Origin of the sequence: Cryptosporangium minutisporangium (genome assembly GCF_039536245.1) — a bacterium.
GTDB classification, from domain to species: domain Bacteria; phylum Actinomycetota; class Actinomycetes; order Mycobacteriales; family Cryptosporangiaceae; genus Cryptosporangium; species Cryptosporangium minutisporangium.
In genome coordinates, this window is sequence record NZ_BAAAYN010000006.1 from 112,501 (window position 1) to 167,364 (window position 54,864).

Sequence of the window (54,864 nt, forward strand, 5' to 3'; positions counted from 1 at the left end):
CTCTTCCGGGTGACGGCTCCGGCGACGCCCTGGAGCCAGCTCGCCGGGGTGACGGGCGCGTCCGAGGCACTGGCGACCTTGACGCCGAGGTCGAGCGCCGTGCGGTAGGGCCACTGATAATCCGTCCGTTCCTTTCCGAGCACCGGGTAGAGGTCGGTGCCGAGCAGGTACTTGATCGTCGCGTTGAAGTTGGCGCCGATGCCGTGCGCAGCCATGGTCCGCAGCGTCGCCTCGGGCGTCAGGTCGGCGTGGATCACGTAGTTCCGCAGAGCGGCGCGGCGGGAGTTCCGTCCCATCGCGGCAAGGTAGCCCTGCACGACGGTGTCGATCGCAGCATCGCCGGTGGCGTGGGTGCCGACCTGAAAGCCGGCCTGGATCGCCGTTCGGATCATCGTGTGCAGGTTGCGGATCTGCTCCTCGATCGTGGCTCCGTCGAGGGTCAGGGAACCGCGAGTGTTCGTGCCTTCGTAAGGCTCGTGCAGGTACGCGGTGCGGGCGGCGGTGGGTACACCGTCGGCGAAGAGTTTGACCTGCCCGACCCGGATCCAACGGGGGTCGATCCCGCGCAGCGGTGAGAACCCGTCGAGGGCGGCCCGGAGCGCCTTCGGGTTCCGGCCGCCGCCGAGCATGAGGTTCACGCGGAGCGGCAGCTTGCCGGCGCGGTACCTGTCGGCGTAGATCGCGACCATGGCGGCGTCCACACCGGGGTCGGTGACGCTGGTGATGCCGAGGGAGTGCACGGCCGCGATGGCGGCGTCCAGACTGCCGGCGACCTCCGCCGGGGTCCACGGTGGCGCCACGCTGACCAGGCTCATCGCACCCTCCCGGAACACGCCGGTGAGTTCGCCGTTCGCGTCCCGCTCGATGTACGGCACCAACTCGGGGGAGGCGGTGGCGATCCGCTCCTTCACCTCGGGCAGGTCCAACACCGCGCTGTTGACGATCAGCGCGTGGTACGAGAACTCCGGGGCGATGATCTTGTAGCCGTCGGACACCGCGTCGAGGTGTGCGCGGGTGAGTTTCTGGCCGACCTGGTTGAGTCGGCTCTCGTTCCAGCCGCTCGCGCGGACGAACGTCGTCTCGACGGGCTTGCCCGCGGCTCGGGCGTCGGCGACGGCGCGGCGGAGGACGTCCTGAATCGCGACGATCGATTCCGTGCCCGCGAGCGAGTACGTGTAGGGCGGGATCGCGAGACCGGAGTTCCCGAAGTGGAAGTGCGAGTCGTTGATACCGGGAAGAACGGTGCCGCCACCAGCGTCGACCACCTGGGTGCCGCCAGCGGTGAGACGGGTGATCTCGCGGTTGCTACCGATCGCGAGGATCTTGCCGTCCTTGATCGCGACCGCCTCGGCGCGGCGACGCCGGCGGTCCATGACCAGGACCTTGCCGTTCATCACGACGGTGTCGGCGGCGCCGCGCGGTCCGCGGGCGTGCGCCGGACCGGCGGCCGCGACCACCGAGACGCCGGCGGCCGCGGCGGCGACGACAGCGCCCTTGAGCACGCTGCGGCGGCTCATTCCCTGTTCGATCATCAGGCCCTCTCAGTGTTCGGCGTCCGAGACCCGCGGACTCGCCGTCGGGCGGTCACATGGCTATCGTTCGTATCCGAAAGACATGCGGCGTGGGTCACACTGTGCCGCCACGGTCGAGGACAGTGCCGTCCCGGTCAGGAGTCGACGAGATGAACGCAGCGGCCCCCGCCGGTCGGGTGTTGGAGGGCTATATCGGCTCGCGTCCAGGCGACCCGGAACCCGTGCGCGACCGCATCCTGCTGCGTTCCCAGGGAACGTTTCCGGCGATCAGCCGACGACTGCGCCTCGGCGACGTCGATCTTTGTCTCTTCGAGGGTGCAGACGTCGACGTGACGCCCTGCGCCCCGGCGTCGGCCGACCGCTCGTGGACGGACGCGCGCGGAATGGTGCTGGGTCACGTCGTGTCCGGGGAGGTCCAGATCGCCCAGGACGGTCGGGAAGTGGTCCTCGCCCCGGGACAGGTGGCGCTGTACGACGCGGTCACTCCGTACCGCATTCGCGCAGCGTGGCAGCACCGATATCTGATCGCGCACATCCGCGGCCGCGCGCTGCGGATGCGCCGGGAAGACCGCGATGCGCTGGTCGCCCGGGACCTCTCGGCGTTCTGCGCCGCCGCTGCACTCGCCGGGCTGGTCGGCGGTCTGATCGTCGACGACCGTCGCAGGCCGGTACAGGCAGCCGGCCAGTACCTGGGCGACGCGATCGTGGCCTGCGTGCACGCGATCGTCGCCGAGGCGCGCGGCACCGGAGGAGGTCCGCGGTCCGCGCTGCTCTTCGCCGAGCTCGTCGGCTGGCTCGAGACCCATCTGGCCGATCCGGGACTGACCACGGAGCGTCTCGCGGCGGCCCACTATCTCTCGCCCCGCTACGTGCGGAAACTCTTCGCGCACCACGACACGACGGTCACGGGCTACCTCCGGCTACGGAGGCTCGAACGCATTCGCGACGAACTGTTGCAGCCGGGCAGCGCCGACGTCCCGGTCTCCGCGATCGCGGCTCGCTGGGGCTTCGCGGAGCCGAGCGTTTTCTCGCGCGCGTTCACGCGGCAGTTCGGCCGAGGGCCGCAGCGGTTCCGGAAGGACGCGATCGGGCCGGAGTAATCGGCATGGGTAGCTCGTTTGGATCCGTATGATCTCGCCATGACTAGGCCGCGAATGCTGATGATCCTCACCGAGAACGGCACCACGTCGGGTGGGAACGATCTGCCGACGCTGGTGCGGTGGGCTCGTTGTGCGGAGGACGCGGGCTTCGACGCGGTGATGGCGAGCGAGCACGTGGTCCTCGGGCCGGATGCCGGCGCGAACGGAATCATGGGCAACCCCCGAGCGTACGCGCTCCCGGGCAACCAGGATCCGTTCACGCCGTGGCCGAACTCGATCGTGCTGCTGTCCGCGATCGCTTCGGTGACCGAGGCTCTGCGCTTGGTGGCGGGCGCAATTCTCGCGCCGCTGCGCCACCCGTTGTTGCTCGCGCGTGAACTGGGCACGCTCGATCTGGTCAGCGAGGGCCGGCTGGTGGTGCAGCCGACGGTGAGCTGGAGCCGGGACGAGTACGCCGCGCTGAGTGTGCCGTTCGACCGCCGGGGTCGAATCCTCGACGAGCAGTTGGACGTGCTGCGCCGGTGCTGGGGGCCGTCGCCGGTGAGCTTCCAGGGGGAGTTCTTCCAATTCGACGACGTGTACTTCGAGCCGAAGGCGTACCGGCCGGACGGCCCGCGATTGTGGTTCGGCGGACAGCGTCTGCACGCTTCGGTCCTGCGTCGGCTGGTCGAGTACGGGCACGGCTTCCACCCGTTGGGTGCACCGTCCGACGAGGATCTCCAGACCCTGCGGACCGGTCTCGCCGCGTCCGGCCGAAGTCCGGACGAGCTGGAGTTGATCGGCGGCGTCCGCGCGGTCTTCCCCGACGACCGCAGTTGTGCCGATCTGGGGCAGGCCATGTCCGCCATCCCGGCCCAGGTGGAGCAGGGCTATACGACGTTCTGCCTGAAGCCCTCCCAGTTCATTGATGACGGTGCGCGGATCGGTGCGTTCTGCGCGGAGGTGATGCGCCGCGTCGACAGCATATGAGGTGGACGGCTCCCGGATCGTGGCCTTCGTTCGTTCACGAATGACTCATCGGTGAGGCCGAATATGCGCGGTGGCAGCTTGCAAGGAGGGGTGACGATCCGTATCGTTCGTATCCGAACGATCTGCCGAAGATCCGCCGAACAGGAGCACCCGTGACTGTCACGCAGACGGTCGTGCGCGAAATCGAGACCGAGCTGGTCGTCCGGAGCGCCGAGCAGGAGGCCGACGGCGTGGTGGCATTGACGCTGAGCCGACCTGACGCCGGTGACCTGCCGGACTGGACGCCCGGGGCGCATATCGACCTGGTTCTCGACGACGGGTTGGTCCGCCAGTACTCACTGTGCGGCCGGAGCGGCGACGCCGCTTCCTGGCGTATCGCCGTTCTCCGGGCCCCGGAGAGCCGCGGTGGCTCCCTTCGGGTCCACGAGCTGAAGGCGGGCAGCGTCGTGTGCGTCCGCGGCCCGCGCAACCATTTCCCCGTTGCGGCGTCCCGGCGTTATCTCTTCATCGCCGGCGGCATCGGCATCACCCCGCTGCTCGCGATGATCAACGCGGTCGACGCCGCCGGAGCCGAGTGGGAACTCCACTACGGAGGCAGGCAGCGGAAGTCCATGGCCTTCACGGCCGAGCTGGCCCGGTTCGGTGACCGCGTCCGGATCGTGCCCGAGGACGAGCGCGGACTCCTGGACCTCGACGCGCTCCTCGGGAGGCCCCGAGCCGACACGCTCGTCTACGCGTGTGGACCCGAGGGACTCTTGAGCGCCGTGGAAGAGCGCTGCGCCTCCTGGCCGCCCGGAAGCTTGCACGTGGAGCGGTTCGCGGCGCGCCCGGCCGAGTCGGTCGGTGCGGAGAGCTCGTTCGAGGTGGTGCTGCAGCACTCCGGCACGACGGTGGAGGTGCCGCCGGGCAGGTCCGTCTTCGACGCGGTCCGCGAGGCCGGGGTGAGCGTTCTCGGCTCCTGCCTGGAGGGCATCTGCGGAACCTGTGAAACCGAGGTCGTCGACGGCGAGGTCGACCACCGCGACTCGGTGCTGAGCGACGCCGAGCGGGACGCGAACGACGTGATGATGATCTGCGTGTCCCGCTGCAAGGGCCCACGTCTCACCCTCGCCCTGTGACGGCCGGACGCTCATGAGCCGGCTACTCGTCATCCAGCACGACCACCTCTCCCCACTGGGACCCGTCGCCGACCGGTTCGTCGAGCACGGCTACGACCTCGACTACCACCTGGTCGTTCCCGCCCTCCGCTTCCACACCCCCGGGGTGAGCGCGCGATTCCCGGACTTCACCGCGTTCGACGCGGTGCTCGCCATGGGCGCGCCGTGGTCGACCTACGACCGCCCGCTGATCGGCGGCTGGGTGGCGCCCGAGCTGGAGCAGTTGCGACGCGCCGACCGGGCCGGGGTCCCGGTGCTGGGTATCTGTTTCGGCGGTCAACTCCTCGCGACCGCGCACGGCGGCAGCGTCGCCGCGTCGCCGCGGCCCGAGATCGGCTGGGCCGACGTCCAGAGCGACCACGAGGCCATCGTTCCCGCCGGGCCGTGGTTCCAGTGGCACTTCGACCGGTGGTCACTCCCTCCGGGCGCGGTGGAGCTGGCGCGCAACGCTGCTGCCTCCCAGGTGTTCGTCCTCCGCCGCAACCTCGCAGTCCAGTTCCATCCCGAGCTCACCAGCGCCATGCTGGCCGGCTGGCTGGGCAACGGCGGCGCCGTCAACGCGCGGAACCACGGAATCGACGTGGACACGCTGGTGGTGCGGACGCGCGCCGTCGAGGACGAGGCGAGGCGGCGCACGCACGGCCTCGTCGACGGCTTCCTCGAACACGTCGTCCGAGCATGACGGGGCAGCGCGACGTCGGGGCCGCGACCGACCACATCTAGACTCGTTGGGAGAACCGGTACCGGCGGAAGGTGATGGCGAACCGATGACGGGATCGCACACGCTGCGGGCGACCGAGCAGGCAGTCGAAGAACGATTGGCCGGCATGTCGCTGGACACCAGCGCGATGTGGGCGGTCTCGAACATCTATCGAGCCACCACGGCCATTCGCAACCATCTCGAACAGACGGTTCTGCGGGACACCGGCTTGACCTGGACCGGCTTCGTCGTCCTCTGGGTGGTGTGGATCTGGGGTGAGATCGAGACCGCCCAGGCCGCGGCCGAGGCCGGCATCTCGAAGGGCACCCTGACCGGCGTCGTAAAGACGCTGGAGTCCTATCGGCACATCAAGCGGGTGCGGCACGAGACCGACAAGCGTCGGGTGGTGCTCTCGATGACTCCGTCGGGCCGCAAATTGATGGAAGGCCTCTTTCCGCAGTTCAACCGGGAAGAGGCCTTCGTGGTCCGCGGTCTGTCCGAGGCTCAGCGCAAGGACCTCGCCAACTCGCTCAGGACGATCGTCGAAGAGCTCGAGCAGGCGCCGTCCCGCGGCGAAGCGGTCAAGCGGCCGCGCTGATCCGCACCGGGAACGCCTTGATGCCGTTGACGAAGTTGCTGCGGATCCGGCGCACCTCACCCACCAGCTCGATCCGCTCGAGTCGGGGGAGGAGTTCCTCGAACATCAGGCGGATCTCCATCCGCGCTAGGTTGCTGCCCATGCACAGGTGGGGGCTCCCCTTGCCGAACGTCATGTGGTCGACGTTGGTGCGGGTGACGTCGATCGAGTAGGGATCCTCGAAGACCGCCTCGTCGCGGTTGCCGGAGGCGAACCACATCACGACCTTGTCGTCCTTCTTGATCTGCTTCCCGCCGAGTTCGACGTCGCGGGTGGCCGTCCGGCGGAAGTGGTAGACCGGGGACGCCCAGCGCAGCAGCTCCTCGACCGCCGTCGTGAGTAACTCGGGCCGCTGCTGCAGGAGCCGCAGCTGCTCGGGCTGCTCCATCAGGCCGAGCATCGAGTTGCTGATCGCGTGCCGGGTGGTCTCGTTGCCCGCGATCACCAGGAGCGAGAAGTAGTTGTTGAAGTCCTGCTGGCTGAGGGGCACTCCGTCGTCCGGGAGTTTGTTCGCCAGGATCGAGACGAGGTCGGTGCCGTGGCCACCGACTCGCGCGTCCTTGAGACTGTTGCCGTAGTCCCACACCTCCTGCACGCTCGGCGAGCGGAAAGGCAAGTGCCGGTACCTCTCCGACTCGGCCAGGTCCGCCCGCACCTTCGCGTAGTCGGGGTCGGTGTTGGCGACCATCTCGTTGCCCCATGCGATCAGCTGCGGGGTGTCCTCCGGCGGGACGTCGAGCAGGCGGGCGAGCACCTGGATCGGGAAGTCGGCGCTGATCTCCTTGACGAAGTCGATCCTGCCGTCGTTCGCCGCGGCCGTCGCGAGCGCGCGGTCGACGGTCTGCCTGGTGAGCTGGCGCAGAAAACTCTCGTAGTTCTTCAGGAGATTGCGCGGCGTGAACTCGCGCTGGATCAGCCGGCGCAGCGCCTGGTGCCGGCTGCCGTCGGTCTCCAGCAGCGATCGCCGGAAGTCGCGGAGGTCGTCGTCGACGTCTTCGAGGTTGACGAACTTCTCCGACGTGAACGTCTCGACGTCGCGATCGACGGCCCAGATATCCGCATATCGGGTCACCGCCCAGAATCCCGCGCCGTCTTTCTCGTCGTTCCAGTGCACGGGGTCCTCGGCGCGCAGGGTGTCGAACTGGGCGTAGCCGCGCAGGTCGGCGAAGCCGTCGATGTCGGAGAGGTCGACGTCGGAGAGCGGAACTGGGGCGTGGGGGGGCATGGGGGAGCTCCTCGTGTGCTGGACCGGCTCCGGTACGGGACGGCGGTGCCGGGCGGTCCGGAATGTCAGATGTGGTACGTGTATTCCTGGAACTCCCAGTCGGTGATCCAGGTGCGGAACCGCTCGATCTCGTCGCGCTTGTAGGCGAGGAACGCATTGACGAACGGGCGTCCCAGCAGGTCGACGATCTCGTCGTCGGCTTCGAGGGCGTCGAGGGCTTCCGACAAGCTCTGCGGCAGCTTGGCCGCGCGTGAGGTGTCGTAGCCGTAGCCGACCAGGACTTCCGGCGGCTCGGTCTTGTCGCGAATACCCAGGAGTGCGCCCGCGAGCATGCCGGCGATCGCGAGGTAGGAATTGGCGCTGGCATCGCCCAGACGCAGTTCCAGGCGAGCCGCGGACCCTCGCTCGGGCGGGATCCGCACCATCGCACTGCGGTTGTCCAGGCCCCAGTCGATCAACCACGGGGCCAGCGTGTCCGGGCCGAACCTCTTGTACGAGTTGATCGTGGGGTTGGCGACCGCGGCGATGGCGGGGGCGTGCGCCAGGATTCCGCCGATCACGTGGTGAGCCACCGGGGAGAGCCCGTCCGGCGCGGACGGCTCGTCGAAGAGCGAGGCGCCGTCGGAATCCTGGAGCGAGAGGTGTAGGTGGTAGCCGGAGCCGCCCTCGTCGTTGAACGGCTTCGGCATGAAGGTGGCCAGATGCCCCCGCCGACGGGCTAGTTCCTTGACGGCGTCCTTGAAGCGGTGGGCGCGGTCCGCGGCGTCCAGGGCGTTGCCGTGCCAGAGGTTGATCTCGAACTGCCCGGACGAGAACTCGTGGTTGGCCGCCACCACGTCGATTCCGTAGTCGCCCAACTGGCGCAGCGACTCGAGCAGGACGTTCTCCGGATCGCCCTTGCGTCCCGAGGTGTAGACGTTGCCCGTGCCCTCGCCGTAGCGCTGCCATCCGGAGGGGGACGCCGGGTTCTCCGCCAGCAGGTAGAACTCCAGCTCGGGCCCGACGACGGGGGTGATCGACTCGGTCGCGAACTGCTCGCACAGCTGGCGCAGGACCTGGCGCGGGCTCTCCAGCGCCGGCGTACCGTCGGGGTTGAAGACGTCGGCAATGCAGTGCGCGACGCCGGGCTCCCAGGGCAGTGGACGCAAGGTGCTCAGGTCGGGGAAGGCGACGACGTCGGGCAGGCCCGCGGACAGGCCCCCTTCGAAGTCGACGACACCTCCGCGCGGCGTCGTGCCGAACACCGAGCGGCAGAAGGCCACACCGCCCCCGACGGTCCGCGGGAAGTGGTTGACCAAGACGTCGCGCCCGCGATCGACGCCGATCAGGTCCGCGTAACCGAGCCGGACGACGTCGATGCCCTCGGCGACGAGCCGTTCCTGAGCCGGCTGGAGTCCCGACGTGTCGAAGTGAGCCACGACGCGCGTCCCTTCATGTCGTTTGGGCCCAAACATTATCGAGGCAGTGCCAGGCTGGCAAGACTTTCCCGGGAGGTCGATTCGGCATATCGTACGGACCCAAACGAGTCTGGAGTGTCAATGTCTGCGATGAACGGTTTCCTGTACCCCCGGACGGCGTCCGGCGCGGCGTCGCTGATCCCGGCGCCCCCGTGGTACTACTCCGGCGACCTCTTGACGGTCGAGTACCGCACCGATCCGGCGAACGTCGCGGCGCTTCTGCCCGAGCCGCTGGAGCCGGCGCCCGAGGACCCGGGCGCCGTCGCGTTCATCTGGGCGGACTGGCAGTCGTGCTCCGCCGGCCGCGAGGAGTTGCTGGATCCCGCCCGGTCCCAGTACAAGGAGGCCTTTGTCGTCGTGCGGTGCTCCTTCCGGGGCGTCACCTACTCGCGCTGCGTCTTCATCTGGGTGGACAAGGACTTCGCGATCGCGCGTGGCCTGCACCAGGGTTATCCGAAGAAGCTCGGGTCGATGTGGCAGACCCGGCCGCATCCGTTCGCTCACGGCGCCCCGCAGATCGGCCCCGGCGGCGTCTTCGGGGCCACCCTCGCGTCCTACGACCGGCGCCTCGCCGAGGCCGTGGTGACGCTCCGGGAGGAGTCGGAGAGCAACGGCTTCGTCAACGGGCACCCGATGGCACATCATCGCATCTACCCGGATATTTCCGGTGAAGGTGACGCCTATGCCGAGCTGATCTCCTCGGGTGCCAGCGCCTTCTCGGGCGGTCAGGCGTGGCGGGGCGACGCCGAGCTCCGGCTCTTCGAGGCGCCGACCGAGGAGCTGGCGCGGCTCGAGGTCGACGAGATCATCGGCGGCTACTACCGCCAGGTGGGCGCGGAGTGGAACGGCGGGTCGACCCTGGCCCGTCTCTAGGTGCCGCGCTCGTGCAGACGGCAGTGCCGCCCGTCAGGCGCGGGCGGCCGCGACCAACGCCTGGAACACGGCGGGCTGTGCCGTGTCTTCCGGATGCCACTGCAGCCCGAGGAACCAGCCAGGAAGCGCGTCGATCTCGACGGCCTCGATCACGCCGTCCTCCGAGCGGGCCACTGCCCGCATGCCGCTCCCGAGTTCGGCGATGCACTGGTGGTGGTAGCAGGACACCTCGATCTTCTCGCCCACCAGCTCCGCGAGTCGGGACCAGGGCTCGGTGGCGACGACGTGCCTGCGGTGGCGGTGGTGCGACGGACCGGCGGGCTCGTCGTCCATGTCCTGGATCAAGCGACCGCCACGCACCGCGTTGACCACCTGCAAGCCTCGGCAGATCGCCAGCAGGGGCACGCCCAGACCCAGGCAGTGCCGGGCCACGGCGAGATCGAAGGCGTCCTGCTCCTCGTCCACGTCGTAGAGGGTGGGGTGCGGATCCTGGCCGGTCCAGCGTGCGGCCAGGTCACCACCGCCCGGTAACAAGACGCCGTCGGCGAACGACAGGCGCGCTGCCACCTCGGCCGAGTCGACCAGTCGTCCCGGCGCGTGCGGATGGATCGTCAGAGGTTCACCACCGGCGGCGAACACCGCTTCGGCGAGCGCCCGCGCCGTCACCTCGGCGGCGAACCGTAGCGCCGAGGCGGACACGGAGAAGCGGGCCGGAATAGCGATCAGGGGCCGGTGCTCAGCCATGCCTGATCCAGGTGGTCTTCAGATCGGTGTACTCGGCCAGCGCGTGCCGGGACTTGTCCCGCCCGAAGCCGGAGAGCTTGACCCCTCCGAACGGGACGCTCAGGTCGCCCTCTTCATAGCAGTTCACCCAGACCGTGCCGGCTTTGAGCCGACGGGAGACCCGATGCGCGGTGCCGAGGTCGGACGTCCACACGGCCGCCGCGAGCCCGTAGGCCGTGTTGCCTGCCACGCGCACCGCCTCGTCCTCGTCGTCGACCACGAGGACCGCGAGTACGGGTGCGAACAACTCGTCGCGCACGAGCGGATTGCCGGCGGCCAGTCCCGTCACCACGGTCGGCTCCAGGTACGGTCCCGGCACGTCGACCCGGGCTCCGCCGGCCCGGAGCGTGCCCCCGGCTGCCAGCCCGTCACCCAGCTGGGTCAGGATGCGCTGGAGTGACCGTTCGTCGACGATCGGGCCCATCCGGGTCGACGGGTCGAGCGGGTCGCCCGGCGCCCAGGAGCCGCACGCCGCGACGATGCGATCCACCACCTGTTCCGCCACGTCCCGGTGCACGATGAGCCGGGATCCGGCCGTGCACATCTCACCGCTGTTGAAGAAGATGGCCCAGGCAGCGGTGTCGGCGGCGGCGTCGAGATCCGGGGCGTCGGGCAGGACGATGTTCGGCGACTTGCCCCCGAGCTCGAGGAGGACTCGCTTGAGGTTGCTGTCGGCCGAGTAGCGCAGGAAGTGTCGGCCGACGTTCGTCGAGCCGGTGAACGTCAGGATGTCCACCTGCGGGTGCTCACCCAGGGCCCGGCCGACGCTCGGGCCGTCGCCGTTGAGCACGTTGAGGACGCCGGCCGGTAATCCGGCCTCGGTGCCGATCTCGGCGACGCGCTGCATCGACAGCGGTGATTGCTCGGCGGTCTTCACGACCACCGTGCATCCGGCGGCGAGCGCCGGAGCGATCTTCCACCCGGCCAGCGTGAGCGGGAAGTTCCACGGCACCACGGCCGCGACCACGCCGGCGGGCTCGCGCGTCACCAGCGACAGCTCACCGTCGACGGTGGGTGTGATCTCGCCGTGCTCCTTGTCGGCCAGCTCCCCGTAGTAGCGCAGCGTGCGGACCAAGGCGCGCAGCTCGACGTCGTACGCGACCCGGATTGGCTTGCCCATCTCGAGGCTGACCAGAAGGGCCAACTCGTCGCGGCGGGCGTCGACCAGAGCGGCGAACCGTTGCAGGATCTCCCCGCGCTCACGCGCGTGCAGACGGGGCCAGGGGCCGTGGTCGAACGCCCGGCGAGCCTGCGCGACCGCGGCGTCGGCGTCCTCCACCCCCGCCCAGGGGAGCTCACCCAGGGTGCTGCCGTCGCGGGGGGTGACGACGGTGCGGGTCCCGGCGGTCTCGCGGTACTCGCCGCCGACGAAGACGCCCGGCGGAAGCGCGAGTCTCGCGGCGCGGGCCGCCCAGTCGACGGAGTCCGGGAAGCCCATCAATGCGCCGCGGGGAGAGGCTTACGGACGCCCCGGAACTCCCAGTCGCCGCCCTGCGCCGTGGAGAGCACCTCTTCGGACTCGGTGGGCTGGGCCCCGACGTCCGTCCGGATCGGCGTCGGGCCGCTGACGACGTGGTTGCGCAGCACGCCCAGGCCTTCGACCTCCACCTCGACCACGTCGCCCGGGTAGACCGTGCGGGAGATGGCGGGTGTGCCGGACAGCAGGAGGTCGCCGGGTTGCAGCGTGATCGTGCGCGCGATGTCGGCGACGAGGTAGTGCATGTCCCACTTCATCTCGTCGGTGCTGCCGTCCTGGCGTACTTCACCGTTGACGAGCGTGCGGATCCGCTTGCCCCGGAAGTCCCATCCTTCGACCACGCCGGGGCCGATCGGGCACAGCGTGTCGGCGCCCTTGACCCGGAGCATCGACCCGGCGTCGGTGTCTCGGAAGTCGTGCAACCCGTAGTCGTTGGCGACGGTGTAACCGCGGATGTAGTCGCCGGCGTCGTGGGGGGCGATGTTTCGGCAGGTGCGACCGATGACGATGGCGACCTCACCCTCGTAGTTGAGCCACTTGCAACCCTCCGGACGCACCACGGCGGCGTCGTGCGAGTTCAGCGCGGACACCGGTTTGTGGAAGTAGGTGGGGGCGGGCGGGAGGGCCGTCATCAGCTCTTCGACCCGGCTGAGGTAGTTCAGGTGGACGCAGACGATCTTGGTCGGAGTGACCGGCGGCAGGTGCTGGGCGTCGGCGATCGCGACGACGCGGCCGTCACCGGCCACCAGGTCGTCACCGCGGCGGACGACGTCGACCGGGTTGCCGTCGAGAAGGATGCGGCGGGTCTCACGGGTGGTCACGAGCTGGCTCCTCAGCCTGCGGCGGGTAGGTCGGGACCGCCGCTCTGGCGGACGAAGTCGGGATCGACGGGCGTCGCCTTGGGGGAGGGGAAGCCACCGTCGGGCCGGTCGAACCACAGGTGGACCTGCCCGGTGCCGACCGAGTTCTCGTACTCGCCGTACTGGCGGGCCGGTGCGGTGCACTGCTCCTCGCCGAGTGCGCCGATCATCATCTGGTAGTGCATGAACTTCGCTTCGGGGCGGACGCGGAGGAACTCGGGCATCGTGTCGATGACCCGTTTGTGGTCTCCGGCTTCGAGCCACTCGATCCGCTCGAGATCGGCGGCGAGGGCTTCCCGTGAATGGATGTGCTCGCGCCCCGCGGCCTCGTGGTCGCGGAGCTGGCGTAGCGGCCAGAACGTGTGCGACATGGCGCCGGAGGCGATGAGGACGGCCTTGCGGTCGGAGTCGGCGATCGCATCACCCAGCGCCCGGCCCAGCCGGTAGGCGTCTTCGCCGTCCGCGGTCTGGCAGACGCCGATCGAGATCCATCGCTTCTCGGGCAGTCCCTGGCCGAGGAACTCCCAGAGGTTGGTGGTGGCGTAGAAGATCGGCAGCGAGTGGTCGTCGATCGCGGTGATCCAGGTGGAGTGCTTCTCCGCCTTGCTCGCGATCAGGTGTGCGAGGTCCGGGTCGCCGGGGAAGTCGTACGGCCGGCGCTGCATGCCCCGGGGAAGTTCCTCGGACGTGAAGAGCCCGCTGCGGCGGTCCTGGGCCGTCACCACGAACTCGACGGTCGTGGCCCAGTGCGAGTCGAGTACGACGACCGTGTCGTAATCGAGGGTCTCGAACACCTCGCGGCGCAGTTGGCGTAGGCCGGAGACGAGAGTGGAGTCCTCGCCGTGGTTGAGTTCGCGCCGGGTCTCTTCCGATAGCACGATTGTCGGGACGTGTGCCAGGAGCCCGGCGCCGACTACGTCACCCATGGTTTCGCCATCCGTTCGGGCTGAAGACGCTGTTCTTGACGTCGCAGTAGAAGTCGAAGGACCAGAGGCCGCCCTCCCGGCCGATGCCTGACTTGCCGGTGCCGCCGAACGGGGCCTCGAGGTCGCGGACGAAGAAGCAGTTCACCCACACGGTTCCGGCGTGCAGCGCGTGCGAAACCCGTTCGGCGCGCTCCGGGTCGCTCGTGACCACCGTGGCCGCCAGCCCGAAGCGCGTGTCGTTGGCGCGGGCTACGGCGTCGTCCTCGGTCTGGAAGGTCTCGACGGTGACCACTGGCCCGAAGACCTCCTCGGTCAGGATCTCCGACCCGGGCTTCGCGTCGACCAGCACGGTCGGTCGGTAGTAGAGGCCGCCCAGCTCGCGGTTGGGCTCCCCACCGATCAGGGCACGGGCGCCGTCGGCCAACGCTCGCTCGACGAAGCCGCTGACCTGCTCGAAGTGTCGGCGCGCGATCAATGCCGACAGGTCGGTGTTCTCCTCCCGCGGGTCACCCTGGCGCAGTCCGGCGGTCCGCTCCACGAGCCGCCGGGTGAACTCGTCGGCGATCGAGCTGTGCACCAGCATCCGAGCGGCCTTCAGACACACCTGCCCGGCGTTGTCGAACTGTTCGACCGCGAGGTCGACGGCGAGGGCGAGGTCGGCGTCCTCGAACACGAGAAGCGGTGACTTGCCGCCGAGCTCGAACGAGAGCGGCACGATGTTCGGTGCAGCCGCGCGGGCGATGACGGCGGCCGTCGGCACCGAGCCGGTGAACGCGAGCCGGTTGATGTCCGGGTGTGCGGTCAGCGGAGCGCCGGCGTCGGCGCCCGTGCCCTGGACGACGTTGAAGACCCCGGCCGGCACGCCGGCTTCGTGCATGATGTCGGCGAGCAGGCTCGCGGTCAGCGGCGCCCACTCCGGCGGTTTGACGACGACCGTGTTGCCGGCCGCCAGCGCCGGTCCGATGCGCCAGGTGGCCAGCATCAGCGGCGCGTTCCACGGCGTGATGACCGCGACGACACCCGCCGGGTCGTACGTGATGCGCTCCCGGTGGCCGCGCACCGACATGTCGGGATGGCTCAGCTGCTTCTCGGCGTAGTCAGCGAAGGCCCGGAGGTTCAGCGCGACCCGCGGCATGACACCCCGCCGGTGGCTGCGGATCAGCGAGCCGTTGTCCCGCGTCTCGACTCGCGCCAGGTCCTCGATCCGCGCCTCGATCCCGTCGGCGACGCGTCGCAGGATCGCGCTCCGCTCGCCCACGGGCAGGGCACTCCACGCCGGGAACGCCGCACGGGCCGCGGCGACCGCTGCGTCGACCTCGGCGGCGGTGCCGGCGGCGACCTGAGCGATCTCCGCCTCGTCGATGGGGGAGAGGTCGGCGAACGTGCGTGCGGACGCGATCCGCTCACCGCCGATCCAGTGGCGCAGGTCGACGCGGATGCCGTCGATCGATGCGCTGGTGTTCGCCGCGGCGAAGTCGTCCATCGAGCTCCCGCACCCTTCCCCTGTCGATCGTTTGGCACCAAACGTAGGGTGCGCTCGGTGGTCGGTCAAGACGCTGACGCCCGACCCGTATGGGGCAGCACCGTTCCGCTACGAACGATTCGGGTCGGCCTATCGACAAAGTCGTTCGGACCCGAATATCTTCTTGTCTCCTAGGTCACACCCGCGGTAACCGGAGACCGCGCGTCCGAGCCGGAGAGGCCACATGACCGCAGAACAGATGACCCCGTCACCCGCACCGAAGCCCGACTCCGCGCCGAACGAGCAGTTAGCCGCAGGCCGCCTGGGCATCGCGGGAATCGTCTTCTTCGTCGTCGCCGCGGCGGCGCCTCTCGTCGGGATGACCGGCGCCGTCCCGGTCGCGATCGTGCTCGGTAACGGCGCCGCCGCGCCCGGCGCCTACCTGGTCGCCGGCCTGGTGCTTCTGGTGTTCAGCGTCGGCTACGCCGCGATGAGCCATCGGGTCAGCAACACCGGTGCCTTCTTCGCTTTCGTCGGCCGCGGCCTGGGTGCCGTACCGGGCGTCGGGACCGCATTCGTTTCGCTGCTCGCCTACGTCGCGATCCAGCTGGCCGTGTACGGCTTCTTCGGCGCCGTGGCCCACGGGCAGCTCCAGGCCCGGCTGTCCGTCGATCTGCCCTGGTGGGGATGGTCGCTGATCGCCTGGGCTCTCGTTCTGACGTTGTCGCTGCTCCAGGTCGACATCGGGGCCAAGGTGCTCGGTGTCCTGATGGGTCTGGAGGTGCTGTCCCTGCTCCTGGTCGCGGTGGTCGTGCTCGCCCAGGGCGGTGGCCCCGACGGGCTGGCGTTCGGGGCCTCGTTCTCGCCCGCGAACATCTTCGCCGGCGGCTTCGGCGGCTCCGCCGGCATCGCGCTGGCCTTCGCGTTCGCGTCGTATATCGGCTTCGAAGCGACCGCCATCTACGCGGAGGAGACCAAGGACCCCAAACGCGCGGTTCCCCGGGCGACCTACACCGCCGTCGCTCTGATCGCCGTACTGTTCGCCCTCACCTCGTGGGCGGTGGTCAGCGGCGTCGGCAGCCAGCACGCGGTTGACGAGGTGGCCCGCCGCTCCTCGGTCGAGGGCACACCGCTGGCCGATCCGGCGGCCGTGCTGTTCTCGGTGGCCGAGCAGTACGTCGGCGGCTGGCTGTCGACGCTGATGACCTGGCTCGTGCTCAGCAGCCTCTTCGCCGGCTTGCTCGCGTTCCAGAACAGCGCCGCGCGCTACTTCTTCTCGATGGGCCGCGCCGGGGTGCTTCCGAGGATGCTCGACCGGGTCAACCGCCGGGGCGCACCGATCGTGGGCTCGCTGGCGACGTCCGTGCTCACGTTCGTCGTCATCGCGTTCTTCGCTCTCACCGACAAAGACCCCGTCCTCAACCTTTTCAACTGGTTCAGCGGGCTGGCGGTGCTCGCCATCCTCCTCGTCGAGATCCTGGTCTCGGTCGCGGTCATCGTGCACTTCCGCCGCGAGCCCGGCGAGGCGAACGTGCTGCAGACGGTCGTCGCCCCGATCGTCGCGATCATCGGCCTTGCGCTCGCCGCCTACCTGATCGTCGCGCGTTTCGGCCTGCTGGCCGGGACGAGCTCGAACCCTGACGACGCACTGAAGACCTTCGCGCTGTCGGCCACGGGCTGGACGCTGGTTCTCGCGCCCTTCGTCGTTCTGGTGATCGGGCTGGTGCTCGGTGCGGTTCGCCGGAACGCCGAGAACGAACGCGCGGTGGCGGACCTCGTCAGCTGAGCGGCACTGGTTCGGCGCCTCAGGCGGAGACCGTCGCGGCGGCGAGGAGGGCGCTCGTCTCACCCGGTTGGCTCGCGACGACCCGGTTCCGCCCGGCTGCCTTCGCGGCGTACAGGGCTGCGTCCGCCGCGCAGAGCAGTTGCTCCGGTTCCTGGTCGGGAACGAGCTGGGCGATGCCCGCGCTGAACGTCGCGCGCAGCGGTCCCTGGGCGGTGGGCACGACGATCTCCGCGAATCGGCGACGCCACTGCTCGGCTTGGTCGGCGGCGGCGCAGACGTCGGAGGACGGTAGGACGACGACGAACTCCTCACCGCCGTAGCGGGCGACGGTCGCGTCGGCGGGTGCCGCACTCCTCAGTTCGTCGACCAGGCGAACCAGTACCCGGTCGCCCTCGGCGTGCCCGTAGCCGTCGTTGATCTGCTTGAAGTGGTCGATGTCGAGCAGCACCACCGACAGCGGGGCACCGGTCGCTGCGGCAGCCGCCGTCTCCTGCTCCAGGACCTCGGCGAGGTGGCGACGGTTGTGCGCGTTGGTGAGGGGATCGCAGCGGGCCTGTTCGGCGAGCGCGGCGCGGAGGCGTTCGAGTTCGGTGACGTCGCGGATGACGACGACGCTGCCGCCGTAGTGGCGTCGATCGCCGTCCATCCGGACGATCCGGACGTCGAGGATCCGGCCGTCGGCCGCGGTGACCACCCGCTGGTCCGGGCCGGTCAGCAGCGCGGTCAACTCGGAACCGACCACCTGGCGCCAGTCTCTGCCGATCACCGTGCCGTTTCCCCGTCCCAACCCGGCGAGCAGCCGGGCGGCCGCGGGGTTGACGTCGAGGAACCGGCCATCGGCGTCGAGCACCATGACCGCGTCCCCGATCGCCGCCAGGACGCGGTTGTAGGCGATCGGCACGTCGCGGCCGGCCGCACCGTAGCGTTCGATCCAGCACCACAGCGCGCCGGTGACGACGAACAGGATCGGCGTGAGGTCGAGCGTCTGTGCGCGCCCTCCGAGCACCAGAGTGGCGACGTTCCCGGCCAGCGGAGCAAGGCCGGCGACGATCGAGTAGACGAGGATGCGGCGTTGCCGGGCGACAGCGTGGATCGCCGCCCGCACCAGGCGGACGTACACGAAGCAGAGCACCGTGTAGCAGTAGGCCACGTGCAGCCAGTACAGCGGCCCCGGCTGCACGGCCAGCGGTTTGTCGGCTGACGCCGCGGTGGCGAGGTAGAACAGGTGGTGCCATTGGTCGGTGGCGACCACGGCGATCAGGGCGATCGGGTGGATCCAGAGCAGGCGCTTGGCCCGTGCCGACAGCGCGGGCCGGTCGGCGACCACCCTCGAGTACCACAGCGAGCCGGCGGTCACCGCGGCTACTGCCGGATAGATCGCGTAGTTGAAGGCGACGGCCAGGTCGGCCGAGCCGACCGCGACCGAAGCGGCCTGGGCAGCGCACCACTCGGTCGCTGCGACGAGCAGCAGGGCGAGCGGTCCGCACAGTGCCGCCCGGTGGCGGCGACGGAAGGCCAGGACCGCAGGTAGCGCGGCCACCAACGCGGAGGCTCCGTACGCCGCGACCAGCACTGAGCGCATCTGCCCTACCTTTTCCTGGAGACCGACGCCAGCCCATCGGCCGGTACGGCGGCGGGCTGAGGGGGAAAGAGTGCCCTGGTCAGGGCCGTCGATCGGACGTCGCGTCCTCCGCGGCGGCGTCGGCCGCGTCGGCGGACGTGTTGTCGAAGCCTTGGCGGGTCATCACGCCCCAATCGGTCTTCGTCCGGCGTACGGCCTGGTAGACGCCTTGCACGCGCCACCAGGCCGTCAGTTGCCGGAAGCCGAAGTTCTCCAGGATCGCCGCGAGCGTGATCACGCCGAGGTCTCTCCAGTGCCGGTAGCGGTGGAACGCGAACTCTTCGACCGCGATGGCGGTGAGGGTCACCAGGATCGCGTAGCCGTACGCGACCAGCAGCAACTGCAGGGCGAAGCCGGGGTCGATGACGCCGAGCAGAAGACCGATCGGCACGACCACGATCCCGAGGAGTTCCACCAGCGGAGCGATCGCCTCGAACAGCAGGAAGTACGGAAGCGCCACGGTGCCGATCCGGCCGTAGCGGGGGTTGCCGATCATCGTCACGTACTTGACGAGGATGTCGATCAGGCCGCGCTGCCAGCGGCGTCGCTGCCGACCAAGCACGGCGCGGGTGCTGGGGACCTCGGTCCAGGACACCGGCTCGCCGACGAAGCTGATCCGGTAGGGCTTCTTCTCCCGGCGGAGTTGCCGGTGCAGACGAACCACGAGTTCGGCGTCCTCGCCGATGCTGTCGGCGTCCAGCCCGCCGACGGCCACGACGACGTCTCGGCGGAAGAGACCGAAGGCGCCGGAGATGACCAGCAAGCCGTCGACCTTCGACCAGCCGGTGCGGCCGAGCAGGAACGCGCGGAGGTACTCGGCGATCTGGATGCGCGGCAGCCAGGCGCGGGGAGTGCGCACCTCGGTGATGCGGCCGGCGCGGACCGTGCAGCCGTTGACCACCCGGATCACTCCGCCGGTCGCGACGGCGCGGAGCGGATCGTCGGAGAACGGCTGCGCCACGGCGAGGAGTGCGTCGGGATCGAGGATCGAATCGGCGTCGACCATGCACACCAGCGGGTGCCGCGCGGCGTTGATGGCGGTGTTGAGTGCGTCGGCGCGTCCGCCGTTGACCTTGTGGATGACGGTCAGCGCGGGAGAGCCCGCCCGTGGGGTGTAGCTGGCGAGGATCGGCGACCGGGTCGGGACGTCGTCGGGGATGACCTGGACGGTGGGGACGAGGTCGAAGGCCTCGATCAGCCGGGCCAGCGTCTGGTCGGTGGAGCCGTCGACGATCACGACGACCTCGAAGACCGGGTAGCGCAGCGCGAGCATCGCCTGCACCGCCGAGACGATGTTGAGCTCCTCGTTGTAGGCGGGCACGAGGATCGACACCGGCGCGGTGAGCGGGCTGACGTAGGTCTCTTCGCGTCCGTCGTAGGCCTGTCGCCGGAGGTACTGGGTGAACTCGACGGCAGCGATCACGATCAGGATGAGGTAGCTGGTGTTGATCGCCAGGAAGTACCAGAAGACGACGTCCCCGATCGCCTCCAACAGGGCCACCACGGCGCCGCGGACGGTGTCCGGCTCCGGTAGGAACGTGCTCATTCCGGCTCGGCTCGCCGGGCGGCGACCAGCGCCGCCGCGGCGTAACACGCCGCGGTGGTGACGGTGCGGCCGTCCGGGTCCGCGATCGTCCGGAGTTCGGTGGCGACCGCCCCGCCGGGGAGCTCGTCGTCGGGTAGCCCGGTGCAGGTCCGGCCGGGCACCCGACCCGGCCGGGACAGCCGCAGCACCTCGGTCAGCGCCTCGACACCCGGCTTCCCGAGTTGCACCAGCGAATTCGCGGCCGCGAGGGCCACCGCGTGCTCCTGCTCGTAGAGCAACCCCACCAGGGCCCGCACCGCCCGATCGGAGCCGAGCTCGCCGAGCGCTCTGGCGGCTGCCGCCCGGATCAGCGGGTCCTCCGTCGAGCCGATCGCGCTCAGCAGGGCACCGACGGCCGTCGGGTGACCGATCCCGCCGAGCGCTTTCACGGCCCTGAGACGGACGTCGAGGGAGGGATCCTCGGCCAGCGTGGCGATCAACGGGTGGGTGGCCGAGACCGCGCGGAGCAGTCCGAGGACCTCGGCCACCGCAGCCCGCACCGCTTCACTGCGGTCCTGCAGGGCGGGCACGAGGTGGGGCGCCACGCCGGGTCCCAGGCGAAGCAGCGCCTGGATGACGCTCTGCGCGGGCACCGGCCGGGAGCCGTCCAGCGTGTCGATCAGCGCGGGCGCCACCGTGGGGTCGCCGATGCGGCCCAGCGCACGGACCGCGACGCGCCGGACGTCTGCAGCGCGGTCGTGCAGACACGCACGCAGTGGGGCCGTCGACGACTCCGCTCCGAGTAGTCCCAGCGTCTCGGCGGCGAGCGCGCGTCGGACCGCTCCCCGCGCGGTGATGCCCCGCAGCGCGCGGTCGGCGGCGCCGTGCAGCTCGAGCAGTTCGGTCAGCGTGCCGCGCGCATCACCGCGCACCTTGCCGAGGACTCTGACGACCAGCGGCTCGATCGCGGCCCAGGTGTCCGGGGGAGCGGTGGCCAGCGTGCGGTACGCCTCGCCGTCGTCGTCGGCATCCGCGGCCAGCGTCAGCACCAGCGGGCGGACCGGGCGCTCCAGCGCCTCGCGGCGGCGGGTGGTGACGCCGACCTGCAGCCGGCGTGCCGCCGTGAGCACGACCAGCATCGCGCACGTCGCCAGCACCGCGAGCAAGGTCCAGCCGAGGACGGCGGACTGTGCGAGCACGTCCGTCACGCCGGTCTGCTCCCCTGCTCGTGCGCGGCTGGCACTTCCTGGTGACCTATCGACCGGCCAGGGCCGCAGATGAGTGGGACGGAAGAACCTCGGACAAATGTCCAAGGTTCGGCTACCGTGAGCGATCCGCATTCTTGGAAGGACGTCATGACCACCACCTCCGCGCCGACGATCGCGACGATCGGCGTCCACGTTCTCGACACGCACGTCCTCGGCATCGAGTCGATCCCCACTGGCTCCGACGGCCAGTTGGTCGACACGATCCGGTCCTCACCGGCCGGTACGGCCGGCGGTACCGCGGTCGTGCTGAGCCGCCTCGGAGCGGCCGTGCGCTCCCAGGGAGCGGTCGGGGTCGATCCGCTCGGCGACGCGTTACTCCGCGCACTGGACCGAGAAGGCGTGGACACGTCCGGCATCGTCCGCACCGAGACCGCCCAGACCTCCGCCTCCGTCATCCCGGTGCGACCCAACGGCGACCGGCCGGCCTGGCACGTCATCGGCGCCAACGGCGCCTTCACCCTCGACGACGTCGACCGTTCCGCGCTCGACGGCTGCGTCCATCTCCACCTGGGTGGCCCGGAGTTCCTCGGTGGAGCTGCCGCGGGCGAACTGCTCGCCCACGCGAAGGCGATCGGACTGTCCACCTCCGTGGACCTGCTCGCGCCCGGCGACCCCGGGATGCTCGAGTGGATCGCGCAGGCGTTGCCGCACACCGACTACCTGCTGCCCAACGACGAACAGGTTCTGGGCTTCACCGGGGCCGGCGATCTCGTGTCGGGCGCCCGTGCCCTGGTCGAGGCCGGCGTCGGCTGCGTTGCGGCCACCCGGGGCAAGAACGGTGCCCTGGTCGTGACCCGGGAGGACGTCCTCGAGGTGCCGGCTTTCCGGATCGGCGTCGTCGACACCACCGGCTGCGGTGACGCCTTCTCGGCCGGGTTCGTCCTCGGCCGCGCCCTCGGCAGGTCTCTGGGTGAGTCCGCCCGGCTGGGGTGCGCCACGGCCGCGCAGGTCGCCCAGGGCGTCGGCACCGACGCCGGCGCGTACGACCTCGCCTCCGTCGACGGGTTCGCCGCCACGACGCCTACCTGGTGACCGTGCTCGGCGGATCGGTTCTGCCGAGGGCTCGATTACTGTGCTGAGGCGTGACGAGACCTCGGTCGCACTACAGCAGAGGCGAGTTGCGCAAGGCGCGGGTCCTCGACGCCGCCGTCGAGGTGATCGCCGACCACGGGCTGGAGGGCGTCACGCACCGCGCGATCGCCAAGGCGGCGGACGTACCGCTCTCCACGACCTCGTACTTCTTCTCCTCGCTCGACGAGCTCATCGGCGCCGCGGTGACGCGCATCGCCGACGGCATCCTGCAGGCCGCCGAGTCTCTCGTCGCCGACGCGTCGACCCTGCGGCGGGCCGACGCCTCGATAGACGACTACGTCGACCGCCTGGTCGACGTAGTCACCGCGCCACCCGGGCGTCAGCTGCTGGTGCAGTTCGAGGCCTACCTCGGGACCACGCGTCGGCCCGACTTGATCGAGCCCGTGCAACGCATCGTGGACGCCTATGAACGCGCAGCCGCGACCGTGCTGCACTCGCTCGGCGCTTCGGAGCCGGAGAAGGCCGCACGTCATCTCGTCGCGGTTCTCGACGGCTTCGCGCTGCAGCGCATCGCTCATCCGCGCCCCGACGACCGCGAGATGCTCCGGGACGCGGTCCGACTCGTCGCCCGGGGGCATCTGGGCGGCGCCGAGCCGGCGGACCCTCCGTCGCGGAGCGCCTGCTCGTAGGGTGTCGATTGGAGTCAGCTAATCGAGGAGGACCTCGTGGAGATCCGGGCGCTCGGCCGCGGGCTGCGAGTGTCGGCGCTCGGCCTGGGGTGTATGGGCATGAGCCAGAGCTACGGCCCCAACCCCGGCGACCGCGACGAGATGATCGCTGTCCTCCGCGGTGCCGTCGAGCGCGGCATCACGTTCTTCGACACCGCCGAGTCCTACGGGCCTTACGTCAACGAGGAACTCGTCGGCGAGGCGCTGTCGCCGCTTCGCGACCAGGTCGTGATCGCGACCAAGTTCGGCTGGGACATCCGCGACGGCGCCGTCGTGGGCCTGGACAGCCGGCCCGAGCAGATCCGCCGGGTCGCCGACGCCTCGCTGCAGCGGCTCCGTACCGACCGGATCGACCTCTTCTACCAGCACCGGGTCGATCCGTCGGTGCCGATCGAGGACGTCGCCGGAACGGTGTCCGAACTGATCGCCGAGGGCAAGGTGGCGCACTTCGGGCTGTCCGAGGCCGGTGCCGCGACGATCCGCCGCGCGCACGCGGTCCAGCCGGTCACCGCGCTGCAGAGCGAGTACTCGCTGTGGACGCGCGACATCGAGGCCGAGATCCTGCCCACGCTCGACGAACTCGGCGTCGGCCTGGTGCCGTTCAGCCCGCTGGGCAAGGGCTTCCTCACCGGCACGGTCAGCACCAGTACCGAGTTCACGGCGGGTGACATCCGCGCCACGATCCCGCGGTTCACCGAGGAGAACCGCGCGGCGAACCAGGCGCTGCTGGACCTCGTCACCCAGATCGCCCAGGCCCACGAGGCAACGCCGGCGCAGGTGGCCCTCGCCTGGCTGCTCGCCCAGCGTCCGTCGGTCGTGCCGATTCCCGGCACGCGGCGGCTGCACCGTCTGGACGAGAACATCGGTGCGACGCGGCTCGAGTTGTCCACGCACGACCTCGTCGCTCTGGGCGAGGCCGCCACCCGCCTCGGCGTCGCGGGTGCCCGCTACAACGAGGCCATGCAGAAGCTGACCGGGCTCTGACGGCCGGCTGGTCCAGCCGGCGGCGGTCGTGCACCGCCGGGCCAGGTCAGAGGAGGTAGCAGACCCCGCTCTCTTCGATCGCGGCGAGGTCGGCAGGGGTGATTCCCCGACCGGTGAAGCGCTCGACGGCGACCAGGCTCCTCTCGGTGCTGTCGACCGGCTCGGCGAAGTCCAGACCGGCCATGGCCTCCGCGACCCGCGGATCGGTCGGCGACTCCTCCCAGAACTCGGATGCGGCGAGGATCTCGCCCCGCTCGGCGAACGAGAGCCGGGTGACCGCGTTGACGTTCCAGTACATGCTGGCGGCCCGCCCGCGGGCTGAGGCGGCGCGGAGAACCTCTACTCCCGATCCGCGGTAGCCGTTGAACTCCACGGCGAGCACCGCATCTCCGGTGTCGCGCACGAACACGCCCTCCTGGGTGGCTATGAACCCAGGGTCGTGAACCTCCTCGAAGGCCAGGGGGTCGGCGCCGAACGCGCGCAGCACCTCCTCGATGCTCGCGCCCGTGACGACGGTGACCGTCGCGGCCGTCGCCAGCGAACTGCGCTGGATCCATCGGTACGCGCGTTCGGGCCGCGGAGGCGCGGCGGGGAGCGGCTCGCCGCGAAGCCCATGGCCGAGCCGGTCGGTCCGCCGGTGCACGATCTCCGGTGCGGCGGGTGCCGACCAGACCAGCAGCGAGTAGTTCTCGTAGTCGGCATCCTCGTCGTCGCGGCCCCGCGCGTGCACGCGCAGCCGGTAGTCACCGGGCCAGGGTGGGGTCTGCCGCTGCAACGGAGGAGCGATCGCGCCGTCCGGTCCCACCACGGACGCCCGACCCTCGAGCGCCCGCCAGCTGACCTCGACGATCTCTTCCCAGCCGTCCTCCACCTCCCTAGGCGGGTCGGCCCGTATCTCGAGACGGACGTTCACCGCGCCGGTGTCCGCGCCCGTGCGGACGACGGCGCCACCGTCAACGGTGGTCACCAACCCGTTCGCGGTCCAGTCGACCGGGCCGGGAACGGCCCGGGTGGCTACGGCCTCGTCGAGCAATCCGAAGTGGTGCCCGGTCAGGCGCACCGATCCGTACCCCTGGCGCGGCAGCCGGTACTCGGCCCGGATGCGGGCCATCAGCGCGGCTCGGTACGTCGGTGGCATCTCCGCCTGCCGTAGGAGGACCGCTGCAGTGCCCAGTCCCAGCCCGACGACGGCCGCCGCGCGATCGACGAGGTCCGGTACCTCGATCTGGTCCACGACCGCACCGGCGGTCGCGACGCCCAGCGTCAGGTATGCCGTGCCGTGGCGGGCGGCGACGGCGGGCTCGTCGGCGTCGTCGGCGGTCAGGGTCAACAGCGGCCCGACGAGCCGGTGTTCCGCGAGCCGCCGCGCCGACGCGACGACCAGCTCGGCGACGCCGGGGTGCAACCTCTCCAGCAGGCGAGCGGCGGACATCGCCACGCTGTCGCTCCCATCCGACAGGAACGCGAAACGACCCTCGGGCGGTGGTGCCAGGCTCGCCGTGATCTCCGGCAACTCGGCGCGCTCCTCCGCCCCGACGACCAGTTCGAGCGCGCCGAGGAGCCGCTCGGTGAGAAGCGGCCGGGCCTCCCGGAGCGCGGCGAGCGACGACTCCGCTGACTCCGGTTCCCCGAGCTCCACCGAGCGCTGTCCGTACTGCCCGACGGGCACCCCCGCTGGCGGGCCCGAAGGCCGGGGCAACCGCCGTGAGGCCGGGGTCGGCCGCGGTCCAGGGGTTGGGGTCGGCCGCGCCGAGACCGTCGGCCCGCCGGAGACGCCGGGAGGCGTACGGCCGGCCCGGCGGCCGCGGGCGAGAATCCGGTCGGGGACCGACCGCCTCCGCACGTCCGGAGCGAAGTCCGCGGCGTCCTCCGGCGCGCCCCACCGGCCCAGCTCAGCGGCTGGTGCCGCTGGGATCCGATCGGCCAGCGACGCCATCCGGGACGCCACGACCCCGGCCAGTCGCTCGATCGCGTCGTCGGACACCTGGACCATCCCCGCACCGCCTGACCACATTGGACTGAGGTGGCGAGGGTACCGGCCCGGCCGGACGCTGGTGGCAGCGCCCGGCTCGCCGGAACGGCGCCGTCAGCGCGGGTCCGTGGTCCCCTCGGCTGTGCCCTCGGCCGTACCGGCCTCGGAAGCCTTTGCGGGCTCGGCCGCCTTGCCGGCCTCGGCTGCCTTGCCGGCCTCGGCTGCCTTGCTCGGCTCGGCGGTCGTGCCTGGCGCGGCCGCCTCGTCGGCCTTCTCGGCCTTGTGAGCCTTGGCGGCCTTGCGCCGGTGGACCGTCAGGCTCATCACGAGGACGATGAGCGCGCCGACGATCAGTCCGAGGATCGCGCTGGCCACGGTGTTGAGGAGCCAACCGACGAGACCGCCGAGAGCGCCGGTGGCGTCGTGCGCTGCTTCCTCCGCGTGGTGCACCGTCTCGTACAGGAAGTGGAGGCCGAGCTCGTCCGAGCCGACCAGCAGGATGTGCCCACCCACCCACAGCATCGCGGCCGTGCCGATCACCGTCAGCGCGGTCAGCACCAGCGGCATCGCCTTCACCAGACCGCGGCCGAAGGAGGCGATGGCTCCGGACGACTGCGAGAGGCGGAGCCCGGCGTCGTCCATCTTCACGATCAGCGCGACCGCGCCGTACACGACGACGGTCATGACGAGCGCGACGACGGCCAAGATCGCCAGGCGTGACCAGAACGGCTCGTCGACCACCTCGTTCAGCGTGATGACCATGATCTCCGCCGAGAGGATCAGGTCGGTGCGCACCGCGCCGGAGACGAGCGTCTTCTCGTCCTTGGCGTCGTCCTCGCCGTGGGCGTCGTGATGGGCGATCTTGGCCCACACCTTCTCCGCGCCCTCGTAACACAGGTAGGCGCCGCCGAGCATGAGGATCGGGGTGAGGAGTCCGGGCAGGAACTGGCTGAGGAGCAGCACCGCCGGAAGGATGATGAGGAACTTGTTGCGCAGCGACCCCAGGGCGATGCGCTTGATGATCGGCAGTTCGCGTTCGGCGGCGATGCTCCGTACGTACTGCGGCGTGACGGCCGCGTCGTCGATGACGACGCCCGCAGCCTTGGCACCCGCTTTCGCTGCGGCCACTCCGATGTCATCGACCGAGGCGGCGGCTGCGCGAGCCAGCACCGCGACGTCATCCAACAGGGCGACAAGTCCACCGGCCACAGGGTGATCCTTCCAGGGCTTGAGCAGCGTCCGTGCAGGTCATTCTCGCAAGGGCTACTCAACCGCGGATCACAGGTCCGATTTCCACCCAGCTGGCTGGTTGACCTGGGCGCTCAGCGCGTCGGTTGACGTTCCTCTGTTCCGCTCTCGGCGCGGCCACGGGTGATCGCGAAGCCGAAGGCCGTTGCGAGGATGTACATGAGGACCGAGTAGACGGCGGCGGGGACCGCCACCTCGGTGTTGTCCAGGACGCTGAGCGCGATGGTCAGGGCGATCGTGGTGTTGTGGATTCCGATCTCCATGGCGCAGGCGATCGCCTGGGGTTCGTTCAGACGCAGCAGCTTGGCCCCGATGTAGCCCACGCTGAGACTGATCAGGCAGAAGATTCCGGTGACCAGCCCGACCTGCTGGAGATAGTCGGTGAGGTTCTCCCGCTCGCCCAGCAGTGCTCCCACCGACACCAGGACCAGGACGACGATGGAGAAGATCCGGACCGGTCGATCCGCTCGCGCGGCGAAAGCGGCAGAGCGGCGCCGCACCAGCATGCCGACCGCGACCGGGACCAGGACGATCGCGATGACCTGTAAGACCTTGCCGAACTGCAGGCCCAGATCACCTTCGGTGTCGAAGTGGTGAATGGCCAGGTTGGTGATGATCGGGATGGTGAACGCGGCCAGCACCGAGTTGATGGCGGTCAGCGTGATGTTCAGCGCCACGTCGCCACGGAAGAGGTGGCTGAACAGGTTGGCCGTGGTGCCGCCGGGGGACGCGGCCAGCAGCATCACGCCCACCGCCAGGAGCGGATCCACCCCGAAGGCGGTGACCAGGCCGAACGCCACGGCTGGCAGGACCAGGATCTGGAGGACCAAGGCGACGACGACCGCCTTGGGGGAGCGCGCGACCCGGCGGAAGTCGCCGGTCGTGAGCGAGAGACCCAGCCCGAACATGATGATCGCGAGTGCGATCGGCAGCCCGGTGGTGATCAATGCGGAGTCGTTCATCGGCCGCGCGGTCCTCTCGGTCCTTCGCCTACCCAGTGACGGATGCACAGCTAAGCACCGAGTGGTGCTTTCTCACAGTCAAGTGCGGCCGGTTGGCTCAAATGCTGAATCCTGCTGAACTGGGGTTGTGACATCTCACATCGCTGGTCGATCCACGAGCCTCGACCGGGCCGCTCAGGCCCTTCTCGCGGAGGCCGACGCTCTCGCTCGGCGCATCGTCGCCCAGCTGGTGCACGAACTGCCGGCCTATGCACGCCTGCCTCGGGAGCAGCTGGACGGCGACGTCCTGACGATCACCGCGGACGGCGTACGGACCTTCGCGCGGCTCCTCCGGAGTCGCGCCGACCGGCGGCTCCCCGCGGACTACCTGGCCGCCCTGTCGAGTTCCGCGGCGCAGCGAGCCGAAGAGCAGATCCCGATGTCCGACGTCATGCGCGCCTACTTCGTGGGCGCCCAGCTCTCGCTCGAGCATCTCGACATGGCCCTCGGGCCGGACGTGCACACCCAGATGGTCGAGCTGATCCGGCGCACGTTCGACTACCTGCAGGAGGTGACCGCCGGCGTGGCCGACGGTTACGCCCGCGAACGTCGGCTGACGCTGGGGGAGACGCTCTCCGCGCGTCTCCAGCTCGGCAACGCGCTGGTCGAAGGCGCCCCCGACGACGCCGTCGCGGAGGCGGCACTACTGGCCGGCGTCGAGGTCGCACCCGCGTACACCGTGGTCGCGCTCCGGGTCAGCGAAGACCGCCCCGGCCCGGCCGACGCCCCGGCCCGCAGAACGTCCGAATCGACCAACGCCGAAGTGATCCGCGCTCGACTGGTCCGCGAGGTCCGGTCGCATCTGCTCGGCAGCCTCGACCACGACGTGTTGTGGTTGCCCAACTATCGCGACGCCTTGATCCTCATCCCCTTCGACCCGGCCGAGCGTCGCACCGGGCTCCGGCCCCGCGACTTCGATCGGGTCAGCGCGGGGCTCACCACACCGGTCTCGGCGGGCATCGCCACCGGGGCCAGCGCGGCCTCGGGGGTCTCGGTCGCCGCGCGCACCGCCATCGAGGTCCGCGATCTGGTGGAGCGGCTCCGACGCAAGCCCGGCTGTTACGAACTCGCCGACGTCGCGCTCGAGTACCAGATGTCACGACCGGGACCCGGGCAGCGTGCGCTGGCCGACCTGGTCTCGCCGTTGACCGGTGAGCGGGATCTGCGTGCCACCCTGCAGATCTTCATCGACGAGAACCGCCATCGAACGCGTACCGCGCGCCGCCTCGGCGTCCATCCGAACACGGTGGACAACCGGCTGCGCAGGATCGCGAGCCTGACCGGCCTCGACCCGACCCGTCCGCACGACATGACCAGGCTCGAAGCGGCCATGGCGGCGGCCCTCCTCGGATCGTGAACCGCCGACGCTCGTGAACCGACGACGCTCGTAGCGGTCACCGCGTCCGGTGACCGTCGGCGCCGTCCGGCAGCGCGTGCGGGCGCAGCCCGGACAGCAGGCGCTCCAGATCGCGCCAGAGGATTTCCAGCTCGGACGCCGGGTCGGGGGCCGCGGCGATCCGGAGCGCCGCCTCGTTCATCGCCCCGGAGAGCAGTGCCGCCGTGCCCGCCGCCGAGTGCACGCGCACGTCGCCCCGGGCGGCGAGCGCCTCGATGGCGTCCTGGAGGTGGCGTGCCGAGGCGCGCGCGTCCTGCCCGTGCCAGGTCTGCCAGCCGAGCACCGCCGGGGCGTCGATCAGCAGGATGCGACGGGTGTCGTCGGTGACGCCGGCGGCCAGGAACGCCCGGCAGCCGGCGAGCAGGCCCGCCCAGGGATCGGGCTCGGCATCGGCCGCGGCGGCGACCGCGGACCCGACCCGCTGCGCCACCGCATCGGCGACGGCCTCGAACAGGCCCATCTTGCCGGCGTAGTGGTGATAGACCGCGCCGCGCGTGACGTCGGCGGCTGCGGCGACCTCCTCGAGGCCGACCGCCGCGTACCCGCGCTCGGCGAACAACGTGGTGGCGGTGGCCAGCACTCGGCGGGCCGTCGCCTCGCTCTGCTCCTTGGATGCGCGCGGCATCGCCCTTCCTTTACGTACACCGTGTATGTATTCTGCTTTACGTACACAGCGTATCTAAACGGAGGTCGTGATGGCGCCCCTGGTCGGTTGGTATCCCGTGCTGATGACGCACGACGTCGAGGGGGTCGCCGGGTTCTACCGGAAGCACTTCGGCTTCACCTCGACGTTCGAGTCGGACTGGTACGTCAGCCTCCGGCGCGAGACGTGGGAGCTGGCGGTCCTCGACGCCGACCACGCCACGATCCCGGCGACCCACCGGGGCCCGGCCGCCGGCGGGCTCCTGCTGAACGTCGAGGTCGACGACGTGGACGCCGAGTACGAGCGGTTGGTCAGCCGGGGACCGCTCGATGCCGTGCTCCCGATCCGGTCGGAGCCGTTCGGCCAGCGGCACTTCATCGTCGCGGGGCCCGACGGGGTGCTCGTGGACGTGATCACTCAGATCGAGCCGAGCGCCGAGTACGCCGCGCAGTTCGTGCCGGATCAACAGTGAATGCTGCCGCGGCACACCTGGGGATCCGCCCCAGCGGTCCGCCGTGATCGCGGACCGCCGGGCGGGGCCGGTGAACTCAGGGATGCGAACCGGAGGTGGCGAGCGCTCCGGCCAACGTCCGCACGATGGCGGCGAACGCGACCGCGTGGCCCATCGCGTTGCCGTGGAGCAGATCGCTCGCGTAGAGGTCCGGGTCGGCGCCGCGCGGATGGTGGTGGGTGTCCACGTGGATGCCGCCGACGGCGGCGGTCAGCGCTGCGGTTATCTCGTCCAGCTCGTCCATGCGGTGGGTCATCAGGCCGGTCAGCTTCGGCGTCATCAGCCCCGACCGGGGGAGGTCGAACAGACCCATGGTGACGACGAGCGCGCCGGCCGCGGCGAGCGGTCGGATCAAGCCTTCGAGGTCGCGGCGTAGTTGCCCGGGGTCGTACTCGCGGCCGAGCGCGTCGTTGCCGCCGGCGGCGACCAGTGCGATGTCGGGCCGCAGGTCGAGCGCCGCCCTGAGCTGCGTCGCCGTGATCGCGCTGGCGGTCAGCTCGCGGACCCCGAGGTTCCGGTACACGAACTCCGGACGGGTGGCGGCCAGCGCCTCGGCGAACCGATCGGCGAAGGACAGATCGCGGTAGCCGGACACCGGCTCGCGGACTCCGGCCGCGACGCTGTCACCCACCACCACCAGCCGCTGCCACGGTGCGGGCCGGAGGAGCTCCGCGGCCTCGTCCGGGTCGATGCAGTCGGGGTCGGACGCTTCGAGAATGGTCATGATGGGTCTCCTGCCGTGGCGAGCGATTGCGAGTGGACGGGCTGGGGAGCGGGGGCGGTGAGCAGCAGCGCGGCGACCGATCCCGCGAACGCGCTCGCGGCGGCGAACCAGTAGACGGCGGCGTACCCGTTCGTGTCGCTGGTGAGGATCAGGCCGAGCACCGCCACGCCCGCGGCGCCGCCCAGCTGCCGCGCGGCGATGTTCAGTCCGGTCGCGGCCGCGAACTTCTGCGGTTCGACGGCGAGCGCGGCGGCGCTGGATGCTCCGACGCTGAACGCGCCGATGCCGACGCCGAGCCCGATCCCGCCGGGGAGCCACGCGGCGAGGAAGTGCGGATCGGTCGGCAGCCAGAGCGCGAGCGCGGCACACGTCGCCCCGAGTACCAAGCCGCCGACCGCGACCAGCGTCCGCGCGGAGGGAGGTCGTCGGAGCCGGCCGATCGCGAGCCCGGCGACGGTGGACGCCACCGCGCCCGGCGTCATCGCCAGGCCGGCGCGCAGCTGCGAGTACTCCCAGACGTTCACCAGGTAGAGGACGCCGAGCAAGAGCGTTGCGTAGAGCGCGAGGCCGAGCAGCGCCGAGACGAGGTTCGCGCCGGCGTAGGCCCGGATCGACCAGAGCGAGGTGTCGATCGCCGGCCGCGGATGGCGGTGCGAGCGGCTGAGCGTCCAGTAGCCGGCGATCAGGGCACCGGCCGCGGACGCGAGCGTCCGCCAGTCCGTCCAACCCCAATCCTGGCCTTGGGAGAGGGCGAGGACCAGCAACGCCGCCGCGGCCGTGAGCAGAACCGTTCCGAGCCGGTCCGGTGCGCGTCCGGTGGCCACCGGCGCGACGCGCAGCCGCCGACCGGCGACGTAGAGCCAGACACCGATCGGGAGGTTGATGCAGAACAGCCACCGCCAGTCGAGGGTGTCGACGACGACACCGCCCAGCGCGGGCCCGATGGCGGCGGCCAGCGCGGCGGACGCCGTCCACACTCCGATCGCGGCCGGCCGCCGCGCCGGCGGGGTGTCGGCCAGCACGAACCCGAGCGAGGCCGGGATGAGGAGCGCGGCGCCGACGCCCTGCAGCGCCCGGGCGGCGAGCAGCGCCGAGTAGTGGGGCGCGGCGGCGGCGAGCAGCGACGCCAGCGTGAACGTGGCGGCGCCGGCCGCGAAGAGGCGCTGCCTGCCCAGCGAGTCGGCGAGTCCGCCTGCCGGTGCCAGGAGCGCGGCGAACAGGATCGTGTAGAGGGTGACGACCCAGGTCAGGGACGTCAGACCGACGTCGAACTCGTGCGCGATGTCGGGCACCGCGAGGTTGGTGATCATGACGTCGAGGAAGGCGAGGAACGTGGCGCCGCAGGCGAGCGCCAACGGAACTTTCGACGGAGGACCGTCGTCGGAGGAGGCCATGCCGCCGAATTTAGAGTCCGATCGTTCGGACGTCAAACGCGTACGATCGTGCGGTAAAGTGAGCCCATGACCGGACGACGAAGCGCCGTGGACGCGCTCGAGACACGCGCCGCGATTCTGCGGACGGCTGCCGACATCGCCTCGCTCGAAGGGCTCGAAGGGTTGTCGATCGGTCGGCTGGCGACCGAGCTGTCGATGAGCAAGTCCGGTGTGCTCGGGCAGTTCGGCAGTAAGGAAGAGCTGCAGCTGGAGACCGTGCGGCTGGTACTCGCGAACTTCCGGACCCGGGTCTGGGAACCCGCCCAGCATCTGGAGCGCGGACTGCCGCGTCTCCTGGGGATCTGCGACGCGTGGGCTCGTTACGAAGTGGACCCCGGCTACCCCGGCGGGTGCTGCGTGGCGACGTTCTCCTACGAGTTCGACGGTCGTCCGGGGCGGGTGCGCGACGAGCTCGCCCGTGGTGTCCGGCAGTGGCGTGCGACGCTCGTCCGGGAGATCACCACCGCGATCGAGGCCGGTGACTTGCCGGCCGACCTCCACCCGGAGCAGACCGCGTTCAGCCTGGACGCGATCGCGTCGGGGGTCGGACCGGCCCGGCTGCTGCACGGCGACGCGGAGATCGGAAGCTGGGCGGTCCAGGCCATGCGCACCGCCCTGCGCGCCTCCTGAACTCGGGGGCGCGTGCGCCGTTCGAGGCGCGCGCGGTCGGGGTACAGCGTCTGACGTGGACGCTCTCGTCTTCGGTGTGATCGCCTCCAGCGCGCTGGTGATCGGCGCGCTGGCGGGCTCGCGCATCCGCTTGCCGAAGGCGGTGCTCGCCGCGATGCTCGCCTTCGCATCCGGCGCGCTGATCACCGCCCTGGCGTTCGAATTGTTCGAGGACGCCTACGAACACGGCGGAATCTGGCGCGCTGCCGCGGGTCTGGCGGTCGGCGCGGTCGTCTTCACCGGAATCAGCGCCTGGCTCGATCGGTTGGCCGAAGGCCGGCACGAGGAGGCGCACGGCAGCGAGAAGCTCGACCCCGACGCTGCCGCCGTCGACCGGGCCCCGTCCGCGGCGTCGACCTCCGGCTCGGCCGGACTCGCGCTGCTGGCGGCCGTCACGCTGGACGGTGTGCCGGAGAACCTGGCGCTCGGGATCTCGCTGGGTGAGGGCACGGGGGGCCTGGCGCTGCTCGCTGCGATCTTCGTGTCGAACTTCCCCGAGGCGCTGGTCGGCAGCGCGTCCATGCGGGAGCAGGGGCGCTCGCAGGCGTTCATTCTCGGGACCTGGCTCGGGTGCGCGGCGCTGCTGACCCTCGCGGTCGTGGTCGGCGCCGGGCCGTTGTCGAACACGTCACCGGAGACGATCTCGCTGCCGCTGGCCTTTGCCGCCGGAGCGGTTCTCGCCTCGCTGGCCGACACGTTGATGCCGGAGGCGTACGCGAAGGGCGGGCCCACCGTCGCGCTGAGTACGACCGCCGGTTTCATCCTGTCTTTCGTGCTCTCGACCATTTAGCACACTTCGCGCCCCCGGCGGCGGGCCGTCTGTTGGATCTTCACTAAGCGACAAGTCGTGATTACTCTGCGTGGATCGGCGGGTAGTAGGCGCACGAGCGTGACGAGTCCCCACCCCCGACCGTAGGAGTCCTCATGAGCCAACCGTCGTCCAGACCCGCGACCGAGTCGCTATCGACCGGCGAACTCGTCACTCGCCTCACCGCCCAGATGTCCACTCTGGTGCGCGACGAGCTGGCCCTCGCCCGTGCCGAGCTGACCGAAAAGGGCAAGAAGGCCGGCAAGGGTGCCGGCCTGCTCGGCGGCGCGGGCGTCCTCGCGTTCTACGGCGTAGCCGCCCTGCTCACCGCCGTGATCGCCGCGCTCGCGCTGGCACTGCCGGTGTGGGCCGCAGCGCTCATCGTCGCCGTCGTCCTCTTCCTGGTGGCCGGTGTCGTCGCGCTGCTCGGGAAGAAGAACCTGGCGAAGGCCGGGCCGCCAGTGCCGACCGAAGCCGTCGAGGGCGTCAAACGTGACGTCCGAACCGTAAAGGAGCACGCACAGCGATGAGTCCTACCCACCGTCCCCCATCGACGGACAATCCCGACGTACTGCGAGCCGAGATCTCCGAAACACGCGCTGACCTCGGCGACACCGTCGACGCGCTGGCCGCCAAGACCGACCTCCGCGGCCGGGCCAAGTCCCGGCTGGCCGAGCGTCGGCAAGCGGCGACGGCCGCCGCCGGTCGGGTCACCACGCAGATCCGCGCGAAAGCCGCCCCCGCCGCAGGGCAGGCCCGCGGTTACGCACTGACCGCCCGCGAGAAGGTCTCCGCCACCAGCCCGCGTACCCGCGGCTCCGCCAGAGCCGCCGCCGGTGCGGCAGTCCTGGCGACGCTGATCCTCCTCGGCCTCCGCCGTCGGCGCCGCCGCGCCGCCGCGCCGTGGTACCGGCGACTGCCGGGCCGCTGACCTACCGGAACGTTCCGGCCGGCCCGGCGAGCGATCGCCAGGCCGGCGTTCCGGTCGGATCGGTCAGCGCACCAGGCGGAAGAACGCGCGCACGTCGTTCACCAGCAGGTCGGGGACTTCCAGGGCGGGGAAGTGGCCGCCGCGCCGGTGCTCCGCCCAGTAGCGGATGTCCGGATAGCGCCGTTCGGCCCAGCGGCGGGACGGGCGCGGCACCTCGGCGGGGAAGATCGAGGCGCCGACCGGCACCTGAACCGGGTCCGTGGCGGCTCCGGTGATCCAGCCCGAGACCCGCTCGATGCTCTCGGCGTACAGGCGGGCCGACGACGCGGCCGAGCCGGTGAGCCAGTACAGCGTCACCTGGTCGAGGACCTGGTCCCTGGACAGGCCGTCGAATCCGGCCGAAGAGGTGTCGGTCCAGGTCAGCAGCTTCTCACCCAGCCAGGCGCAGAGGCCGGCGGGAGAGTCGACGAGGGCGTAACCCAGGGTCTGAGGCGCGGTGCGGTGCACCTCTGAGTAGGCCGAGGCGGATCGTCCGCGCTCGTGCAGCCGCGCCAGCGCGTCGCGCTCGTCGTCGGTGAGTTGATCGGACGGGTCCGGACCCGCGAGCGGTGGGACGAGATGGACACCGGCCACGTGCTCGGCGTCGAGCGTGCCGAGCAGGCTGGAGACGCTGGTGCCCCAGTCACTCCCGGCCGCACCGTACCGGGAGTACCCGAGCCCGGCCATCAGCGTCGCCCACGCGCCGGCGATCCGCTCGACTCCCCAGCCGGGCTCGGTGGGCTTGCCGCTGAAGCCGTAGCCGGGAAGCGACGGGATCACCACGTCGAACGCATCCTGGGCGGTGCCGCCGTAGCGCACCGGATCGGTGAGCGGGCCGACGAGCCCGGCCAGTTCCAGCACCGATCCCGGCCAGCCGTGGGTGAGCACCAGCGGGAACGCTCCCGGATGCGGGGAGCGTGCGTGCAGCACGTGCAGGTCGACGCCGTCCACCCGGACCAGGTACTGCGGCACCGCGTTGAGCCGCGCTTCGGTGACCCGCCAGTCGTAGCCGTCGGCCCAGTAGCGGCACAGGTCCGCGAGGGCGGGCAGGGGCACGCCCTGAGCCCACCCGGCCACCGGCGCGGTCTCCGGCCAGCGCGTGCGCGCGAGCCGGGTGCGCAGGTCGGCCAGGTCGGACTCCGGCACGCTCACTCGGTAGGGCGAGAGCTCGAGAACCATCGGTACTCCGGGAATGTCGTCAGAGGTCGGACAGGAGGAGTCGGGAACGACGCCACGCTGGCCGGCGTCGCCGAAGCCCGTACCGGTGCCGCCGCGGGCGCCCGCACGGCGCTGCACCTGCTGGTGGACGTCGGCGTCGGGGGCGGTTTGGTGGTGAACGGTCGGCCGCTGACCGGCGCTTCCGGTGCTGGCGGCGAGGTCGGCCACCCGCCGTTCGGCACCCCCGGCCAGCGGTGCCCCTGCGGGGCCGCCGCCTGCTGGGACCTGGAGGTCGACGGTCGTGCGCTCGCCCGTCACCTCGCGGACGAGGCGCCCGACGACCCATACGACTACGCGCAGTCGGTGCTCGACCGTGCGGAGCGCGGAGACCCCGACGCCGCAGCGGCCGTCGCGCGGGTCGCCGCCGCGCTCGCCCGGGGCACCGCCGGACTGGCCAATCTCCACGATCCCGACATCGTGACCCTCGACGGGCTCGCCATCCCGCTCCGCGCCGCCGCGACGGACGCCTTCGACACCGCCTATACCGCCGGGCTGATGACGTTTCATCGGGACCGGCCGCCGCGCGTGATCGATGCCGCACACCGCGATCACGGCGCGCTCTCCGGAGCCGCCGCCGTCGGCCTGGATCACCTGACGTCGGAGGCGGCACTGGCCGACTGGCACGACCTCCACGCGCGCGAAGGCGGTTCGTGAGACCGGCGCGACGGCGGCGCTCAGCAGGGTGTTTGTTGGTGGACCGTCAGCTTCCAGCCGTCCTGCCTACGGACGTAGACGCTGCTGATCAAGGCGGAGTACGGCGCACTGCCGTCGCGCTGGGCGTCGGCGCGGTAAGCGACCACCGCGGTGTCCGGAGTCGGCCGGACGACCCGCCAGTCGGACAGCTCGAAGGAGGCCCAGGGCTGCCCGGACATCGACTTCAGGATGGTGTCCCGATCGTCGAGCGCGAGACCGCCCGGCAGCAGCATCAGGACCGCGTCGTCCAGAACGCGTTCGTAGAACTCGAGCGCGGCCGCGGGGCCGGAGGCCAGTGCGCGCCAGCCCTGCTCCTCGAGCGTGGTCACCTCGTCGGAACTCATCAGCTAAACCTCCCGGTGAGAGTTGGACCTGCGGTCAGCCCGAGAGCGCGCTGTTCTGCCTCCACCAGGTCGCGACCGCGTCCGTGTCGTAGTCCTGCAACTCGGCGCCGACGAGCGTGTCCCGGTCGCCCCAATTGATCCACCAACCACCGTCCGTCCAGTAGCAGGCCACGGTGCCGCGCTGGCCCCAGTCGCCGTACCCCTCGCTGCCGCCGTTGGCGCAGTAGTGCTCCGCGCCGTCCGGGTTGTCGTCGTTCATCTCCTCGAAGTGCGAGACGAAGTCCTGCTGGCTCTCGAAGCGGTAGAAGCGGACCTGCGTCCGCAGCGCACCGACCGTGTCGCAGACGATCGTGGCGTCGACGTCGGAGCCGTCGGGATCGGGCCCCGACCGGCAGGTCTGCTTGTCGATCCCTCGTCCGGGGAGCCCGCTCCACAACGCGGCCTCGTCGGACGAGAGACCGGCGGGCGGGCTTGCGGACGGCGACGCCGAGGGCGTCGGGCTCGACGACGAGCTCGGCGTGGGATCGGCGGTCGTGGCGGTGAGGTCGGAGCCCTTCCCGTCGCCGAGCGAGGTGATCGCGTACGCGGCCAGCGCGAGCAGGAGCAGCAGCACGGCACCGGCGGCGGCGAGCACGACCCGCGGCCGGCCTGGCCCGAGCAGCCGCTGCGGCCGCCCGGGCGGCGCGCCCACGGCCGGCGCGCCGACGAACGGGGGCATGGGCTCGATGCTCGTCGGACGCAGCGGTGGCCGGGGCGGGTCCGGGCCGAGGGCCAGCGCCGCGGTCGCGGCGAGCAGCGCGCCCGGCGCCCGTCCGTTCGGCGCGGCGATGGCCCGCAGCGCCTCGGCCGTCGCGTCCGCGTCCGGGCGCTGCGCCGGGTCCTTGGCCAGCAGACCGTCGATGATCGGCGCGAGCGCCCCGGCGCGGACCGGCGGGCGGTGGGGCGCCGTGGCGACGGCGAACAACCCGGAGAGCGCATCCGCGGCCTCGAACGCCTCGCCGCCCTCGACTGCGACGTAGAGCGTGGCGCCGAGCGCGAACAGGTCGGCCGGCGGACCCGCCGTGCCCTGGATCAGGCGCTCGGGCGCGATGTAGCCGGGCGTGCCGAGCAGCACACCGGCGGCGGTGCGTGCGCTGCCGCCGAGCGCCGACGCGATCGAGAAGTCGCTGAGCAGCACGGTCCCGTCCGGCTGGATCAGGACGTTCGCCGGTTTCACGTCCCGGTGCACCACGCCGGCCCGATGGGCGGCTGCCAGCGCGTCCAGGACGGTCAGCCCGAGGCGCGCGGCGATGTCGGGCGGTAACGGACCGGCGGCCGCGACGACCCGGTCGAGCGAGTGCCCGCGCACCAGGCGCATTACGATGAACGGCTGGCCGGCCTCCTCGACGACGTCGTACACCGCGACGATGTTCGGATGGTCGAGCGCACCGGCCGTGCGCGCTTCCTGCATCGCGCGGGCGACCATCGCCGCGCGCTCCGCGTCCGTGGACAGCGGCGGTACCGCCAGCGCTTTGACCGCTACCTCTCGGCCCAGCCGCTCGTCGAGGGCGCGCCAGACCACGCCCATGCCGCCCCGGCCGATCTCCGCGATCGGCCGGTAGCGGCCACCGATCAGGTGGCCCACCGCATCCATGTACTCCCCAAACGTGTCGCAACCAGGAGTCTATGAAGCGCAGGCAACCAGGAGCGACCCGGGGAACGGGCCTCGATCAGGCGAAGAGGTTCGTCAGCTCCCGCAGGGCGAGGTCGAGGTGCTCGGCGAAGGCGGCCATCCCGTCGGCCACCGCGCGCGGGGTGCTCAGGTGCACGGCGAGCCGGTCGGGCAGCAGGACGTAACCGACGCCGATGCACTGGCTGCTGGTCGAGCCGAAGCCGAAGTAGTCGATCGCGGTCGACGGCGCGGAGCTCGTGCTCAGGTAGTCGTCGCGGGAGATCAACCAGCCGGGAGAGCTGAACAGCGCCGGCTCGGGTCCACCGGCTCGGCGCTGGATCAGCTGGAGCTCCCACAGGTGCTGCTCGGGGGCATCCCCGACCTGGCACTCCTTGGCTCGCCGGACGTGGGCCGCGGCGGCGGCGAGGAAGGCGGCCTTGCGGGCTGCCTTGTCGGTGGACGAATCGTCCATCGCGGCGACGAACGACAGCACCTCGGGCGTCACCACCCGCATGGCTTCGGTGCGCCCGCGCCGGTACTGACGAGTGGCGATCGACTCGTACGTGGCGCCGGTCAGGCCCTTCGCCCGCCGGTGGGCCAGCTGATAGGCCATCTGCACGAAGGCGTCGGGGGAGACGCCCAGCGATTTGGCGCGGTTCGAGCCGAAGTCGGCGAAGGTCAGGACGTCGGTCGCGGTGGCGGCGGCGTACTCGGCGAACGACTCGGCGGCCTCGGCGATCGAGGTCCGCAGCGCGTCGTCGAGGACGAAGTCGAGGCCGGACGCGGTCGGCGTGCCCTGCGAGCGGGCGCCCGCTCGACGCGTGTGCGCCGCGGTGTCGGCGCCGAGCACGTAGTCGACGAAGCCGAGGATCGTCGTCCCGTCGAGCTCGCAGTGTTCGACGTTGATACCGGCCCGGCCGTCGGCGAAGACCACGAACGAGACGGCCTTGTCGAACCAGCGGTTCCCCGAGTCGCCGTGCAGTAGCTGGTCGGCGGCCTCCAGATCGCTGGCCGGCACGACGTCTTCGAAGTCGACGCAGAACAGTGCGCTTTCCACGTCGTCCAAAGTGTGGGGGTTGAGTTCTTGCAGTTTTTCGCGGTCGGCGGCCCACGCGGCGCGCGCCTTGGTGGTGAGGTGCCCGACCGGGTGCGGGTTGCGGGGCGGATCGGCGGCGAGCAGCGAACTCAGGGCGGCGGCGATCTCGTCGGCGGCGTAGGGCGCGCCGTCGGGTCCGAGGACGTCGAGCTTGGTGAGGTTGCCTCGGTGCAGGACCAGGATGTGCCGGGCGCGGGACGGACCGTCCCATCCCTTGCCGTACGGACCACGGACGCTGTCCTGCACCGCGCCGGGGATGCGGGTGGTGGAGAACAGGTACTTGTTCTGCTCCATCGTCTGCGGCACGCCACGCTGGACCGCCGGGGGCAGCGCCTCGGTGTCGACGTCGTGCTTGAACGCGAGCGCGCCCACGATCAGCGCGGTGGCGCGCTCGACCTGGCTCAGGGGCGCGTCCCGGAAGAGGAAGAAGAAGTTCGCGTTGAGGGCGATCCGATCGCGGCGGCCCAGGTAGCGGTAGGGCCAGAAGGTGTCGAGCCAGCTGTGGACGCCCTCGGTCGCGTCGTACTTCTCCAGGATTTCGTGCAGCGGGCGGCCGGGACCGTCGGGGGCGAGGAAGGCGGCGATCTCCGCCTCGGTCCGGGCGTACTCGTCGGCGGTCAGCAGCGGGGCGCACCACCGCAGGAACCGATCGCAGGTGTCCTCAAGGGTGGGCAGCGGGACGCGCGGCAGCAGGTCCTCGTTGCCGAACGTGCGGGTGGACCACTCGGGCACGGGCGTCTTCTCCTACTGGGATTCGGGGCGCGGGCGGGAGATGTGGAGCTGAGCGTAGAACCAGCCGTCGGCTTCCAAGCCCCGTGCGTCCAGGCCGAGTTCGGTCAGCCGGTCGAGCACGGACGCCTGCTCGTGCGCGGTGGCGAATCGGCGTTGGCGGAAGGGCTGGTCGATCCGGACGGTCTCGTAGCCGAGGTCGTCCAGGTGCCCGGCGATCGCGTCGAACGGGAACATCCGGAGGCAGAAGTGGGCCATCCAGGGTCGACGTCCCCCGGCGGCCTCGACGATCCGGAGCAGCGTCTTCTCGGTCACGTAGCCGATGCAGCCGGTGGAGATCACCAGATCCGTGCCGGCCAGCACCGCGCGTTCGACCTCGGTGGGCTCGTTGGCCTCCAGGTCGGCGACGAGCGCGTCGTCGAGGAAGCCTGCCGCCACCGCGTAGTCCAGGGCCGGCTGCGAGACGTCCAGGCCGACGAACCGGGCCTGGTCGCTGCGGTGCCGGTCGCGGACGAAACGCCGGTCGGCCTCGATCAGCTCGTCGCGGGTGCGGTGGCGGCCGACGCCGAGAGCGGCGCCGTAGCGCTCGTACAGCTGGGCCATCGTGGTGTCGCACCGCAGCAAGGCCGCGTTGACCCCGTAGGAACAGCCGAGGTCGAGGACCTTGGGCGTGCTGACGCCGTGCACCGCCCGGTACTCAGCGATCAGGCGTGCGAAGTGGGGGCGCGCGATGCCCGGGATGTTGTATTCGAGCTGCCGGAGCGTCGTGAAGTAGGAGCGGGGGTCGGGGGCGGTGTAGATGTGATCGAACGAGAACTTGCCGGTGTGGTCGTGGTCTTCCTGCGACAAGGCGTGGCCTCCCTTGCGAGGTCAGTCGAGGAGTTGATCGACGCGCACGGCGGTGGCGCGGTGCTCGGGCAGGACACGTCCGAACAGCTGCCGGGTGCGGACGGAGTTGCCGACCACGCCGGGGCGCTCGGAGTAGGAGAAGATCGCGGTGTGCCGCTGGGTTTCGCCCCGGACGGTGGTCACTCGGTGGAGCGAGTACCGGCCCCGGAACAGCTGCAGGTCGCCGGGGCGCAAGGTCAGCCGCCGGATCCGCTGGTCGTCGCGGCCTTCGAGGACGGCGCGCACGTCGGCGAAGTTCTCCGCGCTCGCCGAGCGGATGTCCGGGCAGTACTCGAAGACCCCGCCGTGTTCGGGGGCCTGGGTGAGCAGGCTGACCGCGAACTCGTTGGTGTCGAAGTGCCAGGGGTGGCCCAAGCCCGGCGCGACCACGTTGAGTACGAGTCCGGCGAGCGGATCACCCAGCTCGTGGATCTCCGGCAGGCCGAAGCAGGCGGCGAGGAACGTCCGGAACGACCGGTCGCGGTAGAGCCGGTGGATGATCGTGTCGCGCGGGATCAGGTCGCGGGCGGTGAAGGCGTTCTCGCGTCGCATCGGGATCCGCGCCGGATGGTCCGCAGGCAGGTCGGCGTCGACGTCGATGTTGTAGACGTTGACGGTCTCCATCTCGTAGTGCGCCAGCGGGGCGATCGCGGCGCCCTCGGCTCGGAGCGTCTCGTGCAGGTCCGGGCGGACGAAACCCGGAACCACGCTGCAGCCGTCGGTGGCCAGCTCGGCACGGACCTTCTCGACCACGTCGTGCCAGTGTCCACTCTGTGGTTCGGAGAAGGGATACCGTCCGATGTCGACCACGTGCTCGATGTCGGCGCCGACCGGTGCGACCATCTCACTCGCCTCCTCGGACCTCCGTCGGTCCCATGGGGAATGCGGCTAGATCTAGCACAATGGCCGCAAACGGAGGTTACTGGCGAGTAGTTGTGACTCTTCACACGGATGCTGTCGCCCTCCGTGGCGCCTCAGTGGAGTGGGAACTCCCGTCCGTGCTCCTCGGCCGGACGAGGTCCGAAGATCCACCGCTCCGACTCGTCGATCCGGACGTCGTTGATGCTGGCTTCCCGGCGTCGCATCAGGCCGTTCTCGTCGAACTCCCAGAGCTCGTTGCCGTAGCTGCGCCACCACTGGCCGGACGCGTCGCGGCACTCGTACTGGAACCGCACCGCCATGCGGTTGCCGCGGAAGCCCCAGAGGTTCTTGCGCAGTGCGTAGTCCAGCTCTCGCTCCCACTTCGCGGTGAGGAACGCGATGATCTCGGTCCGGCCGGTGACGAACGTGTCGCGGTTCCGCCAGACCGAGTCGACCGTGTAGGCGCCGGCGACCCGCTCCGGGTCGCGGGTGTTCCAGGCGTCCTCGGCGGCCTGCACCTTTTGCTGTGCGGTGGCCAGCTCGAAAGGGGGAAGCGGGAGTCGTTGCGCGGTCATGCGTCCTCCGTCTCGGGGGCGAGAACGATCGTTCTCCGCCGGGCGTTACGGTAGAGAACGATCGTTCTCACCGCAATCGCCGAGGTGACCCGTGACGGATCGAGACCAGCTGCTGGACGCGGCCGAGCAGTTGTTCTACGCGCGCGGGATCCAGGCCGTGGGCATGGACGCCATCCGGTCCGCGTCCGGCGTCCCGCTCAAGCGCATCTATCAGCTCTACGGCGGCAAGGAGGAGCTCGTCGTCGGGTTCCTGCGGCGCCGGGACCAGCGCTGGCTGGCCTCGCTCCGGCAGCACGTGGACACGCACTCCGACGCCGACGCGCGGATCCTCGCGGTGTTCGACTGGCTGCACGACTGGTTCGCCACTCCGGACTTCCGCGGCTGCGCCTGGATCAACGCCTACGGCGAGCTGGGCGCGACGAGCCCCGCGGTCGCCGACGAGGTCCGCGCTCACAAGCAGGCGTTCGCCGACAGCCTGGCCGGCCTGGTCGCGGACGCGGGTCGCCCGGCAGCCCTGGCCCGGTCCCTCTACCTCCTGGCCGAAGGGGCGATCGTCGCCGCCGCGATCCACCGGTCCCCGGACGCCGCGGCCGATGCGCGCGCGACGGCCGCCGCGCTACTGGCAACCCGCAACTGACTCACTCGGTCGCTGCGTCCGGCTCCGGCTGGGCGGCTCGGTGGTGTCGCCGGCTGCGCAGCCAGGCGAGCGCGGCGACGACGGCCGCAACGCAGCCCAGCGCGATCTTCAGACCGGCCTTGCCGTACGCCAGGAAGCCGAGCCCACGCAGGACCCCACCGACCCACCAGGAGAAGTCCGTGAGGCGTCCCCAGTCGCCCCGGTACTCCCAGCCGACGATCCACCAGCCGAGGACGACGAGCGCCAGACCGCCGACGCCGGTGAGCGCGGCGGCGAGAACGAGGTGCTTCGGACGCGAAGTGCTCATGCGTTCGACGGTACGAACACCGGGCATCCGATTCGTCGTTCCGCCGGGGGAGCGCGCCCTCTATCCAAGGGTAGAGAGGGCACCGGGTAGGAATGAGGTGACCGCCGTGGAGAAGAGGGGCGCCGTGACCGAGGAGAACCTCTGGCTGCGCAAGATCGCGGAGAATCCCGACCACTCCGCGTGGTACATCCAGCGGTTCCGCGACCTGGCCGAGCGCGGCGTCGATCTGCACGGAGAAGCCCGCCTGATCGACGCGATGGTCCCGCGAGCCGCCCGAATCCTGGACGCCGGCTGCGGCACCGGCCGCGTCGGCGGTTACCTGGCCGGCGTCGGACACCAGGTCACCGGCGTCGACCTGGACCCGACGCTGATCGCCGAGGCGAAGGCTCAATATCCCGACGCCATCTGGACGGTCGGCGACCTGGCGCTGCTGGAGCTGCCCGCATCCGGCTTCGACGTGGTGGTCTGCGCGGGCAACGTCATGACGTTCGTGGCCCCGAGCACGCGGGTGGCGGTGCTGCGCGGTTTCGCCGCCCAGCTGGCCCCGGACGGCCGGGCGGTGGTCGGCTTCGGCGCCGACCGCGGCTACCCGTTCGAGGACTTCCTCACCGACGTCGCGGAGGTCGGCCTCACCCCCGACCTCCTGCTCGGCACCTGGGACCTGCGTCCGCTCACGCCCGAGTCCGACTTCCTGGTGGCCGTGCTCCGCCGCCGGGGCTGAGCGTGGTTGTCGGATCCTCGCTGTTCGTGGTTGTCGGATCCTGAACCTCCAGGGGTTCAGGATCCGACAACGACAAGGGCACGGTGCCGCCGAGGCGCCCGCAAGAGCGCCTCGGGGCAACCGGCCTCAGCGGGTGCGCTCGGGTCCGTCGTAGTCGATGTGTTCCTTGCGGACCTCGCCGTGCACCGTCTCGGTGTCGGTGACCTTCTCCTTGGCGAGTCGGACGCGTTCCACCGGCACGGTCTCGGTGCGCACGACCGGCCGTTCGGCGTGGAGCACCACCTCGTGCTCGGATTCGGTGATCTCCGGGCCGGAGAGTGCGGCGTCCCGGTTGGCGGCGGTGATCGGCTCGCGTTCGAGCCGGACCTCCTCGTGCGAGACCGGCACGGTCTGCTGCACGTGCTCGGTCACCACGTACTTGCGCAGGCGGACGCGGCCGGTCTCCTCCGACCGGGTGCCGACCCGCATGCGCTCCTCGGAGCGGGTCATCGCGTCGCCGGCGCCCGGACGCCGGGTCGTCGCGTGCAGGCCCGGTCCGGGCTTCGGCGGCATCGTGCTCGCCGTGCTCGCCGTGCTGGTGCCGTGGGTCATCGGCGCTCCGAACGGCGCGGACGTGTCCGACGTGTCCGACGTGGCCGCGTGGTGCGGGGACTCGAGGTGGTAGTGCCGGTACAGCTCGTCGATCTGTTCCTCGGTCAGCCCGCCCGCCGGACCTTCCGGCTCCATCGTCGGTGCGGCCTTCACCTGTTCCTTGTCGACGTGGACGACGACCTGGCCGCCACGGATCTCCGCGTCGGCGAGCGGCACGAACGACTCCTTCGTGCCGAACATGCCGGTCCGGACCGTCGCGAACTCCGGCTGGTCGGTCTCCTCGTCCAGGTAGACCTGGGCAATCGTGCCGATCTTGTCCCCGGCGGGGTCGCAGGCGGTCGCGTTCATCACCCGTGGAAGCTGCTCCTTGGTCAACACCAGCAGTGCTCCTTCCTTCGCTCACGCTCCATACCTCGTCGGGAGCATCGAGTAGCCGCCCGTAGTGTTGCGAAACGTCCTCAACGTTCCTTTTGTCCGTACGGGAGGAGCGCTCCGGATCAGCGGATCGTCACGCCGGCATCCACCTTGAGCTGGGTGCCGGTGACGTGCCGCGCTTCGTCGGAGAGCAGGTACAGCACCGCGTTGCTGACGTCGCGGGCTTCGACGAGGGGCACCGGAAGGGCGTTCTGGTAGATCGGGCTCAAGTCCGGCCGCCCGTCGGTGAGCAGTCCGTGCAGCGACATCGGTGCCATCCCGGTCGCGACGCCGGTCGGGTGGACGGTGTTGACGCGAATGCTCGACGCGGCGAGTTCGTTGGCCAGGGCCAGGCTCATGCCGACGATCCCGTGTTTCGACGCGGTGTACGGCGTCGTCAGCGGGCTGCCCTTGATGCCGGCCGCCGAGCTGATGTTGACGAGGCTGCCACCGCCCCGGGCCAGCAGGTGGGGGATGGCGGCGACGCAGGTGTTCCAGGCGCCGATCAGGTTGACGTCCAGGACGGTCCGCCAGTCCTCGGGGTCGTGGTGCCCCAGGTGCCGGCGGTGATGACCCCCGCGTTGGCGACCGAGCCGTCGAGGCCGCCCAGCTCCGCCACCGCCTCGTTGACCGCCGCCGTCAGCTACGCCGCATCCCGCACGTCGGTGACCGCGGTGACCACTCGGCGACCGAGGCCGGCGACCAGTCGCGCGGTCTCCGCCAGATCGTCCTCGGTGCCGAGCGGGTACTCCAGCTCCGGCAGCGGCCGGCAGAGGTCGACGAGCACCAGGTCCGCGCCCTCCTCGGCCAACCGCACGGCATGACTGCGCCCCATCCCCCGGGCGGCGCCGGTGAGGAGGAAACGTTTGTCGGCGAGCCGACCGGTCATGGGTCTTCCTTTCGTCGGCGGGCGGTGCGGGCTCAGCGGCGGATGATCTCGACGAACGACGCCATGCAGGCGTTCCTCGCGACCCAGGTCGACAAGGGCGTCCACCTGCGCAACGCGCTGCCGGTCGACATGATCGAACCGGCCGACGTCAGTGCGGCGGTGGCGTTCCTGCTCTCCGACGAGGGGCGCTACGTCACCGGCACGAACCTCCCCGTCGACGCGGGCTTCGTCAACCGCATCGGGTGAGCACCGCGCGTGTCCTGCCCAGTCGCGCCGGGCAGGGCACGCCGGTTAGGCCGGCGGTGGGCGTCCGCCCGGAGTGCGCGACAACCACCTGCCGTGCTGCCCGGGATGCGGCAGCTTGATGACCGTCGTGCAGAGTGGGTTCCTGTGCTGAGGTCCGCGACACCATCGACGACGAGATTTGGGCGGGCGGCATGGCCACCGCCGGCGGGACAGGGCGCGAAACACTTGTTGCGGTGCAGGACAGGTAAGGGATGTGGAACGACTGCAACGTCCCCGTGAGGAACGCTTCCGAGCGCTCTACGCCGACGCCTACGCCGCCGTGCTGCGCTTCGTGCAGCGTCGTGTGCACGCCTCCTACGCCGAGGACGTCGTCGCCGACGCGTTCCTCGTGGCCTGGCGGCGGCTGGACGACGCGCCCGACCGCGCCGACGACCTGCGGGCATGGTTGTTCGGCATCGCCCGCCACTGCCTACTCAACCTTCATCGCGGCCAGGAACGCCGGGACGCGCTGGCGGTCCGCCTCGCGGAGACCACGCTGGTGCCGTTCTCCGAGGGCGTCGACGACCACGCGCGCGTGACCGACCAGCGGCTCGACCTGGCCGCGGCCTGGCGACGGTTGAGCGCCGCCGAGCAGGAGGTGCTCGCCCTGACCTGGTTGGAAGACCTCGCCTCACCGCAGGGCGCCCGCGTCCTCGGCATCACCCCCACCGCCTACCGCCTGCGATTACTCCGCGCCCGGCGCGCACTGCGCCGGCACCTGGACACCGCCGAGGCTTCATCGACGCCGATAGGGACCCAGCTGTGAACGTCGACGACACCCGTCTCCGGGCGGCCCTGCGCACCCTCGACCCCGCCACCGCCGACCTCTCCGCCGAGGAGCATCACCATGCGGCCCGCGCGCTGGAGCGGATCCTGGCGACCCCACCTCCGGCCGGCCCGCCCGGACACCCGAGGTCACGTGGCCGCCGGCTGCTCGTCGCGGCGGCGGTCGTCGGCGCCGTGTTCGTGGGAGCGGCCACGTTCCTACAGGTCGGGAACGACGAGCAGGCCTACGCGTCGTGGACGCCCGAGCCCAGGACGTTGAGCGAGGACGAGATCGACGCGGTCGCGCCGGAGTGCCGACGTCAGCTGCGCGGCGGCTCCCTCGACCTGGAGCGGGCTCGGCTGGCGCTGGCGGAGCGGCGTGGCGAGTTCGTCGTCCTGCTCTACCGCACGGACAATCCGGACGTGTCGGGGAAGTGCCTAGCGAGCAACCCCGTCGGCTCGGACGACGTCGACATGATCGGCGCCGGGATCACCGGCAGCAGCGGGCCGACCCAGAAGGCCCCTCCGCGGGCGCTCGTCGAGGGCGGGTTCAGCCAGTTCGGCGATGCCTCGGTCACCGACGGGTCCGTGGGCCCGGACGTCACCGGGGTGACGGTGCGCGCCGGGAAGTTCACGGTCGAGGCGTCGGTGCAGAACGGGTGGTACGCCGCCTGGTGGCCCGGCCCGGCGTTCGACACCGAGAAGCCTCCCGCCAGCGGTCGGTGGGACCCGAAGACGATCGTCCACTACGACCTCACCCTGAGCGACGGTACGGTCCTGCGCGACGTCCAGCCCACCCGGCCGTCCTGACGCACGCCGTCCGCCACCCGGCGAGACCGCCCAGCCAGCCGCTCAGGCGGACGGGGCGACCGGTACGCGCAGGTCACGACCGTTCGGATCGAGTGTGAAGTGTTGCGTGGCCGTGGCCCGGTACAGCCGGTACGGCGCCGAACCCTCCACGTCGCTCCGCTCCAGCCGGGTCACGCCCCGCTCGGCGGCCGGTCGGTTGTAGACCTCGACGCCCGCATCCAGCTCGGCGGCGGGCACCTCGACGGCGACGGCTTGGAGGTAAACGGCCCGGCCCTGGTACACCGGCACCGTCGAGTCGTAGATGACGATGCTCACCGCTGGCCGGACCGCCACGTTGCGGGAGTGGAGGGCATCGGTCTTGGACACCCAGTAGAAGTCCCGATAGCGATCGGCCACGAAGCACACCGGAGAGACCCAGGGTGTTCCCGCCGAGTCGGCGGTGCCGAGCGTCAGGTAGAGGTTCGTGTCGACGATGGCTCTCGCAAGGGCGGTCAGGTCCCCGGACGGAGAATTCACGTGCGGCATCGTGTCACGGGGTCTTGGGCCGTGTCACCAGCGCAGTTCGAGCGCGAGCGGCCCCCGTACGTTGATGGACCTGCGCACCTGCACGCGCTGGTCCGGCACCAACCGCAGGCCGGGCAGGCGCTCGATCAGCGTCTGCAGCGCGACGCGCATCTGCACGCGTGCCAGCGCCGCGCCGACGCAGGTGTGCACACCGGCTCCGAACGCGAAGTGGCGGCTCGGGGTTCGGGTGACGTCGAACCGGTCGGCGTCGGGGTAACGCTCCTCGTCGCGGTTGGCGGCGGCGAAGGCGAGCAGTACGTCGACGCCCTCCGGGAGGTCCACACCCGCGACCGTGGCCGGGCGGGTGACGCGGCGGAACATGGTCGGGATCGGTGGTTCCAACCGGAGCACCTCCTCGACCGCGTTCGGCACCAGTTCCGGCCGCTCGCACAGCAGCTCCCACTGGTCGCGGTGGGCGAGAAGCAGATGGAGGGCGCTGCCGATGCCGTCGGCGGTGGTGATGTGGCTGGCGCCGAAGGTGCTACCGAACGTGGCGACCAGCTCCGCCTCCTGGTCGAACGTCAGCGGCTCGGCGCCGGGTACGAGCGCGGCGACGACGTCGCTGATGAGGTCGCCCGTCGGAGTGGCGTGCCGGCGGCGGGCGTACTCGGCCAGGAGCTGCTGGAACGCGAGCACGGTGACGGCGGCCCGCTCCTCCTCGTCCTCGGTGCTGTCCGGACTGCCCAGGGAGAACAGCGCCCTGCTGCCCGCGTCGGCCAGCGGAACGTCGTCGGGCGCGAAGCCGAACAGCTCCGCGGCGGTCTCCAGCGGCAGCGGCCCCGCGTACCGCGCGACCAGGTCGGCGCCGTCGAGGTCGGCGAACGAGTCGACGAGGGTGTCGGCTCGCTTCCGGATGGTTGCTTCCCGCTCCTTGACGAGGCCGGGCGTCGTCAGGTGCCGGACGTACGGCGTGCGGAGACGGCGGTGGTCCTGGCCGTCGGAGGTGACGTGGTCAGGCCGCTGCGGGTATCCGGTGGCCAGCACCGCCGACGCCGCCGGATACAGGTCCCGGAGCGGCCGCAGGCTGTTGACCGAGGAGAACCCCTCCGGATTCTTGAGGATCGCGTCGACGTCGCCGAAGCGCGTGACGACCCAGGCGTCGAGCCGCGGCGAGTAGAAGACCGGCTCCTCGCGTCGGGCCTGCGCGTAGAACGCGTACGGATCCTCGCCGTGCGTTCCTAATGGATCGAAGCTCGCCGCGAGCTCACTGACCATCACTCGGCTCCTCTGCGGGGCGGACTGCAGTGCCGCTGTCGTTGCCTGAAGAGGATGACACATTCCACTGTGGGCGTTTGCGCGACAATCGTCACGTCCAGACGGCGAGCAGGAGCGCGGCGGCGCCGGCGACCTCCACCCAGAAGTAGAACCAGATCGGGTAGAAGCCGCGGGGCACGTCGACGGCCCGCGCGACCAACCGGCCACCGGCCATGCCGAGCAACGCCGCGGCCACCGCGGTTGCGGCGCCGGCGCGGATACCGCCGGGATCGGCGACCGCGAGGATCAACACCACGGCGATCGCGACGCCGAACCCGCCGTAGACCGCACGGATCTCGGTGCGGGCCGCCGCACCGGTCAGCGTGATGCCGAACGGTCTGACCAGCACTGCCGGTGCGGCCAGGCCGAGGACGCCCATCCCCGCGAACAGCACCGCGAGGGCGACGAGGACACCGCTGGTCACGCCCTCGCCTCGTTTCCGGCCTCGACCGTTTCGACCTTCCGCACATGCCGCCGCATTTCGGTACTCCGTCTGCTCGTGGACTCGCGTTCCCTGCCACCATGGGCCGATGCCGGAGATGCCGCTTCCACGAACGTGCTACCGGCCCCGACTGTGGCTGTGGCCGGGCCAGGCGGTGTACGTCGGCACCGCACTCGGGCTCGACCCGCATCGCGGCTCGGTGGCCTGCCTGGTGGTCGCCGTCGGCGGAACGTTCACGGTCGGCGTCGACGCCCGGCCCGGCCCGGTGGCGCGCAGCGCCCTGATCCCGCCGCGGTTGACGCATCAGGTCATCGCCGAGGCCGACCGGATGGCGTTCTGCTACCTCGACCCGGCCTCAGCGCGATTCCACGGCTGCCGACGCGCCATGACGACCACCGACGGCGGGATCGCCTACCAGCACCGGTACGAGGACGTCCTGGTCGCCACCGCCGGGAACCTCACCGACCGGACGGCCGAACGCTGGCTCGATGCCGCCAGCGGGTCGGATCACCCCGCCGACGCCACCCCGGGCGACGGAGCGCCCGACCGGATGGACCCGCGGATCCGCAAAGCCGTCGACATGCTGCACGAGCACGCCGACCGCAGCGACGTGTCCGCCGCCGACTTGGCTGCGCTCGTCGGCCTGTCCACGTCACGGTTCCTGCACTTGTTCGCCGAGTCGGCCGGCACCAGCTTCCGGCGCTACCGCCTGTGGCTGCGGATGGGCCGAGCCGCCACGCGGATCCGCGACGGTGCCGACCTGACCACCGCCGCGGTCGACGCCGGTTTCGCCAGCCCGTCGCACTACACGAGCTCGTTCCACGCCATGTTCGGTTTGCCGCCGCGTCACCTGCTCGGCACGGACATCACGATCTGCGACTGAGTTCGACGGCCGCAGCACTGCCGGTTTCGGAAGTCTCGCCGGTCAGGACGGCGCGAAGAGCGCTCGGCACCGGCGTCTTCCCGGATCCGTCCGACGCGATCGAGACGTACACGATCCGGGCCGTGCAGGTGTCTCGGCCGTCCCTGCGGACGCAGAAGTGAACGTCGAAGCTCGTCGTGCCGATGCGGCCCGGTCGGACGACGATCTCGACCGAGTCACCCCACCGGACGCCGTCCCGCCAGTCGATCTCCGACCGGACCAGCTGGACATCGAACCCTGCGGCCACCATCGCGTCGCCGCCCAGACCGCGGTCGGCGAGGAAGGCCGACATCGCTTCGTCGAACCAGGCCAGGTACCAGGCGTTGAAGACCACACCCTGTTGGTCGATCTCGTAGTAGCGGGCGCGCCAGGGAAGGACAAAATCAGCAGCTGGAACACCCATTAACCGTTGTCTCCTGGCTCGTTCAAGGGGTCGGGGCCTGGTCGGTCAGGATTGCGCTGCGCGCTTGCGCCTCGTCGCCACCGGGCGTCGCCTTGGCGCGCTGCCGCCACGTGGTGAGCGCGCGCTCGGTGTAGCCGTTGGGCTCCTGCCTCCCGGAGAATACGAGGTCCAGAGCGGCCTGGAACGACGGGCTGGCCTCGAGGTCGTCGCTCATCGGCCGGTAACCCGGCTCGTCGGCGTTCTGGTCGTCGACCAGCGCCGCCATCCGGGCGAACGTCTCGCGGACCTGGGCCTCGGTCACCAGCCCGTGGTGCAACCAGTTCGCGATCTGCTGGCTGGAGATCCGCAGCGTCGCGCGGTCCTCCATCAGACCGACGCCCTCCAGGTTCGGCACCGTGGAGCAGCCGATGCCCAGCCCGACCCAGCGCACCACGTAGCCCAGGATGGACTGGGCATTGGTCTCCAGCTCGTGGCGACTCTGCTCCTCGGGGAGGGCCGCGCCGCCGTCGGGCAGCACCGGCGGCACGAGCAGGTCCCGCCGGTCGGCGAGCGGCCGTCGGCGCAACTCCTCCTGCACGGCATGCACGTCGGTCTCCAGGTAGTGCAGCGCGTGCAGCGTCGCGGCGGTCGGCGACGGCACCCACGCCGTGTTCGCCCCCGCCTTCGGGTGGCCGCCCTTGGTGTCCAGCATCTCGCGTATGGCCGCGGGCTTCGCCCACATGCCCTTGCCGATCTGTGCCTGCCCGGCGAACCCCGCGCGCAGCGCCACGTCGACGTTGCGGTCTTCGTAGGTGCGCAGCCAGGTCTGCGACTTCTGGTCGTCCTTACCCACCACGGGTCCGGCCTCGAAGTCGGTGTGGATCTCGTCGCCGGTGCGGTCGAGGAAGCCGGTGTTGACGAAGATGACCCGGTCGGCCGCGCGGGCGACGCACGCCTCGAGATTGACCGAGGTGCGCTTCTCCTCGTCCATGATCCCGATCTTGAGCGTGGTGGGCTCCAGGCCCAGCGCCTCCTCGACGGCGGCGAGCAGGTCGACCGAGAGCGACACCTCGTCCGGGCCGTGCATCTTCGGTTTGACGATGTAGACGCTGCCGGTCCGGGTGTTCGAGTACTCGGCGTGGCCGCGCAGCTCGTGCAGTGCGGCGACCGCCGAGACCAGAGCGTCCAGAACCCCCTCCAGCAGCGGATCGCCGGCGGCGGTGCGCACGGCGTCCAGACGCATGTGGTGGCCGACGTTGCGCACGAGCAGCAGCGACCGCCCGGGGAGGGTGTACTCGTCGCCGTCGGCGCCGACGTAGGTGCGGTCCCCGTGGATCGCGCGCGTCACCGAGCGTCCGCCCTTGTCGAACGTCGCCGTCAGCCGGCCGGTGCGTAGGCCGAGCCAGGTGCGGTAGGCGGTCACCTTGTCCGGGCCGTCCACCGTCGCGACCGAGTCCTCCAGGTCCACGATCGTGGACACCGCGGACTCCAGCACGACGTCGGACACCCCGGCGTGGTGCTGGGCTCCCACCCGGGTCGACGGGTCGATCACCAGCTCCAGGTGCAGGCCGTTCCGGCGCAGCAGCACTCCGCCCTGCCGGTGCCCGGCGAACTGGGTCGGGTCCGCCAACCCGGTGGTGCCCTCCCGGGTGTCGACGGCCAGCTCACCCGGCGAGGACACCCGGTAGGCGACGACGTCGGCGTGGCCGGCGCCCGCCAGCGGGAAGTAGCGGTCGAGCAGGCGGTCGGCCTCCGCGATGACCTGTGCGCCACGCCGTTCGTCGTAGCCGGGCGTCAGCTCGTGGTCGGTAGGGAGCGCGTCGGTGCCGTAGAGCGCGTCGTAGAGCGAACCCCAGCGGGAGTTCGCCGCGTTCAGCGCGTACCGGGGCACGGTCGCCGGCACCACCAGCTGCGGACCGGCGACCTCCGCGATCTCCCGGTCGACCCGCGAGACCGTGACCGTCGGCTCCTCCAGCGGGAGCAGGTAGCCGATCTCGGTGAGGAACGCTTCGAGCGTCTCGACGTCGCCGGCGCCGTGGTCGCGGTGCCAGGCGTCGATCTGCTGCTGCAGTTCGTCCCGGCGGCGGAGGAGCTCCTCGACCCGCCCGGCGAACTGCTCGTGCAGGCCGGCGACGGTCGACCAGAAGCGGGCCGGCTCCAGGTCGAGTCCGTCGAGCAGCTCGTCGGCCACGAAGGCGCGGAGCGCGGGGTCGACCTGGAGGCCGGCGGTTTCGTCGTTCACGATGTCAGCCTCCGCTCGGCGCACTCCGGTCGTCGTCTCGCAGTAAACGACCGTACCCCTCGGGTGTCGATCCGCGCCCCGCGACGCCCGCGACGAGGACCGGACCC

The 54,864-nt window shown here is 70.8% G+C and carries 54 protein-coding genes and 1 pseudogene (1 of these 55 only partly in view); 23 read left to right on the forward strand and 32 right to left on the reverse strand.

Annotated features, from left to right (window positions below):
• On the reverse strand, positions 1-1,532 hold the 5' portion of the coding sequence (locus ABEB28_RS05280; RefSeq protein WP_345726827.1) for an amidohydrolase. It extends 370 nt beyond the left edge of the window; 1,532 of the gene's 1,902 nt are visible here — the first part of the coding sequence; the start codon lies at positions 1,530-1,532; its stop codon lies beyond the left edge, outside the window.
• A gap of 149 nt (positions 1,533-1,681) precedes the next feature.
• Here ABEB28_RS05280 and ABEB28_RS05285 point away from each other — a divergent pair, with 149 nt between their 5' ends.
• The 5 genes from ABEB28_RS05285 to ABEB28_RS05305 all read left to right on the forward strand — a co-directional run bounded on the left by ABEB28_RS05285 (position 1,682) and on the right by ABEB28_RS05305 (position 6,056).
• Positions 1,682-2,632, forward strand: a complete 951-nt coding sequence (locus tag ABEB28_RS05285; protein ID WP_345726828.1) for a helix-turn-helix domain-containing protein — start codon at positions 1,682-1,684, stop codon at positions 2,630-2,632.
• Between the two features lie 39 nt (positions 2,633-2,671).
• The gene (locus tag ABEB28_RS05290; RefSeq protein WP_345726829.1) at positions 2,672-3,601 is read left to right on the forward strand and encodes a TIGR03619 family F420-dependent LLM class oxidoreductase; all 930 of its coding nucleotides are present in this window, start codon (positions 2,672-2,674) and stop codon (positions 3,599-3,601) included.
• A 152-nt stretch (positions 3,602-3,753) separates the two neighbouring features.
• The gene (locus tag ABEB28_RS05295; protein WP_345726830.1) at positions 3,754-4,719 is read left to right on the forward strand and encodes a PDR/VanB family oxidoreductase; all 966 of its coding nucleotides are present in this window, start codon (positions 3,754-3,756) and stop codon (positions 4,717-4,719) included.
• A gap of 13 nt (positions 4,720-4,732) precedes the next feature.
• Complete coding sequence (locus tag ABEB28_RS05300; protein WP_345726831.1) at positions 4,733-5,440, forward strand: type 1 glutamine amidotransferase; 708 nt, start codon at positions 4,733-4,735, stop codon at positions 5,438-5,440.
• An 85-nt stretch (positions 5,441-5,525) separates the two neighbouring features.
• The gene (locus ABEB28_RS05305; RefSeq protein WP_345726832.1) at positions 5,526-6,056 is read left to right on the forward strand and encodes a MarR family winged helix-turn-helix transcriptional regulator; all 531 of its coding nucleotides are present in this window, start codon (positions 5,526-5,528) and stop codon (positions 6,054-6,056) included.
• On the opposite strand, the gene ABEB28_RS05310 is transcribed toward ABEB28_RS05305, so the two are convergent.
• Both ABEB28_RS05310 and ABEB28_RS05315 read right to left on the reverse strand, forming a co-directional pair.
• Positions 6,040-7,320, reverse strand: coding sequence for a cytochrome P450 (locus ABEB28_RS05310; RefSeq protein ID WP_345726833.1), 1,281 nt, complete (start codon positions 7,318-7,320; stop codon positions 6,040-6,042). The two genes, ABEB28_RS05305 and ABEB28_RS05310, sit on opposite strands and share 17 nt — an antisense overlap.
• Positions 7,321-7,385: 65 nt before the next feature.
• On the reverse strand, positions 7,386-8,738 hold the full coding sequence (locus ABEB28_RS05315; RefSeq protein ID WP_345726834.1) for a glutamine synthetase family protein: 1,353 nt from the start codon (positions 8,736-8,738) through the stop codon (positions 7,386-7,388).
• Between the two features lie 120 nt (positions 8,739-8,858).
• Between ABEB28_RS05315 and ABEB28_RS05320 the strand changes: the two genes are divergently transcribed.
• A complete protein-coding gene (locus ABEB28_RS05320) occupies positions 8,859-9,650 on the forward strand; it encodes an acetoacetate decarboxylase family protein (protein ID WP_345726835.1) in 792 nt (263 codons plus the stop codon).
• 33 nt (positions 9,651-9,683) lie between these two features.
• On the opposite strand, the gene ABEB28_RS05325 is transcribed toward ABEB28_RS05320, so the two are convergent.
• From ABEB28_RS05325 to ABEB28_RS05345, 5 genes are read right to left on the reverse strand one after another with little or no spacing between them, the layout of a single operon-like run.
• Positions 9,684-10,394, reverse strand: a complete 711-nt coding sequence (locus ABEB28_RS05325) for a gamma-glutamyl-gamma-aminobutyrate hydrolase family protein (RefSeq protein WP_345726836.1) — start codon at positions 10,392-10,394, stop codon at positions 9,684-9,686.
• Entirely contained in the window at positions 10,387-11,871 is a 1,485-nt protein-coding gene (locus ABEB28_RS05330) for an aldehyde dehydrogenase family protein (RefSeq protein WP_345726837.1), read from the reverse strand. The genes ABEB28_RS05325 and ABEB28_RS05330 overlap by 8 nt, the downstream gene beginning before the upstream one ends.
• On the reverse strand, positions 11,871-12,731 hold the full coding sequence (locus ABEB28_RS05335) for a fumarylacetoacetate hydrolase family protein (RefSeq protein ID WP_345726838.1): 861 nt from the start codon (positions 12,729-12,731) through the stop codon (positions 11,871-11,873). The genes ABEB28_RS05330 and ABEB28_RS05335 overlap by 1 nt, the downstream gene beginning before the upstream one ends.
• Before the next feature lie 11 nt (positions 12,732-12,742).
• Entirely contained in the window at positions 12,743-13,696 is a 954-nt protein-coding gene (locus ABEB28_RS05340) for a DODA-type extradiol aromatic ring-opening family dioxygenase (RefSeq protein WP_345726839.1), read from the reverse strand.
• Positions 13,689-15,179 carry an aldehyde dehydrogenase gene (locus ABEB28_RS05345; protein ID WP_345726840.1) on the reverse strand — a complete coding sequence of 497 codons (1,491 nt, stop codon included), beginning with the start codon at positions 15,177-15,179 and terminating at the stop codon, positions 13,689-13,691. The genes ABEB28_RS05340 and ABEB28_RS05345 overlap by 8 nt, the downstream gene beginning before the upstream one ends.
• A 223-nt stretch (positions 15,180-15,402) precedes the next feature.
• On the opposite strand from ABEB28_RS05345, the gene ABEB28_RS05350 reads away from it, so the two are divergent.
• On the forward strand, positions 15,403-16,944 hold the full coding sequence (locus ABEB28_RS05350) for an APC family permease (RefSeq protein WP_345726841.1): 1,542 nt from the start codon (positions 15,403-15,405) through the stop codon (positions 16,942-16,944).
• Between the two features lie 19 nt (positions 16,945-16,963).
• Here the strand turns inward: ABEB28_RS05350 and ABEB28_RS05355 are convergent, their stop codons facing one another.
• From ABEB28_RS05355 to ABEB28_RS05365, 3 genes are all read right to left on the reverse strand, one after another.
• Positions 16,964-18,526: a histidine kinase N-terminal 7TM domain-containing diguanylate cyclase gene (locus tag ABEB28_RS05355; protein WP_345726842.1), complete on the reverse strand. Its 1,563-nt coding sequence runs from the start codon at positions 18,524-18,526 to the stop codon at positions 16,964-16,966.
• A 79-nt stretch (positions 18,527-18,605) separates the two neighbouring features.
• Entirely contained in the window at positions 18,606-20,111 is a 1,506-nt protein-coding gene (locus tag ABEB28_RS05360) for a glycosyltransferase family 2 protein (RefSeq protein WP_345726843.1), read from the reverse strand.
• Positions 20,108-21,298 carry a HEAT repeat domain-containing protein gene (locus tag ABEB28_RS05365; RefSeq protein ID WP_345726844.1) on the reverse strand — a complete coding sequence of 397 codons (1,191 nt, stop codon included), beginning with the start codon at positions 21,296-21,298 and terminating at the stop codon, positions 20,108-20,110. The genes ABEB28_RS05360 and ABEB28_RS05365 overlap by 4 nt, the downstream gene beginning before the upstream one ends.
• Before the next feature lie 147 nt (positions 21,299-21,445).
• Here ABEB28_RS05365 and ABEB28_RS05370 point away from each other — a divergent pair, with 147 nt between their 5' ends.
• The 3 genes from ABEB28_RS05370 to ABEB28_RS05380 are packed head-to-tail and all read left to right on the forward strand — an operon-like array spanning position 21,446 to position 24,102.
• Positions 21,446-22,390 carry a carbohydrate kinase family protein gene (locus tag ABEB28_RS05370; protein WP_345726845.1) on the forward strand — a complete coding sequence of 315 codons (945 nt, stop codon included), beginning with the start codon at positions 21,446-21,448 and terminating at the stop codon, positions 22,388-22,390.
• Positions 22,391-22,440: 50 nt separating this feature from the next.
• Positions 22,441-23,079: a TetR/AcrR family transcriptional regulator gene (locus ABEB28_RS05375; RefSeq protein WP_345726846.1), complete on the forward strand. Its 639-nt coding sequence runs from the start codon at positions 22,441-22,443 to the stop codon at positions 23,077-23,079.
• A gap of 36 nt (positions 23,080-23,115) precedes the next feature.
• Positions 23,116-24,102 carry an aldo/keto reductase gene (locus ABEB28_RS05380; protein ID WP_345726847.1) on the forward strand — a complete coding sequence of 329 codons (987 nt, stop codon included), beginning with the start codon at positions 23,116-23,118 and terminating at the stop codon, positions 24,100-24,102.
• A gap of 46 nt (positions 24,103-24,148) precedes the next feature.
• Here ABEB28_RS05380 and ABEB28_RS05385 read toward each other — a convergent pair whose 3' ends face one another.
• The 3 genes from ABEB28_RS05385 to ABEB28_RS05395 all read right to left on the reverse strand — a co-directional run bounded on the left by ABEB28_RS05385 (position 24,149) and on the right by ABEB28_RS05395 (position 28,284).
• Positions 24,149-26,095, reverse strand: a complete 1,947-nt coding sequence (locus ABEB28_RS05385) for a DUF6461 domain-containing protein (RefSeq protein ID WP_345726848.1) — start codon at positions 26,093-26,095, stop codon at positions 24,149-24,151.
• A 93-nt stretch (positions 26,096-26,188) separates the two neighbouring features.
• The gene (locus ABEB28_RS05390; RefSeq protein ID WP_345726849.1) at positions 26,189-27,283 is read right to left on the reverse strand and encodes a DUF808 domain-containing protein; all 1,095 of its coding nucleotides are present in this window, start codon (positions 27,281-27,283) and stop codon (positions 26,189-26,191) included.
• 113 nt (positions 27,284-27,396) lie between these two features.
• A complete protein-coding gene (locus ABEB28_RS05395) occupies positions 27,397-28,284 on the reverse strand; it encodes a bile acid:sodium symporter family protein (RefSeq protein ID WP_345726850.1) in 888 nt (295 codons plus the stop codon).
• A gap of 127 nt (positions 28,285-28,411) precedes the next feature.
• On the opposite strand from ABEB28_RS05395, the gene ABEB28_RS05400 reads away from it, so the two are divergent.
• Positions 28,412-29,680, forward strand: a complete 1,269-nt coding sequence (locus tag ABEB28_RS05400; protein WP_345726851.1) for a PucR family transcriptional regulator — start codon at positions 28,412-28,414, stop codon at positions 29,678-29,680.
• Positions 29,681-29,717: 37 nt separating this feature from the next.
• On the opposite strand, the gene ABEB28_RS05405 is transcribed toward ABEB28_RS05400, so the two are convergent.
• A complete protein-coding gene (locus tag ABEB28_RS05405; RefSeq protein WP_345726852.1) occupies positions 29,718-30,344 on the reverse strand; it encodes a TetR/AcrR family transcriptional regulator in 627 nt (208 codons plus the stop codon).
• A gap of 70 nt (positions 30,345-30,414) precedes the next feature.
• Between ABEB28_RS05405 and ABEB28_RS05410 the strand changes: the two genes are divergently transcribed.
• Positions 30,415-30,834: a VOC family protein gene (locus tag ABEB28_RS05410; protein ID WP_345726853.1), complete on the forward strand. Its 420-nt coding sequence runs from the start codon at positions 30,415-30,417 to the stop codon at positions 30,832-30,834.
• 76 nt (positions 30,835-30,910) lie between these two features.
• Here the strand turns inward: ABEB28_RS05410 and ABEB28_RS05415 are convergent, their stop codons facing one another.
• Positions 30,911-31,597, reverse strand: coding sequence for an SGNH/GDSL hydrolase family protein (locus ABEB28_RS05415; RefSeq protein WP_345726854.1), 687 nt, complete (start codon positions 31,595-31,597; stop codon positions 30,911-30,913).
• Complete coding sequence (locus ABEB28_RS05420; RefSeq protein WP_345726855.1) at positions 31,594-32,991, reverse strand: MFS transporter; 1,398 nt, start codon at positions 32,989-32,991, stop codon at positions 31,594-31,596. Before ABEB28_RS05420 ends, ABEB28_RS05415 begins: the two co-directional genes overlap by 4 nt.
• 66 nt (positions 32,992-33,057) lie before the next feature.
• Between ABEB28_RS05420 and ABEB28_RS05425 the strand changes: the two genes are divergently transcribed.
• The 4 genes from ABEB28_RS05425 (at position 33,058) to ABEB28_RS05440 (ending at position 35,438) form a co-directional block, all read left to right on the forward strand.
• A complete protein-coding gene (locus ABEB28_RS05425; protein ID WP_345726856.1) occupies positions 33,058-33,660 on the forward strand; it encodes a TetR/AcrR family transcriptional regulator in 603 nt (200 codons plus the stop codon).
• Between the two features lie 55 nt (positions 33,661-33,715).
• Positions 33,716-34,489 carry a ZIP family metal transporter gene (locus ABEB28_RS05430; RefSeq protein WP_345726857.1) on the forward strand — a complete coding sequence of 258 codons (774 nt, stop codon included), beginning with the start codon at positions 33,716-33,718 and terminating at the stop codon, positions 34,487-34,489.
• Positions 34,490-34,623: 134 nt separating this feature from the next.
• A complete protein-coding gene (locus ABEB28_RS05435) occupies positions 34,624-35,037 on the forward strand; it encodes a phage holin family protein (protein ID WP_345726858.1) in 414 nt (137 codons plus the stop codon).
• Positions 35,034-35,438 carry a DUF3618 domain-containing protein gene (locus ABEB28_RS05440; RefSeq protein ID WP_345726859.1) on the forward strand — a complete coding sequence of 135 codons (405 nt, stop codon included), beginning with the start codon at positions 35,034-35,036 and terminating at the stop codon, positions 35,436-35,438. The genes ABEB28_RS05435 and ABEB28_RS05440 overlap by 4 nt, the downstream gene beginning before the upstream one ends.
• Before the next feature lie 63 nt (positions 35,439-35,501).
• On the opposite strand, the gene ABEB28_RS05445 is transcribed toward ABEB28_RS05440, so the two are convergent.
• Complete coding sequence (locus ABEB28_RS05445; RefSeq protein ID WP_345726860.1) at positions 35,502-36,656, reverse strand: epoxide hydrolase family protein; 1,155 nt, start codon at positions 36,654-36,656, stop codon at positions 35,502-35,504.
• Between ABEB28_RS05445 and ABEB28_RS05450 the strand changes: the two genes are divergently transcribed.
• Entirely contained in the window at positions 36,537-37,349 is an 813-nt protein-coding gene (locus ABEB28_RS05450) for an ROK family protein (RefSeq protein WP_345727050.1), read from the forward strand. The genes ABEB28_RS05445 and ABEB28_RS05450 overlap by 120 nt on opposite strands.
• 20 nt (positions 37,350-37,369) lie before the next feature.
• Here ABEB28_RS05450 and ABEB28_RS05455 read toward each other — a convergent pair whose 3' ends face one another.
• From ABEB28_RS05455 to ABEB28_RS05480, 6 genes are all read right to left on the reverse strand, one after another.
• Complete coding sequence (locus ABEB28_RS05455; protein ID WP_345726861.1) at positions 37,370-37,732, reverse strand: DUF4440 domain-containing protein; 363 nt, start codon at positions 37,730-37,732, stop codon at positions 37,370-37,372.
• 34 nt (positions 37,733-37,766) lie between these two features.
• The gene (locus ABEB28_RS05460; RefSeq protein WP_345726862.1) at positions 37,767-39,365 is read right to left on the reverse strand and encodes a serine/threonine-protein kinase; all 1,599 of its coding nucleotides are present in this window, start codon (positions 39,363-39,365) and stop codon (positions 37,767-37,769) included.
• Positions 39,366-39,441: 76 nt separating this feature from the next.
• Positions 39,442-41,211, reverse strand: a complete 1,770-nt coding sequence (locus ABEB28_RS05465) for a choline/carnitine O-acyltransferase (protein WP_345726863.1) — start codon at positions 41,209-41,211, stop codon at positions 39,442-39,444.
• A 12-nt stretch (positions 41,212-41,223) separates the two neighbouring features.
• Complete coding sequence (locus ABEB28_RS05470) at positions 41,224-42,057, reverse strand: class I SAM-dependent methyltransferase (protein WP_345726864.1); 834 nt, start codon at positions 42,055-42,057, stop codon at positions 41,224-41,226.
• A 21-nt stretch (positions 42,058-42,078) separates the two neighbouring features.
• Complete coding sequence (locus ABEB28_RS05475; protein ID WP_345726865.1) at positions 42,079-42,939, reverse strand: HalD/BesD family halogenase; 861 nt, start codon at positions 42,937-42,939, stop codon at positions 42,079-42,081.
• Between the two features lie 131 nt (positions 42,940-43,070).
• Positions 43,071-43,532, reverse strand: a complete 462-nt coding sequence (locus ABEB28_RS05480; RefSeq protein ID WP_345726866.1) for a nuclear transport factor 2 family protein — start codon at positions 43,530-43,532, stop codon at positions 43,071-43,073.
• Between the two features lie 91 nt (positions 43,533-43,623).
• On the opposite strand from ABEB28_RS05480, the gene ABEB28_RS05485 reads away from it, so the two are divergent.
• Entirely contained in the window at positions 43,624-44,169 is a 546-nt protein-coding gene (locus tag ABEB28_RS05485) for a TetR/AcrR family transcriptional regulator (RefSeq protein WP_345726867.1), read from the forward strand.
• 1 nt (position 44,170) lies between these two features.
• Here ABEB28_RS05485 and ABEB28_RS05490 read toward each other — a convergent pair whose 3' ends face one another.
• Entirely contained in the window at positions 44,171-44,476 is a 306-nt protein-coding gene (locus tag ABEB28_RS05490) for a hypothetical protein (RefSeq protein ID WP_345726868.1), read from the reverse strand.
• A gap of 124 nt (positions 44,477-44,600) precedes the next feature.
• On the opposite strand from ABEB28_RS05490, the gene ABEB28_RS05495 reads away from it, so the two are divergent.
• Positions 44,601-45,197 carry a class I SAM-dependent methyltransferase gene (locus ABEB28_RS05495; protein WP_345727051.1) on the forward strand — a complete coding sequence of 199 codons (597 nt, stop codon included), beginning with the start codon at positions 44,601-44,603 and terminating at the stop codon, positions 45,195-45,197.
• 126 nt (positions 45,198-45,323) lie between these two features.
• Here ABEB28_RS05495 and ABEB28_RS05500 read toward each other — a convergent pair whose 3' ends face one another.
• Both ABEB28_RS05500 and ABEB28_RS05505 read right to left on the reverse strand, forming a co-directional pair.
• Positions 45,324-46,166, reverse strand: a complete 843-nt coding sequence (locus ABEB28_RS05500) for a DUF2382 domain-containing protein (RefSeq protein ID WP_345726869.1) — start codon at positions 46,164-46,166, stop codon at positions 45,324-45,326.
• 119 nt (positions 46,167-46,285) lie between these two features.
• Positions 46,286-47,091 (reverse strand): annotated as a pseudogene (locus tag ABEB28_RS05505) (mycofactocin-coupled SDR family oxidoreductase).
• 42 nt (positions 47,092-47,133) lie between these two features.
• Between ABEB28_RS05505 and ABEB28_RS05510 the strand changes: the two are divergent.
• The 3 genes from ABEB28_RS05510 to ABEB28_RS05520 all read left to right on the forward strand — a co-directional run bounded on the left by ABEB28_RS05510 (position 47,134) and on the right by ABEB28_RS05520 (position 48,951).
• On the forward strand, positions 47,134-47,337 hold the full coding sequence (locus ABEB28_RS05510; protein ID WP_345726870.1) for an SDR family oxidoreductase: 204 nt from the start codon (positions 47,134-47,136) through the stop codon (positions 47,335-47,337).
• 253 nt (positions 47,338-47,590) lie between these two features.
• Complete coding sequence (locus tag ABEB28_RS05515) at positions 47,591-48,142, forward strand: RNA polymerase sigma factor (protein WP_345726871.1); 552 nt, start codon at positions 47,591-47,593, stop codon at positions 48,140-48,142.
• Positions 48,139-48,951: a hypothetical protein gene (locus ABEB28_RS05520; protein ID WP_345726872.1), complete on the forward strand. Its 813-nt coding sequence runs from the start codon at positions 48,139-48,141 to the stop codon at positions 48,949-48,951. The genes ABEB28_RS05515 and ABEB28_RS05520 overlap by 4 nt, the downstream gene beginning before the upstream one ends.
• Positions 48,952-48,993: 42 nt before the next feature.
• Here the strand turns inward: ABEB28_RS05520 and ABEB28_RS05525 are convergent, their stop codons facing one another.
• From ABEB28_RS05525 to ABEB28_RS05535, 3 genes are all read right to left on the reverse strand, one after another.
• Positions 48,994-49,467 carry a pyridoxamine 5'-phosphate oxidase family protein gene (locus ABEB28_RS05525; RefSeq protein ID WP_345726873.1) on the reverse strand — a complete coding sequence of 158 codons (474 nt, stop codon included), beginning with the start codon at positions 49,465-49,467 and terminating at the stop codon, positions 48,994-48,996.
• 33 nt (positions 49,468-49,500) lie between these two features.
• The gene (locus ABEB28_RS05530) at positions 49,501-50,730 is read right to left on the reverse strand and encodes a cytochrome P450 (protein ID WP_345726874.1); all 1,230 of its coding nucleotides are present in this window, start codon (positions 50,728-50,730) and stop codon (positions 49,501-49,503) included.
• A 91-nt stretch (positions 50,731-50,821) separates the two neighbouring features.
• Positions 50,822-51,193 carry a DUF4345 family protein gene (locus ABEB28_RS05535; RefSeq protein ID WP_345726875.1) on the reverse strand — a complete coding sequence of 124 codons (372 nt, stop codon included), beginning with the start codon at positions 51,191-51,193 and terminating at the stop codon, positions 50,822-50,824.
• Between the two features lie 106 nt (positions 51,194-51,299).
• Here ABEB28_RS05535 and ABEB28_RS05540 point away from each other — a divergent pair, with 106 nt between their 5' ends.
• Positions 51,300-52,094 carry a helix-turn-helix domain-containing protein gene (locus tag ABEB28_RS05540; protein ID WP_345726876.1) on the forward strand — a complete coding sequence of 265 codons (795 nt, stop codon included), beginning with the start codon at positions 51,300-51,302 and terminating at the stop codon, positions 52,092-52,094.
• Here the strand turns inward: ABEB28_RS05540 and ABEB28_RS05545 are convergent.
• Positions 52,078-52,536, reverse strand: a complete 459-nt coding sequence (locus tag ABEB28_RS05545) for an acyl-CoA thioesterase (RefSeq protein WP_345726877.1) — start codon at positions 52,534-52,536, stop codon at positions 52,078-52,080. The two genes, ABEB28_RS05540 and ABEB28_RS05545, sit on opposite strands and share 17 nt — an antisense overlap.
• A gap of 22 nt (positions 52,537-52,558) precedes the next feature.
• Entirely contained in the window at positions 52,559-54,757 is a 2,199-nt protein-coding gene (locus ABEB28_RS05550) for a malate synthase G (protein WP_345726878.1), read from the reverse strand.
• Between the last annotated feature and the right edge of the window lie 107 nt (positions 54,758-54,864).

What these genes read in the sequence shown, in the direction of transcription:
- ABEB28_RS05510 (WP_345726870.1), top strand. Translation starts at nt 47,134, where the DNA reads ATGATCTCGACGAACGACGCCATGCAGGCGTTCCTCGCGACCCAGGTC.
- ABEB28_RS05300 (WP_345726831.1), top strand. Translation starts at nt 4,733, where the DNA reads ATGAGCCGGCTACTCGTCATCCAGCACGACCACCTCTCCCCACTGGGA.
- ABEB28_RS05410 (WP_345726853.1), top strand. Translation starts at nt 30,415, where the DNA reads ATGGCGCCCCTGGTCGGTTGGTATCCCGTGCTGATGACGCACGACGTC.
- ABEB28_RS05415 (WP_345726854.1), bottom strand. Translation starts at nt 31,597, where the DNA reads ATGACCATTCTCGAAGCGTCCGACCCCGACTGCATCGACCCGGACGAG.
- ABEB28_RS05350 (WP_345726841.1), top strand. Translation starts at nt 15,403, where the DNA reads ATGACCGCAGAACAGATGACCCCGTCACCCGCACCGAAGCCCGACTCC.
- ABEB28_RS05455 (WP_345726861.1), bottom strand. Translation starts at nt 37,732, where the DNA reads ATGAGTTCCGACGAGGTGACCACGCTCGAGGAGCAGGGCTGGCGCGCA.
- ABEB28_RS05310 (WP_345726833.1), bottom strand. Translation starts at nt 7,320, where the DNA reads ATGCCCCCCCACGCCCCAGTTCCGCTCTCCGACGTCGACCTCTCCGAC.
- ABEB28_RS05425 (WP_345726856.1), top strand. Translation starts at nt 33,058, where the DNA reads ATGACCGGACGACGAAGCGCCGTGGACGCGCTCGAGACACGCGCCGCG.
- ABEB28_RS05445 (WP_345726860.1), bottom strand. Translation starts at nt 36,656, where the DNA reads ATGGTTCTCGAGCTCTCGCCCTACCGAGTGAGCGTGCCGGAGTCCGAC.
- ABEB28_RS05325 (WP_345726836.1), bottom strand. Translation starts at nt 10,394, where the DNA reads ATGGCTGAGCACCGGCCCCTGATCGCTATTCCGGCCCGCTTCTCCGTG.
- ABEB28_RS05330 (WP_345726837.1), bottom strand. Translation starts at nt 11,871, where the DNA reads ATGGGCTTCCCGGACTCCGTCGACTGGGCGGCCCGCGCCGCGAGACTC.
- ABEB28_RS05340 (WP_345726839.1), bottom strand. Translation starts at nt 13,696, where the DNA reads ATGGGTGACGTAGTCGGCGCCGGGCTCCTGGCACACGTCCCGACAATC.
- ABEB28_RS05305 (WP_345726832.1), top strand. Translation starts at nt 5,526, where the DNA reads ATGACGGGATCGCACACGCTGCGGGCGACCGAGCAGGCAGTCGAAGAA.
- ABEB28_RS05530 (WP_345726874.1), bottom strand. Translation starts at nt 50,730, where the DNA reads ATGGTCAGTGAGCTCGCGGCGAGCTTCGATCCATTAGGAACGCACGGC.
- ABEB28_RS05460 (WP_345726862.1), bottom strand. Translation starts at nt 39,365, where the DNA reads ATGGATGCGGTGGGCCACCTGATCGGTGGCCGCTACCGGCCGATCGCG.
- ABEB28_RS05355 (WP_345726842.1), bottom strand. Translation starts at nt 18,526, where the DNA reads ATGCGCTCAGTGCTGGTCGCGGCGTACGGAGCCTCCGCGTTGGTGGCC.
- ABEB28_RS05345 (WP_345726840.1), bottom strand. Translation starts at nt 15,179, where the DNA reads ATGGACGACTTCGCCGCGGCGAACACCAGCGCATCGATCGACGGCATC.
- ABEB28_RS05405 (WP_345726852.1), bottom strand. Translation starts at nt 30,344, where the DNA reads ATGCCGCGCGCATCCAAGGAGCAGAGCGAGGCGACGGCCCGCCGAGTG.
- ABEB28_RS05545 (WP_345726877.1), bottom strand. Translation starts at nt 52,536, where the DNA reads ATGGGTGTTCCAGCTGCTGATTTTGTCCTTCCCTGGCGCGCCCGCTAC.
- ABEB28_RS05435 (WP_345726858.1), top strand. Translation starts at nt 34,624, where the DNA reads ATGAGCCAACCGTCGTCCAGACCCGCGACCGAGTCGCTATCGACCGGC.
- ABEB28_RS05320 (WP_345726835.1), top strand. Translation starts at nt 8,859, where the DNA reads ATGTCTGCGATGAACGGTTTCCTGTACCCCCGGACGGCGTCCGGCGCG.
- ABEB28_RS05285 (WP_345726828.1), top strand. Translation starts at nt 1,682, where the DNA reads ATGAACGCAGCGGCCCCCGCCGGTCGGGTGTTGGAGGGCTATATCGGC.
- ABEB28_RS05480 (WP_345726866.1), bottom strand. Translation starts at nt 43,532, where the DNA reads ATGACCGCGCAACGACTCCCGCTTCCCCCTTTCGAGCTGGCCACCGCA.
- ABEB28_RS05370 (WP_345726845.1), top strand. Translation starts at nt 21,446, where the DNA reads ATGACCACCACCTCCGCGCCGACGATCGCGACGATCGGCGTCCACGTT.
- ABEB28_RS05360 (WP_345726843.1), bottom strand. Translation starts at nt 20,111, where the DNA reads ATGAGCACGTTCCTACCGGAGCCGGACACCGTCCGCGGCGCCGTGGTG.
- ABEB28_RS05290 (WP_345726829.1), top strand. Translation starts at nt 2,672, where the DNA reads ATGACTAGGCCGCGAATGCTGATGATCCTCACCGAGAACGGCACCACG.
- ABEB28_RS05395 (WP_345726850.1), bottom strand. Translation starts at nt 28,284, where the DNA reads ATGAACGACTCCGCATTGATCACCACCGGGCTGCCGATCGCACTCGCG.
- ABEB28_RS05385 (WP_345726848.1), bottom strand. Translation starts at nt 26,095, where the DNA reads ATGGTCCAGGTGTCCGACGACGCGATCGAGCGACTGGCCGGGGTCGTG.
- ABEB28_RS05420 (WP_345726855.1), bottom strand. Translation starts at nt 32,991, where the DNA reads ATGGCCTCCTCCGACGACGGTCCTCCGTCGAAAGTTCCGTTGGCGCTC.
- ABEB28_RS05440 (WP_345726859.1), top strand. Translation starts at nt 35,034, where the DNA reads ATGAGTCCTACCCACCGTCCCCCATCGACGGACAATCCCGACGTACTG.
- ABEB28_RS05490 (WP_345726868.1), bottom strand. Translation starts at nt 44,476, where the DNA reads ATGAGCACTTCGCGTCCGAAGCACCTCGTTCTCGCCGCCGCGCTCACC.
- ABEB28_RS05540 (WP_345726876.1), top strand. Translation starts at nt 51,300, where the DNA reads ATGCCGGAGATGCCGCTTCCACGAACGTGCTACCGGCCCCGACTGTGG.
- ABEB28_RS05475 (WP_345726865.1), bottom strand. Translation starts at nt 42,939, where the DNA reads ATGGTCGCACCGGTCGGCGCCGACATCGAGCACGTGGTCGACATCGGA.